Origin of the sequence: Streptomyces sp. NPDC006624, assembly GCF_040611555.1 — a bacterium.
GTDB lineage: Bacteria > Actinomycetota > Actinomycetes > Streptomycetales > Streptomycetaceae > Streptomyces.
This window is the reverse complement of record NZ_JBEXOM010000023.1, coordinates 55,763-111,937: the sequence shown is the minus strand read 5'-3', so window position 1 is coordinate 111,937 and position 56,175 is coordinate 55,763. Positions and strand designations below refer to the sequence as shown.

Annotated in this window: 53 protein-coding genes and 1 pseudogene (2 of these 54 only partly in view); 24 read left to right on the top strand and 30 right to left on the bottom strand. The window is 73.1% G+C overall.

What is annotated here, in order from left to right:
• Window positions 1-360, top strand: the end of a protein-coding gene (locus ABZY20_RS31670; protein ID WP_356446025.1) for a carbonic anhydrase. Its footprint begins 381 nt before the window's first position; 360 of the gene's 741 nt are visible here — the last part of the coding sequence; its start codon lies beyond the left edge, outside the window; its stop codon occupies window positions 358-360.
• A gap of 48 nt (window positions 361-408) precedes the next feature.
• On the opposite strand, the gene ABZY20_RS31665 is transcribed toward ABZY20_RS31670, so the two are convergent.
• Together ABZY20_RS31665 and ABZY20_RS31660 are read right to left on the bottom strand one after the other, a co-directional pair.
• Window positions 409-1,800, bottom strand: a complete 1,392-nt coding sequence (locus tag ABZY20_RS31665; protein WP_356446023.1) for a Tat pathway signal sequence domain protein — start codon at window positions 1,798-1,800, stop codon at window positions 409-411.
• Window positions 1,801-1,925: 125 nt separating this feature from the next.
• Complete coding sequence (locus ABZY20_RS31660) at window positions 1,926-3,644, bottom strand: VanW family protein (protein ID WP_356446021.1); 1,719 nt, start codon at window positions 3,642-3,644, stop codon at window positions 1,926-1,928.
• 218 nt (window positions 3,645-3,862) lie between these two features.
• Here ABZY20_RS31660 and ABZY20_RS31655 point away from each other — a divergent pair, with 218 nt between their 5' ends.
• From ABZY20_RS31655 to ABZY20_RS31645, 3 genes are all read left to right on the top strand, one after another.
• Entirely contained in the window at window positions 3,863-5,128 is a 1,266-nt protein-coding gene (locus ABZY20_RS31655) for a glycosyltransferase family 4 protein (RefSeq protein WP_356446019.1), read from the top strand.
• 168 nt (window positions 5,129-5,296) lie between these two features.
• The gene (locus tag ABZY20_RS31650; RefSeq protein ID WP_356446017.1) at window positions 5,297-6,133 is read left to right on the top strand and encodes a transferase; all 837 of its coding nucleotides are present in this window, start codon (window positions 5,297-5,299) and stop codon (window positions 6,131-6,133) included.
• A gap of 163 nt (window positions 6,134-6,296) precedes the next feature.
• A complete protein-coding gene (locus ABZY20_RS31645; protein ID WP_356446015.1) occupies window positions 6,297-6,956 on the top strand; it encodes a YceI family protein in 660 nt (219 codons plus the stop codon).
• Between the two features lie 27 nt (window positions 6,957-6,983).
• Here ABZY20_RS31645 and ABZY20_RS31640 read toward each other — a convergent pair whose 3' ends face one another.
• The 6 genes from ABZY20_RS31640 to ABZY20_RS31615 form a co-directional block, all read right to left on the bottom strand.
• Window positions 6,984-7,481 (bottom strand): molybdenum cofactor biosysynthesis protein, encoded by a 498-nt coding sequence (locus tag ABZY20_RS31640; protein WP_356446013.1) that lies wholly within the window; start codon window positions 7,479-7,481, stop codon window positions 6,984-6,986.
• Between the two features lie 66 nt (window positions 7,482-7,547).
• Complete coding sequence (locus tag ABZY20_RS31635) at window positions 7,548-8,555, bottom strand: MASE1 domain-containing protein (protein WP_356446011.1); 1,008 nt, start codon at window positions 8,553-8,555, stop codon at window positions 7,548-7,550.
• 99 nt (window positions 8,556-8,654) lie between these two features.
• Window positions 8,655-9,491, bottom strand: coding sequence for a PP2C family protein-serine/threonine phosphatase (locus ABZY20_RS31630; RefSeq protein WP_356446009.1), 837 nt, complete (start codon window positions 9,489-9,491; stop codon window positions 8,655-8,657).
• Between the two features lie 61 nt (window positions 9,492-9,552).
• Window positions 9,553-10,371 (bottom strand): DUF817 domain-containing protein, encoded by an 819-nt coding sequence (locus tag ABZY20_RS31625; protein ID WP_356446007.1) that lies wholly within the window; start codon window positions 10,369-10,371, stop codon window positions 9,553-9,555.
• A 27-nt stretch (window positions 10,372-10,398) separates the two neighbouring features.
• The gene (locus tag ABZY20_RS31620; protein ID WP_356446005.1) at window positions 10,399-11,013 is read right to left on the bottom strand and encodes a hypothetical protein; all 615 of its coding nucleotides are present in this window, start codon (window positions 11,011-11,013) and stop codon (window positions 10,399-10,401) included.
• 20 nt (window positions 11,014-11,033) lie between these two features.
• Complete coding sequence (locus ABZY20_RS31615) at window positions 11,034-12,032, bottom strand: inorganic phosphate transporter (protein ID WP_356446003.1); 999 nt, start codon at window positions 12,030-12,032, stop codon at window positions 11,034-11,036.
• A gap of 152 nt (window positions 12,033-12,184) precedes the next feature.
• On the opposite strand from ABZY20_RS31615, the gene ABZY20_RS31610 reads away from it, so the two are divergent.
• From ABZY20_RS31610 to ABZY20_RS31595, 4 genes are read left to right on the top strand one after another with little or no spacing between them, the layout of a single operon-like run.
• Window positions 12,185-12,799 (top strand): DUF998 domain-containing protein, encoded by a 615-nt coding sequence (locus ABZY20_RS31610; RefSeq protein ID WP_356446001.1) that lies wholly within the window; start codon window positions 12,185-12,187, stop codon window positions 12,797-12,799.
• 60 nt (window positions 12,800-12,859) lie between these two features.
• Window positions 12,860-15,058: a helix-turn-helix transcriptional regulator gene (locus tag ABZY20_RS31605; RefSeq protein WP_356445999.1), complete on the top strand. Its 2,199-nt coding sequence runs from the start codon at window positions 12,860-12,862 to the stop codon at window positions 15,056-15,058.
• Window positions 15,059-15,069: 11 nt separating this feature from the next.
• Complete coding sequence (locus tag ABZY20_RS31600) at window positions 15,070-15,624, top strand: XRE family transcriptional regulator (RefSeq protein ID WP_356445997.1); 555 nt, start codon at window positions 15,070-15,072, stop codon at window positions 15,622-15,624.
• Window positions 15,625-15,640: 16 nt separating this feature from the next.
• A complete protein-coding gene (locus ABZY20_RS31595; RefSeq protein ID WP_356445995.1) occupies window positions 15,641-16,171 on the top strand; it encodes an AAA family ATPase in 531 nt (176 codons plus the stop codon).
• 28 nt (window positions 16,172-16,199) lie between these two features.
• Here ABZY20_RS31595 and ABZY20_RS31590 read toward each other — a convergent pair whose 3' ends face one another.
• The gene (locus ABZY20_RS31590) at window positions 16,200-16,874 is read right to left on the bottom strand and encodes a pyridoxamine 5'-phosphate oxidase family protein (RefSeq protein WP_356445994.1); all 675 of its coding nucleotides are present in this window, start codon (window positions 16,872-16,874) and stop codon (window positions 16,200-16,202) included.
• 213 nt (window positions 16,875-17,087) lie between these two features.
• On the opposite strand from ABZY20_RS31590, the gene ABZY20_RS31585 reads away from it, so the two are divergent.
• Window positions 17,088-17,489 carry a hypothetical protein gene (locus ABZY20_RS31585; protein WP_356445992.1) on the top strand — a complete coding sequence of 134 codons (402 nt, stop codon included), beginning with the start codon at window positions 17,088-17,090 and terminating at the stop codon, window positions 17,487-17,489.
• Here the strand turns inward: ABZY20_RS31585 and ABZY20_RS31580 are convergent.
• Window positions 17,486-18,505 (bottom strand): AraC family transcriptional regulator ligand-binding domain-containing protein, encoded by a 1,020-nt coding sequence (locus ABZY20_RS31580; protein ID WP_356445990.1) that lies wholly within the window; start codon window positions 18,503-18,505, stop codon window positions 17,486-17,488. The two genes, ABZY20_RS31585 and ABZY20_RS31580, sit on opposite strands and share 4 nt — an antisense overlap.
• A gap of 16 nt (window positions 18,506-18,521) precedes the next feature.
• The gene (locus ABZY20_RS31575) at window positions 18,522-19,340 is read right to left on the bottom strand and encodes an oxidoreductase (protein WP_356445988.1); all 819 of its coding nucleotides are present in this window, start codon (window positions 19,338-19,340) and stop codon (window positions 18,522-18,524) included.
• Window positions 19,341-19,560: 220 nt separating this feature from the next.
• On the opposite strand from ABZY20_RS31575, the gene ABZY20_RS31570 reads away from it, so the two are divergent.
• Together ABZY20_RS31570 and ABZY20_RS31565 are read left to right on the top strand one after the other, a co-directional pair.
• Entirely contained in the window at window positions 19,561-20,400 is an 840-nt protein-coding gene (locus ABZY20_RS31570) for an endonuclease/exonuclease/phosphatase family protein (RefSeq protein ID WP_356445986.1), read from the top strand.
• 43 nt (window positions 20,401-20,443) lie between these two features.
• Window positions 20,444-21,184, top strand: a complete 741-nt coding sequence (locus ABZY20_RS31565; RefSeq protein ID WP_356445985.1) for an SDR family oxidoreductase — start codon at window positions 20,444-20,446, stop codon at window positions 21,182-21,184.
• A 56-nt stretch (window positions 21,185-21,240) separates the two neighbouring features.
• On the opposite strand, the gene ABZY20_RS31560 is transcribed toward ABZY20_RS31565, so the two are convergent.
• Window positions 21,241-22,755, bottom strand: a complete 1,515-nt coding sequence (locus ABZY20_RS31560; RefSeq protein WP_356445983.1) for an arylsulfotransferase family protein — start codon at window positions 22,753-22,755, stop codon at window positions 21,241-21,243.
• Between the two features lie 492 nt (window positions 22,756-23,247).
• Between ABZY20_RS31560 and ABZY20_RS31555 the strand changes: the two genes are divergently transcribed.
• Together ABZY20_RS31555 and ppk2 are read left to right on the top strand one after the other, a co-directional pair.
• Complete coding sequence (locus ABZY20_RS31555; RefSeq protein WP_356445981.1) at window positions 23,248-23,490, top strand: DUF6411 family protein; 243 nt, start codon at window positions 23,248-23,250, stop codon at window positions 23,488-23,490.
• A gap of 32 nt (window positions 23,491-23,522) precedes the next feature.
• Window positions 23,523-24,479, top strand: coding sequence for a polyphosphate kinase 2 (gene ppk2, locus ABZY20_RS31550; protein ID WP_356445979.1), 957 nt, complete (start codon window positions 23,523-23,525; stop codon window positions 24,477-24,479).
• A gap of 128 nt (window positions 24,480-24,607) precedes the next feature.
• Here ppk2 and ABZY20_RS31545 read toward each other — a convergent pair whose 3' ends face one another.
• Entirely contained in the window at window positions 24,608-25,075 is a 468-nt protein-coding gene (locus ABZY20_RS31545; RefSeq protein ID WP_356445977.1) for an ATP-binding protein, read from the bottom strand.
• Between the two features lie 385 nt (window positions 25,076-25,460).
• Here ABZY20_RS31545 and ABZY20_RS31540 point away from each other — a divergent pair, with 385 nt between their 5' ends.
• From ABZY20_RS31540 to ABZY20_RS31505, 8 genes and pseudogenes are all read left to right on the top strand, one after another.
• A complete protein-coding gene (locus tag ABZY20_RS31540; protein ID WP_356446063.1) occupies window positions 25,461-26,321 on the top strand; it encodes an alpha/beta hydrolase in 861 nt (286 codons plus the stop codon).
• A 1,057-nt stretch (window positions 26,322-27,378) separates the two neighbouring features.
• A pseudogene (locus ABZY20_RS31535) lies at window positions 27,379-28,455 on the top strand (helix-turn-helix transcriptional regulator); the annotation flags it as partial.
• 181 nt (window positions 28,456-28,636) lie between these two features.
• On the top strand, window positions 28,637-29,929 hold the full coding sequence (locus tag ABZY20_RS31530; RefSeq protein ID WP_356445975.1) for a helix-turn-helix domain-containing protein: 1,293 nt from the start codon (window positions 28,637-28,639) through the stop codon (window positions 29,927-29,929).
• Between the two features lie 645 nt (window positions 29,930-30,574).
• Window positions 30,575-31,411 (top strand): ABC transporter ATP-binding protein, encoded by an 837-nt coding sequence (locus ABZY20_RS31525; RefSeq protein WP_356445973.1) that lies wholly within the window; start codon window positions 30,575-30,577, stop codon window positions 31,409-31,411.
• Window positions 31,408-32,214, top strand: coding sequence for an ABC transporter ATP-binding protein (locus ABZY20_RS31520; protein ID WP_356445971.1), 807 nt, complete (start codon window positions 31,408-31,410; stop codon window positions 32,212-32,214). The genes ABZY20_RS31525 and ABZY20_RS31520 overlap by 4 nt, the downstream gene beginning before the upstream one ends.
• A complete protein-coding gene (locus ABZY20_RS31515; protein ID WP_356445969.1) occupies window positions 32,211-33,110 on the top strand; it encodes a branched-chain amino acid ABC transporter permease in 900 nt (299 codons plus the stop codon). Before ABZY20_RS31520 ends, ABZY20_RS31515 begins: the two co-directional genes overlap by 4 nt.
• 34 nt (window positions 33,111-33,144) lie before the next feature.
• A complete protein-coding gene (locus tag ABZY20_RS31510; protein WP_356446061.1) occupies window positions 33,145-34,248 on the top strand; it encodes a branched-chain amino acid ABC transporter permease in 1,104 nt (367 codons plus the stop codon).
• Window positions 34,249-34,289: 41 nt separating this feature from the next.
• Window positions 34,290-35,531, top strand: coding sequence for an ABC transporter substrate-binding protein (locus ABZY20_RS31505; RefSeq protein ID WP_356446059.1), 1,242 nt, complete (start codon window positions 34,290-34,292; stop codon window positions 35,529-35,531).
• A gap of 14 nt (window positions 35,532-35,545) precedes the next feature.
• Here the strand turns inward: ABZY20_RS31505 and ABZY20_RS31500 are convergent, their stop codons facing one another.
• Window positions 35,546-36,181, bottom strand: a complete 636-nt coding sequence (locus ABZY20_RS31500; RefSeq protein ID WP_356445967.1) for a response regulator transcription factor — start codon at window positions 36,179-36,181, stop codon at window positions 35,546-35,548.
• A complete protein-coding gene (locus tag ABZY20_RS31495; RefSeq protein ID WP_356445965.1) occupies window positions 36,178-37,392 on the bottom strand; it encodes a sensor histidine kinase in 1,215 nt (404 codons plus the stop codon). Before ABZY20_RS31495 ends, ABZY20_RS31500 begins: the two co-directional genes overlap by 4 nt.
• Before the next feature lie 172 nt (window positions 37,393-37,564).
• On the opposite strand from ABZY20_RS31495, the gene ABZY20_RS31490 reads away from it, so the two are divergent.
• The 3 genes from ABZY20_RS31490 (at window position 37,565) to ABZY20_RS31480 (ending at window position 39,941) form a co-directional block, all read left to right on the top strand.
• Entirely contained in the window at window positions 37,565-38,653 is a 1,089-nt protein-coding gene (locus tag ABZY20_RS31490; RefSeq protein ID WP_356445963.1) for an ABC transporter permease, read from the top strand.
• Complete coding sequence (locus ABZY20_RS31485; protein WP_356445961.1) at window positions 38,650-39,342, top strand: ABC transporter ATP-binding protein; 693 nt, start codon at window positions 38,650-38,652, stop codon at window positions 39,340-39,342. Before ABZY20_RS31490 ends, ABZY20_RS31485 begins: the two co-directional genes overlap by 4 nt.
• A 320-nt stretch (window positions 39,343-39,662) precedes the next feature.
• Window positions 39,663-39,941: a GlsB/YeaQ/YmgE family stress response membrane protein gene (locus ABZY20_RS31480; RefSeq protein WP_356445959.1), complete on the top strand. Its 279-nt coding sequence runs from the start codon at window positions 39,663-39,665 to the stop codon at window positions 39,939-39,941.
• Window positions 39,942-40,032: 91 nt separating this feature from the next.
• On the opposite strand, the gene ABZY20_RS31475 is transcribed toward ABZY20_RS31480, so the two are convergent.
• From ABZY20_RS31475 to ABZY20_RS31405, 15 genes are all read right to left on the bottom strand, one after another.
• Entirely contained in the window at window positions 40,033-40,581 is a 549-nt protein-coding gene (locus ABZY20_RS31475) for a phosphatase PAP2 family protein (RefSeq protein WP_356445957.1), read from the bottom strand.
• Window positions 40,582-40,620: 39 nt separating this feature from the next.
• Complete coding sequence (locus tag ABZY20_RS31470; RefSeq protein WP_356445955.1) at window positions 40,621-41,157, bottom strand: ATP-binding protein; 537 nt, start codon at window positions 41,155-41,157, stop codon at window positions 40,621-40,623.
• Window positions 41,158-41,307: 150 nt separating this feature from the next.
• Window positions 41,308-42,000: a GAF and ANTAR domain-containing protein gene (locus tag ABZY20_RS31465; RefSeq protein ID WP_356445954.1), complete on the bottom strand. Its 693-nt coding sequence runs from the start codon at window positions 41,998-42,000 to the stop codon at window positions 41,308-41,310.
• Between the two features lie 1,021 nt (window positions 42,001-43,021).
• Window positions 43,022-44,986, bottom strand: a complete 1,965-nt coding sequence (locus tag ABZY20_RS31460; RefSeq protein WP_356445952.1) for a protein-arginine deiminase domain-containing protein — start codon at window positions 44,984-44,986, stop codon at window positions 43,022-43,024.
• 140 nt (window positions 44,987-45,126) lie between these two features.
• A complete protein-coding gene (locus ABZY20_RS31455; protein ID WP_356445950.1) occupies window positions 45,127-45,549 on the bottom strand; it encodes a DUF350 domain-containing protein in 423 nt (140 codons plus the stop codon).
• Window positions 45,550-45,724: 175 nt separating this feature from the next.
• Window positions 45,725-46,906, bottom strand: coding sequence for an acyltransferase (locus ABZY20_RS31450; protein ID WP_356445948.1), 1,182 nt, complete (start codon window positions 46,904-46,906; stop codon window positions 45,725-45,727).
• 282 nt (window positions 46,907-47,188) lie between these two features.
• Window positions 47,189-47,995 (bottom strand): enoyl-CoA hydratase/isomerase family protein, encoded by an 807-nt coding sequence (locus ABZY20_RS31445; RefSeq protein WP_356445946.1) that lies wholly within the window; start codon window positions 47,993-47,995, stop codon window positions 47,189-47,191.
• Entirely contained in the window at window positions 47,992-49,239 is a 1,248-nt protein-coding gene (locus tag ABZY20_RS31440) for a cytochrome P450 (protein ID WP_356445945.1), read from the bottom strand. The genes ABZY20_RS31445 and ABZY20_RS31440 overlap by 4 nt, the downstream gene beginning before the upstream one ends.
• 89 nt (window positions 49,240-49,328) lie before the next feature.
• Complete coding sequence (locus tag ABZY20_RS31435; RefSeq protein WP_356445943.1) at window positions 49,329-50,702, bottom strand: cytochrome P450; 1,374 nt, start codon at window positions 50,700-50,702, stop codon at window positions 49,329-49,331.
• Between the two features lie 11 nt (window positions 50,703-50,713).
• Window positions 50,714-51,274, bottom strand: a complete 561-nt coding sequence (locus ABZY20_RS31430; RefSeq protein ID WP_356445941.1) for an ATP/GTP-binding protein — start codon at window positions 51,272-51,274, stop codon at window positions 50,714-50,716.
• Window positions 51,275-51,279: 5 nt separating this feature from the next.
• Entirely contained in the window at window positions 51,280-51,666 is a 387-nt protein-coding gene (locus ABZY20_RS31425) for a DUF742 domain-containing protein (protein WP_356445939.1), read from the bottom strand.
• Entirely contained in the window at window positions 51,659-52,486 is an 828-nt protein-coding gene (locus ABZY20_RS31420) for a roadblock/LC7 domain-containing protein (RefSeq protein WP_356446057.1), read from the bottom strand. The genes ABZY20_RS31425 and ABZY20_RS31420 overlap by 8 nt, the downstream gene beginning before the upstream one ends.
• A gap of 20 nt (window positions 52,487-52,506) precedes the next feature.
• Entirely contained in the window at window positions 52,507-53,679 is a 1,173-nt protein-coding gene (locus tag ABZY20_RS31415; RefSeq protein WP_356445937.1) for an ATP-binding protein, read from the bottom strand.
• A gap of 253 nt (window positions 53,680-53,932) precedes the next feature.
• Entirely contained in the window at window positions 53,933-55,366 is a 1,434-nt protein-coding gene (locus tag ABZY20_RS31410; protein ID WP_356445935.1) for a DUF1254 domain-containing protein, read from the bottom strand.
• 178 nt (window positions 55,367-55,544) lie between these two features.
• Window positions 55,545-56,175, bottom strand: partial view of a LacI family DNA-binding transcriptional regulator gene (locus ABZY20_RS31405; protein ID WP_356445933.1) — the 3' portion only. The gene runs 383 nt beyond the window's last position; 631 of the gene's 1,014 nt are visible here — the last part of the coding sequence; the start codon falls outside the window, past its right edge; its stop codon occupies window positions 55,545-55,547.

The window sequence follows — 56,175 nt, the reverse complement described above, 5'->3', positions numbered from 1 at the left end:
GTCCTCGACGAGGCCGTCCTCGGCAGCGTCGCCTACGGTGTGCTGGAACTCGCCGTCCCGCTGGTCGTCGTCCTCGGCCACCAGTCGTGCGGCGCGGTCCGCGCCGCCGTGGAGGCGGAGCAGTCCGGTGACCGGCTGCCCGCTCATATGCAGTACCTGGTCGACCAGATAAGCCCGGCCATAGACCACCGCGAGGAGGGGGACGCCCGCGTCGACGCGACCGTGAGCGCCCACGTCCGGCTGGTGCGCTCCCGGCTGGCCGCGGAGCCCGAACTCGCCGCGCGTGTCGCGGCCGGCCGGCTGGCCATCGTCGGCGCCCGCTACGAACTGACCACCCAGGCCGTCCACCGCGTCGCATGAGCACCGCCCGGTCCGCCGCAGCACCCTGGGGCGGACCGGGCCGCCCCGTCAGGCCTTCAGCGGGTTGTAGCGCGCCGCCGCCATCAGGTACCAGGCGGTCGCGCCCGTGTGCCGGTACGGGTAGTAGCCGAAGCCGAATCCGGTGTCCAGCGGGCTGCTCGCGGACACCACGCCACTGCGCTCGGGCAGCGCCGTCCCGCCGACGGTCTGACCGCCGCCCAGCAGGTCCTGCGCCTGCTCGGTGGACGCGAGCAGCCGCAGGGCGCGGGCCTCGTCGCCGCGCGCCCCGCGTGTGCGCAGCGCGAGCGCGAGATGGGCCGTCCCCTCGAACCACACCGCGTTGCGGTCCGGCTTGGGCTGGCCCGCCGCGATCGGCGCGTCCTCATTCGCGAGGAGGCTCGCCGAACTGAAGGTGACACCCTCGTACGACTGACCCGCGGGCACCGTGCTGTTGGGGCGGCCGGAGTGGTCCTGGACGGCCAGTTCGGCCGCCGCCCAGTCCAGCGCACGCGCACAGCCGCGCGTCCGGTCGCCGAACGCGAGATACGTCCAGGTCTGGGTGTCCTCCGGGATCGGCGACCGGTTCACGGTCACGCCGTCGTTCGTGCCGGTGTAGAAGAAGCCGCCGGACGGCTCCCACATGCTCCGCACGAACGCCTCGGCCCGCTCCCGCCGTTCACGCCACACCCGGTCACCCGTGAGCCGGGCGAGCCGCCCGAACAGGCAGATCAGGTCCGTGTTGTGCTCGGTGGAGGTGAACGGCAGCTTCCGGTCCGCCCCGTCCACCCCGAACTTGTAGCCGCCCAGCGGCTCGCCCGTACGGCCGGTCCGCTCGATCCACTCACCGATGCGCACCGCGCCCGAGAGATAGCGCCGCGCCCCGGTGCGGCGCGCGAGGGCGCTCAGCGCGATGCCCGCCCAGGCCATGTCGCCCACCGCCGTGCCGGTGAAGCCGAACTGCGTTCCGACGTTGACCGTTCCGTCCGGCCGGACGAAGCCGTCGGGCTGCGGGGAGCCGTCGTAGAAGGTGTACGGCCCGACGTTGTAGGCCTGCCGGAGCCTGCCGTCGTCGTACGCCGGGTCGTGCGACTGGGCGTACAGCAGGGCGTCGCCGAGCGTCTTCGCGCGCTTCAGGCCGTCCGCCGTGCGGGCCGCCAGGTGGGCCAGGATCGCGAGGGCGTTGTCGTAGGTGAAGGCGGTGCTGAACAGGCCGGCCTGGTCCGTGTAGCTCTGGGTCAGGCGGAGGCCGTCCTGGCCCGGGTAGGCGTCCATGGCGGCGGCGAGGAAGGCGCGCCCCCGAGCCGGGGCCGATCGCGGCCGGGACCCGGTCGGACCGGCCGCCCATGCCTGCCCGGAGCCCACCGCGGCCGTTCCCGCGGCACCGAGTCCGGCTCCGATGAGCGTACGCCGGCTCAGCGCCGGGCCTTGTCTGCCAGTCATGGATCTCCCCTTGAGAGCGCTCTCAACGATGCGCGCTCATTGTGCGGGCGCGCCGGGGGAGGGTCAACGACTTGGCCGGAAGGAGTTCCGGGAAGAGGGGCGGAGCAGGGCGGACGGCGGGTGGATCACTCGCAGACGATCTCGTCGCGCGGCGTGTAGTGCGTGCGGAACGGCTCACGCCGCACTTCCCGGCCGTCGTCGTGGAACACGCGCTCCACGGTGACGTCGAACCCTTCGAGGGGAGTCTGCGGCACGCACTCCTTGTCGTCGCTCACCCTCTTCTCCGGCTCCTTCACGTTGGTGCGCGGCCCCGTGACGGACGTGATCTCGTCGTACTTGCGGGTGCCGAGGAAGGAGACCGTCACGGACGTGTCCGTGGACTCGGCCTGGATGTAGATGGCCTTGCCCGAGTCGTTGGTGAACCGCAGATCGAGGCTGCCCCAGGCGACCGTGGCCTCCCGGCCCTCCGGGTAGCGCTCGATGTAGAAGGAGTGCGCGCCGTGCTCGACGGGCTTGACCCCGGCGAAGAACAGCGCGTTGTACACGGTCGTCGCGACGGAGGAGACGCCGCCGCCGGACGCCTTGGTGTACTTGTCGTCGAGGATGATGATGCCCTCGGTGAAGCCGTTGGCCTCGGTGCGCTCCCCGACGGTCCGGTTGAAGCTCCACGTCTCACCGGGCTTCACCACGGAGCCGTCGATGAGCTCCACGGCACGGCCGATGTTCTTCGTGCGGTACTCGGCCGGTTCGAACTCGACCGTGAAGGACGACATCGTCTCCGTCAGCCCCAGCTCCGCGGCGTTCTCGCGGGTCACCTCGGGCTGGATCCGGCGCACCTCCACCTCGCCGGCGCGGGCGTCGCCCGACCGGGTCAGCAGCGGCAGTACGGCCTTGCCGAGCGCCTTGTCGGTGACCTCCCGGCCGATCGTGGCGTCCTGGGCGACGACGGCCTTGTCGCCGTCCGGCCGGAGCCTGGCGTTCGCGGCGGTGGTGGTGACCTCGTTCAGGGGCCCGGCCAGCGCCGGATCGTCGCGCAGCGCCTTCGCGTCGAGCTCCGGCTCGAGCCTCCCGTCGTCGTCCGCCCGCAGGGCCAGGTGGTCGCCCAGCACGTCCGGGGCCACCGAGAAGCGCTTGCCGGCCGCGGTGAGCGTGACGGGCGCCGACACGGCCGGCCGCGCGAACTCGCGCACCGCCCGGCGCACCTCCTCGGCCGTGACCTCCGGCCGGGTCTCGCGGGCGGGCAGGGCCGTCACCGCGGAGGAGTCACCGCGCAGGAACGACGCGCGCAGGGGAGCGAGGGCCGCCTCCACGTCCAGCGCGTAGCCGGTACGCGGCACGGTCTCCTCGACCCGGCCGTCCCGGAAGGCGACGGCACCCTCCCTGACCTTCTGGTCGAGCCCCTTCGCCAGCTGCCCGAGGGCGGCCCGGGCCCTGTCCTCGTCGACGCGCACGACGGGCTCGATCTCGCCGCCCTCGCGGAAGAACCCGCGGAAGACGCTGACGGGGTCGCTGCCGGTGCGCACCGCCCGGTCGACGGTCTCCCCGACGTCGTAGGAGAGCCCGGCGCTGCGGGGATCCACCGTGCCCGTGCGGTCGCCGACGCGTACGGGCAGGTCCCGCGCCCCGGCGGCGCCCAGCTGCCGCTCCAGCTTCCGCACCGCCTCCGCGCGGCTCAGGCCCCCGATCTCGACCCCGCGCACCGTCGTCCCGGCGTCGATCTCCCCGCCCGTGACCAGCAGCCCGGCGAGGTACAACCCGCCCACCCCCACGGCCAGCGCCCCGCCGGCCAGGGCGAAGGGCGGGAGGGAGGTGACACGGGGGACGGAGGTTATTCGGGGGCGCATGAGTCTCCTGAAGATCGGTACGAGGGTGCACCCGGTGACGCGACGCTGCTGCGGGCAAACACCTCAAGCTACGCACATCCGGGCGGTGAAACGGTATGGCCCAGACCACTTATGTCCGAGATCATTCCGAAAAGGCCCGGCCCCGCCCTCTGGCCGCACCCGGCCACAGAGTGGTAACGACGAACAACTGTCCGGTCGTTGACACGGTCTAGGCCACCATGAAGATCTCTTTCCTGATCCACAACGCCTACGGAATCGGAGGCACGATCACCACCACGTTCAACCTGGCCGCCGCCCTGGCCGAGCGGCACGACGTGGAGGTCGTCTCCGCCTTACGGCACCGCGAGCACCCCCTCCTCACCCCGGACCCCCGGGTGCGGCTGCGCGCGCTGGTGGATCTGCGCAAGGAGGCGGATCATCCGCTCCACCACAGACCCGCGAGGGTGTTCCCGCCCGCCGAGTACCGCCACCACCAGTACAGCCGCCTGACCGACGAGCGCATCGGCGAACACCTCAAAGGGCTCGACGCCGACGTCGTCATCGGCACCCGCCCGGGCCTCAACGTGCACATCGCCCGCCAGGCCCCCGACCACGTCCTGCGCGTCGGGCAGGAGCACCTCACCCTCGACAACCACTCCCCGCGCCTGCGCACCGCGCTGCGCCGCGCCTACCGCCGACTCGACGTGATCACCACGGTCACCGAGGCGGACGCAGCCGCCTACCGGCGCAAGATGTGGCTGCCCGGCGTCCACGTCGAGGCCCTGCCCAACAGCGTCCCGGACCCCGCACTGCCCCCGGCGGACGGCACCGCCAAGATCGTCATCGCCGCCGGGCGCCTGGTGCCGGTCAAGCGCTACGACCTGCTCGTCGAGGCGTTCGCCCGGGTCGCCGCCGCGCACCCCGACTGGCAGCTGCGCATCTACGGCAAGGGCGAGGAGCAGCCCCGGCTGCGGCAGCTCGTCGAACGGCTCGGTCTGTGGAACAACGTGTTCCTGATGGGGGCCGCCACCCCCATGGAGGCGGAGTGGGTCAAGGCCTCCATCGGCGCGGCCACCTCCGACTTCGAGCCGTTCGGCATGACCATCGTCGAGGCGATGCGCTGCGGGCTGCCCGTCGTCAGCACGGACTGCCCCTACGGCCCCGGCGAGATCATCCAGGACGGCACGGACGGCCGGCTGGTCCCGGCCGGAGACCGCGACGCCCTCGCCTCGGCCCTGCTGGAGCTGGTCGCCGACGACGAACGCCGCCGCCGTATGGGCCGCGCCGCCCTGGAGAACGCCCGCCGCTTCGCCCCCGGCCCGGTCGTCGCCCAGGCCGAGCGCATCCTCGACGACGCCCTCGCGGCCAGGGCGGCGGGCGGACGGGCCGCCGCGCAGGGCCGTGGCGCGCACGGCGCCCTGTCCGGCCGCCGCCACGCCGCCCGCGACGCGGCCCACGCCGCTGCCGCCGGGGCGCTGCGCGCGATACGAGGGGGCCGCCGATGAGCGGGCCGGGGGGAGTGGCTGTGGAGGAAGCGGCTGTGGAGGTGCCGATCGGCACCCCGGAGACGGCCCGCGGCCGACCGCGCGTACCCGGGCGTCGGAGCCCCGGCAGAGGCCCCCGCGCACACCCGAGGGATCCCCGCAGGCCGAGCCGGAAGGGCTGAGCTGACGATGAGCACACACCAGGACACCGCCCCGCGCACCCACTGCGCCGTCGACGCCGAGGGCCGGATCACCTTCCGCCTTCCGCACGGCCCGGCCGCCGGGGCCCGGCTGCTCCTGCGGCTGCGCCCCAAGAAGGGCGAGCCCGAGCGGACCGTACGCCTCCTCGACCTGGAACCGGACCCCGCGGACGGCCGCCTGACCGGCGCGCTGGAACCGCTCCCGGCCCTCGCCGAGGGCCGCTGGGACCTGTACCTCCTCCCGGAACCCGAAGCGGAGCGGCAGCGGCTGCGCCCCGGCCTGCGGGACCTGCGGCTCCTCGTCGACGGGCACCTCGCCGACCGGCCCTCACCGGTCGCCGTACGGATCCCGTACGTCACCCAGGACGGCTTCCTGGCACTGCGGGCCTGGCTGCGCCCCGCCCACGCCGAGACCCACGCCGTCGTCCTCACGGACCGCGCGCTGACCGTCATCGCCCGCCTGCACGGCGCGGAGCTGCGCGAGGACGCCACCGTACGGCTGCGCCTGCGGGGCACCGACACCGCCCGGGAGCTCCGCCCCGTGATCGACGACGATCACAAGGGCTTCACGTTCACCGCGGGCCCCGGCGACCTGGCGGGTGCGGGCGGGGGAGCGGGCCGGGTCTGGGACGCCTTCGTCCGGCCCGCAGCGGGCGCGGCACCGGTGCGGATCGGCCGACTGCTCGACGACGTGGCGGACCGCAAGCACGTCCACGTCCTCCCGGCGCTCACCGCGGACGGATCCACCCTGCGCCCCTACTACACCGTCGACAACGACCTCGCGATCGAGGAGGCACAGGCCGATTCCCCGACATGCCCGAAATGAAAAGCGACGGAGTCGCGGACGGGTATTCCGGTGGCGCGCCGCGAATGCGATGTGTGGGTTCTGTGTAAAGCGACGGTGATTACAAGCCGGAGTCCCGCCCGCAACACCCCCAAATCGGAAGGGGACTTGCGGCAAAAACCAAACTGAAGTACCTAGATGAATCATGAACCTGTTCAACCGCGTCGTGTCGCCCCGCCGACAGGCGCCGTCCGTCCCCCCACAGCACCCCGGCGCGCCGGCTTCCCCCACAGCCATGCCGGCGGACCCCCACCTGGCACATCTCACCGGTGAATGGGTGGTCGACCCCGCGCACAGCAGGATCGGCTTCTCCGTCCGGCACGCGATGGTGACGACCGTGCGCGGTTGTTTCCTGGAGTACGAAAGCCGGCTCTACTTCGATGCCCAGGACCCCAGACGGTCACGGGCCGACATCACTCTGTTCACCTCCAGCGTCGACACCGGGGTGGAACAGCGCGACGCCCATCTGGTGGGGCGTGACTTCCTGGACGCCGCCACCTATCCGCGTATGCGGTTCGCCAGCACCGCGGTGGAACACGTGGACGCCGACCTGTTTCGTATGTCGGGGGAATTGACCATCAAAGGCGTGTCCCGTCCGGTCGTTCTGGACATGACGTACATCGGTTACGTCACCGACCCCTTCGGCTACGACCGGGTCGGCTTCGACGGCACCACCACCATCAACCGCTCGGACTGGGGCCTGACGTACAACAGCAGGCTCGCCGAGGGCGGGGCGATGGTGAGCGAGAAGGTGCGGCTGCAGCTCGACATCGCCGCGATCCGCACCCCGCCCTCGGCCGGCTGACGGCCCCGGGCCTTCCGGAGCACCCCTCTACGGCGCGGTGGCGGCCCCGGCGACGATCCGGAACGTCGCCGGGCCCGGCGTGATCACCCCGTCGCTGAGCGGCGTGCACCGCACCCCGCCCCGGCCGCGCAGGGCCCGCTGCGCGCCGGGGCCGACGGTGACGTCCATCCAGGCGCAGGGGCGGGCGGGGCGGTTCACCGAGAACAGCACGGGCCCGGTGCCGGAGTCGAGGGAGACGGTCGCCCCCACGCAGGCGTCGATGTCGACGCGGCGGAGCAGGATGTTGCGGCGGGTGTGCCGCAGGTCCGCGCCCGCCGGGAGGCCCTCGACGGCCATCATCGTGACCGCCGCGTTCCGGTGGGCGGGCCGGGCGCAGTAGCGGTCGCCGACCAGCCCCAGACCGCTGCGGACCTCCACCCGGGCCACGCGCTCGTCGGACGGGCCGGCGGCGGGCCCGTCGGCAGGCCGCCCGGCCAGGCGGTGCGCGGGCGAGACCAGCAGCTGCAGCACCTCCACCTCACTCATGGCGGCCACCCTACGGCCCGGTGCCGACGGGGAGGGAGGACCCAGGTGACGCCGGGCCGCAGGCGCTCACCCCTGCCGCCGCCCGGCCTCGCCCTCCTGCGCGGGCGCCCGCGCCTCGGCGGACTCACCCGCCGTCAGGTGCTCCAGCACCTCGACCAGCTCCTGGCACGCGTGCTCCACCGAGCGCCGGGTGTTGATCTGCTCGGTGATCACCGCCGACAGGATCAGGGCCGTGAGTGCCATCGCGCCGTTGAAGGCCTGCAGCTTGATCATCACCTCCACCCTGGTCAGCCGCTCGAACGGCCCCACCCGGTCGGTCGCCGCCACCGTCGCCAGGACCGAGGCGAACAGGGCGCACACCATGCTGCCCGCCAGCTGGAAGCGCAGCGCCGCCCAGATCAGCAGGGGATAGACGAGGAACATCACACTGACCGGACTGCGCGCGGCCAGCGGTACGAGACAGCAGGCGATGACCGCGAGACCCGTGGCCTCCTTCCAGCGCGACAGGGGCAGCGGGCGGCGGATGCGGGCCAGCAGGAGCACGACCGGCGTGACGATCAGCACGCCCATCGCGTCTCCCACCCACCAGGCGAGCCACACGGCCCAGAAGCCCGGCCCGTCCACCCGGTCCGTCACGAGCAGCAGCCCGGCACCCGTGGCCGAGCTGATCAGCATGGCGGTGAACGCGCCCAGGAACACCAGGGCGAGACCGTCCCGCATGCGCGCGAGATCGGTACGGAACCCGGCCCGGCGCAGCAGCAGGTACCCGGCGACCGGTGCCACCGTGTTGCCGGCCAGGACGCCCAGCGCCGACGGGCTGAGCGAGGTGAGCGACAGGATGACGAGGAGGGCGCCCAGCGCGATCCCCGGCCAGCAGCCCAGCCCGCACAGCAGCAGGAAGGCGACCGCGATGCCGGTGGGGGGCCAGATGGGGGTGACGACCGCGCCCGAGACCACCAGTTCCCGCATCAGGCCCAACTGCGCGGAGACGTAGTAGCAGGCGGCGACGGCCAGCGTCCGCAGAACGAGGACGGCCGGCGTACGCAGATCCTGGCAACCCACCACAGCAGCCATGAGACACCGGGCCCACCGCGACGGCGAGGTGGGAGCCGCGCCCTGCGGCCCTATGGCTGAGGCCCCGTGGCCGTCGGCCGTCGGGGTGACGGCGCGGCGTTACGCCGGGGGTGGGGCCTCCGGTCCGTCCAGCCCGACCACCAGGACGGCGGCGTCGTCGTCGTGCCCCACCCGCTCGGCGCCCTTGATCACGGCCGCCGCGAGCGCGTCCACGTCCATGCCCGCCACCGCCGCGACGCCCGCCAGCCGCACCACCTGGTCCAGGCCCTCCTCCAGCGGCATCGACGGCCCCTCCACGACCCCGTCCGTCAGCAGGACGAACACACCGCCCGTGGTGAGCTCGTACCGGGTCACCGGGTACGGCGTCCCGGCCAGGACCCCGAGGGGCGGACCGCCCTCGCCCTCGGCGAGCCCCGACTTCCCGTCCGCCGTGGCCCAGACGCAGGGCAGATGACCCGCCCGCGCGCTCTCCAACACCCCCGCGCACGGGTCGAGCCGCATGAACGTGCAGGTGGCGAACAGGTCGGAGCCCAGGGACAGCAGCAGGTCGTTGGTCCGGGCCAGGACCTCGCCCGGCTCCCCGGTGACCGAGGCCAGCGCCCGCAGTCCGGCCCGCACCTGCCCCATGAAGGCGGCGGCCTCGATGTTGTGCCCCTGGACGTCACCGATGGACAGCGCGATCCGGCCGTCGCCCAGCGTGAACGCGTCGTACCAGTCGCCGCCCACGTTCAGGCCCTGGGTGGCGGGGGCGTAGCGCACGGCCAGGTGCAGCCGCCCGGCCAGCGGCAGGTCCCGCGGGAGCATGCCGCGCTGCAGCGCGATGGCCAGCTCGACCCGGGACCGCTGCATCTCGGCCTGCGCGCGCGCCTGGGCCGTCAGGGCTCCGAGCCTGCTGAGCAACTCGTCGCCGTCGTCGGTCGTGCCGGTGCGGGACATGGATCACTCCGGCGGGGATGGCCACGGTCGGTGACGCTCCCCGAAGGTATATCACCTGATTTCAGTCCATAGGATGATACGCAGCGGAAGCGTCCGGTGCCGATTCGTGTCCCCGGCCGACCGCCGCCAGCACGAACGTGACGCTGATCAGCAGCGCCCACGCCCCGAACTTCTCCACCCCGACCGGTTCCCATCCGTCCTGCTGATGCGGGTAGCGCCACGCCCCGGCCAGCGTGGCCAGGTTCTCCGCCACCCACAGGAAGAACCCGATCAGCACGAAGGACACCGCGAGCGGCATCCGCCGGCGCACCCCCCGCACCGTGAACCGCACCGACGTCCCCGCGGTGACCGCCACGAGCAGCCCGGCCAGCAGCCAGCGCACATCGGGCAGCCAGTGATGGCTGAAGAAGTTGACGTAGACGCCCGCGGCCACCGCGGCCGTCGCCCGCGGGCGGTAGCGCACCAGTCCCAGGTCGAACAGATGCCAGGCCCGGCACACGTAGCTGCCCACGGCCGCGTACAGGAACCCTCCGTACAGCGGCACCCCGGCGAACTTCAGCAGGGCCGGCTCCGGGTAGCTCCACGAACCGAGCGACACCTTCACCAGCTCGAACGCCAGCCCGATGACGTGACAGGCCGCGATCACGGCGACGTCCCGCCCGCTCTCCCAGCCGCGCGCCCAGAACACCAGCGTGAGCAGCACCCCGTACACGACGAGCAGGTCGTAGCGCGCCACGGGAAGCCCGGGCAGCAGGGCCGACACGGCCACCCCGGACAGCAGGGCGACGGCGAACGCGCAGGCGCGCGTCTGCGTCCACGCGAAGTCGAGCAACTCCCGCACCGGGGCGGACCGGAGGCCCGTGGGACTGGAAGGGACCATGGTGCCCTGTAGGACGACCCGGTGCCCCTACCGGTTGCAGCGGTCCTCCGGCACGGCCCGGGCGCCGGCCGTGTCACCGCGGGCCTCGGCCACGGCCTGCCGCAGCAGCAGGGACAGCCGCCGATCGGCGTCCGGCGCGGCGCACAGCACCCGCAGCGCGTGCTCCAGCCGGCGGCGGCCCGGCCCGCGCCACCACAGCAGATCGCCGACGCGGCCCGCGAGGCCGTCCGCGCGGGCGTGGGCCAGCCGTGCGGCGCGCCGGCGGCAGGCCCGGCCGTGCCGCGCCGGCCGGCGAGCCCCGGGCCGCGCCAGCAGGGCCGCGTCGGTCACCAGGGCGACGAGCGACGGCGCGTAGTCCCGCCCCTCGGGACGGGCGTCGGCGAGCTCGGCGGCCAGCGGCCACAGGTCCCCGCGGGCGCGGTCGCCGACACTGTCGTTGACCGCACGGGCCAGAGCGGCGAGCGCCGGATGCGTGCCGGGGGGACTGTCCGTGAAGCGGCCACCGGCCAGCAGGGCCGCCGTCTCCATCAGGCAGGCCCCGTCGTCCGGATGCAGATGGGCGAAACGCGCGGGCGAGGGAACGCCGTCCGGTACGCCGGCAGAGGGCGGCCGGGGCGGCCGGCTCGCGGAGAAGGCAGTCATGAACGGCCTCCGGCTGGCCTTCACACGCCGGTGACGGCGTGCAGGAACAGATAGATCGCCGCGGCCGGGATCCCGGCGCCGGGAAACGTCAGAGCCCAGGCCGTGACGATGGAACGTGCCACCTGCCAGCGTACGGCCGAGGCCCGCCGGGTGGCACCGGCACCGAGGATCGCCGCGGTGATCGTCTGCGTGGTGGAGATCGGCGCCTTGATCAGGAACGCGGTCGCGTACAGGACGGTCGCGGCGGCGGTCTCGGCGGCGAATCCGCGCGGCGGGTCCAGATGCACGATGCGCCGCCCGAGGGTGGTGATGATGCGCCGCCCGCCGCTGTAGGTGCCCGCGGCCATCGCGAGGGCCACGGCGACGATCACCCACACCGGCACCGAGAAGCCCTCCTGCCATCCGGCCGTCACCAGGGCCAGCACGATGACGCCCATCGTCTTCTGGGCGTCCTGCAGCCCGTGGCCCAGCCCCATCGCCGCCGCCGACACCGTCTGCGCCATCCGGAACCGCCGCGTGGCGGGCCGCGGCGCGGCCCGCCGGAACAGCCACAGGATGCCCACGTGCAGCGTGTACCCGAGCGCCACCCCGACCAGCGGGGACAGCAGCATCGGCAGCACGACCTTGTCCAGGATCCCGGACCAGTGGACCGTCGCCGACGCGGCCAGCGCGGCACCGACCAGACCGCCGATCAGCGCGTGCGAGGACGACGTCGGCAGCCCCCGCCACCAGGTGAACACGTTCCACCCGATGGCCCCGAGCAGCGCGCACAGGACCAGCAGCAGCCCCGAGATCTCCTCGGGCGCCCCGATGATGCCGCTGCCGACCGTCTCGGCGACGCCCGTCCCCAGGAAGGCGCCGCAGAAGTTCATCACCGCGGCCATGACCAGCGCCACGCGCGGTGTCAGGGCCCGGGTGGAGATCGAGGTGGCGATCGCGTTGGCGGCGTCGTGGAAGCCGTTGGTGAAGTCGAACGTCAGTCCCACGATGATGATCAGCACCACCAGGGTGAGTTCCACGACCGATCACCTCCCGCCGTGCGCCGCAGGTCTCCATCCTGCGCCAGCCCGCCCGGAGCCGACCGCGCGACTAGGCCACGCGGGGCGGGCGGGCCCCGCGCCGGGAGGCCGCGGGCCGACGAGAAGCGAACGCCCCGCTTTACGGTGTCACGGTGCGATCTGTTCCTAAATGGGTCCTTCTGACGTCGGGGTGCGCGCCCGTCGTCCTCATCCTGGGCTGGCTGGTCGCGGCGTCGCTCCACGGGACCGCCTACGACGCGGCCGCCCAGACGATCAGCGTCCTGGCGGCCCCCGGCGGCTCGGGCTACTGGGTGATGACGGCCGCCTTCGTCGTGCTCGGCCTGTGCCATCTGCTGACCGCCTGGGGCCTGCGCCCCGCCGCGACCGCCGGACGGGTGAGCCTGGCGGCCGGGGGAGTGGCGGCACTGGCCGTAGCCGTGTTCCCCGCACCGAGCAGCGGAGGCTCCCTCACCCACGGCGGGGTGGCCGCGGTGGGCTTCGCCGTCCTCGCCGCCTGGCCCCTCCTCGCCGCCCGGACCGGCCCCGCCGTGCCGTGGGCCCTGCGTCCCCTCCCCGCCCTCGGGGCGACCGCCCTGATGGCCGCGGGTGCGGCCTGGTTCATGCTGGAGCTCCACTTCCAGGGCGTCCCCGGGGTGGCCGAACGCGCGGTGACCACCGTCCAGTCCGTCTGGCCCTTCGTGGTCGCCCTGTCCTGTCTGCGCGCCACCGCCCGCGAACGGCAGCCCACCGGGCTGGTACGCCGTTAGTGCGTGTTCCGTACGCGATGCGTACGCCGCACGATACGGTTGCGGACCAGGAGGTACTCCATGTCCGAGCTGTTCGACGCGGTCGACGCACTGGTCGCTTCCCGCTCGCCCCTGCCGCCGCCCGCGGAGCGCAAACGCCTGCGCCAGGCCCACGGTCTGACGCTCGACGAGATCGCCACCGCCCTGAAGGTCCGGCGCGCGACGCTGAGCGGCTGGGAGGCCGGCAAGACCGAACCCCGGCCGCCGGAACGCGACGCCTACGCCCGCCTCCTGAAGCAGCTCGCCCGGCTGTACCCGCCCGACCCGCAGCCCACCGGTCCCGAACCGGCGGTGCCGGAGGCAGCTCCCGCCCCCGCCGCCCCCGCCGCCCCGACCGACGCCCCCACCACCCCGACCGCCGTATCCGAACCGGAACCCCCGGCGCAGGCGGTGAGCCACCCGCGGCGGACCGTCCGCCCCGCCCGGACCTCCGACGCGAGCCCGCCGGCACCGCGCCCGCGGACACCCCCGGAGCCGACCGGTGGCGACCCCCGCTTCGCGAACGGCCCGCTGCTGGTCCTGGACGCGGACCCCGAAGGCCGCGTGACCGGCTACGGTGTCGGCGGCCTGGTCCTGGACGTACCCGCCAAGTCACTGCCCGCCCTGGTCGAATGGACGCTGCGGGACGCGCGGCTGGGCGCCCCGAGGCTGCACCCGTGCGGCCAGGACGCCGACCCGCTGCTCGTGCTCACCGAGGCGGCGTGCGAGCGCTACGGCCTCCCGCCGCACCTGCCGGAGCCGGAGCGGCTGGCCGGACGGCTCCCGCAGGACCACAAGGTGCTGAAGCAGCTCGACCGGGCGGACTGGCGGCTGACCCGGCGCGGCTTCGGGCCGTGGGCGCGCATCTACCGTCCGGCCCAGGGCAGGACCCGGCAGTGCGTGCAGCTGTGCATCCCCTCCTGGAACGCGCTCGACCCCCGCACCTGGGGCGACGCCGCCCGGCTCGAACCCGCCGGGCTGGCCCGGGTGCTGGGCACGTACGCGGCCCGGGTGACGACCCCGCGCGGCTCGACGGCCGTCACCGGCCTGGAGCTGATGACCGCGCTGAACCCGCCCACCCGTGCGGGCGAGCCGGACGAGTCGGGCCGGCGGCACCGGGAACACCGCCCCGGCTCCCTCGGCGAGCACCCCGTCGACTGCGCCCCCTGCGAGGCACCCGACGGGCACCCCCTCCTCGCCCACCTGCCCCGCTTCCACCAGCGCGGCCCCGCCGAGATGCTCCTGGAGGAGGCCTACGACTGGGCGCGGGAGTTGACCGACGCCGAGTGCATGCGCCGTTACCTGGTCGGCATCGACGTCAACCTCGCCTTCGGAGCGGCCGCCAACGGCGCGGTCGTCGGCCTCGCCTCACCCCCCGTGCACGTCACCGCCCCGGCCTTCGACCCGGCGCTGCCGGGATCGTGGCTGGTCGACCTCTCCCACGTCGACCTCTCCCGCGTCCGGCTCGGGGACCGCTGGCGGGAGCTGCGGGGCGACCTGCTGCCGAGCCCGTTCACCCCGACCGGCGAACGCCCCACGGGCCCGGCCTGGTACGCGACCCCCACGGTGGCCTACGCGGTGGAGCTCGGCTACGACGTCGCACCCCGGGAGGCCTGGATCCGCGAGGACAAGGGCAGGTACCTGGACGGCTGGTACAAGCGGCTGCGCGACGCCTACGTCCGCACCATGGGCGACCTGGGCGTCGCCGACAAGCTGCCGCCCGCGGACTTCCTCGACGCGATGGCCGGCCACCGGCAGCGCGACCCGGAGATGGCGATGGTCCTGGACGCCGTCAAGTCCACCGTGAAGGGCGGCATCGGCAAACTGCGGGAACGGGCACGCGGCGGCGGCTGGAAGCCCGGCCAGGCGTGGCCGGCGCTGTCCCGCCCGACCTGGCGACCCGACGTGCGCGCCGCCGTCATCTCCCGGGCACGCACCAACATGCACCGCAAGATGCTCAACCTGGCCGCGGAGGCGGGGCGTTACCCGGTGGCGGTGCTCTCGGACTGCGCCGTCTACGCCGCCGACGGGCCGTCACCGCTGCACGTCCTGCCGTACGACGAGGCCGGCAGGACGGTCCCCGGGTCGTTCCGCATCGGCGTGTCGCCGGGCATGGTCAAGCACGAGGGCACCCAGAGCACCCTGTGGGCCGAGGAGATGCGCGAGAAGCACGGTGAGACCCTGAACCTCGCCCGCTACATCAAGACCGGCGACGTCACCGCCGGCGACGACGAGGAATAAGGGAGCCGCCGATGGACAGGGTCGGGGACAGCCTCGACGCCGCACTGGAGAAGGCGTTCACCCGCCCGATCCCGAGCGGTGCGGGTGCCCGGATGCGTTTCCTGGTACGGCAGTTGAAGGGCACCGGACCGGTGGCGCGGCTGCTCGGCGTGTCACGCCGCACGGTCGAGCGGTACGTCAAGGACCAGATCAGGCATCCCCGGCCGGAGCTGGCCCGCCGCCTGGAACGCGAGGTCACCAAGCGGTGGCAGCCGCGCGTCAGGGCGAGGGCCAGGCAGACGGCCGCCACCTCGGCCGGCCTGGTGATCGACACCCGCGCCCGCTTCGGCTACACGGCGGCCCCGGGCACGACCGACGACGCCCGGCTGCGCCACCTGACGGTGGCGCTGCCCCCCGAGTACGCGGCCCGGCTGTTCGAGGCCAGGGAGGCGGGCCGCAGTGAACGGCACCTGCGCGACATCGCGGCGGAGGGACTGCAGGAGATCTACTTCAGGGACCGCGGCCGTCGCGCCCAAGGGCTGCTGGTGGAGTTCACCGACGTCGAGTACCTCGATTTCGACCTGTGAGGGGGAGCGCGTGCGGGTGGGCTCGACGGAGACACGGCTGATCGTGCTGCGCGGCAACAGCGCGACGGGCAAGTCCTCCGTCGCGGCGGGCATCCGCGCGAGGTTCGGCCGGGGCGTGGCCGTCGTCGCGCAGGACAACCTGCGCCGCGTCGTGCTGCGGGAACGTGACCGGCCGGGGGCGGCGAACATCGGCCTGATCGACCTGACGGCCCGTTACGCGCTGGATGCCGGCTACCACGTCGTCGTGGAGGGCATCCTGTACGCCGACCGCTACGGCGAGATGCTCACCCGCCTGCGCACGGACCACCGCGGCCCGACCCACGCCTACTACCTGCACGTCCCGTGGGAAGAGACCCTCGCCCGCCACGCCACCAAGCCGATCGCGCAGGAGGTGACCGAGGCCCAGCTGCGCGAGTGGTACCGCGAACTCGACCTCCTGCCCGGCGGTTCGGAGACGGTCGTCCACCCCGGCAGCGCCCTGGACGAGACGGTGGACCGCATCATGGCGGAGACCGGCCTGTCCGCCCTTCCCGCACGGGAGGACTGACAGGGCCGGTCGCGCGCCGGCGTCGGGGTCAGTGCGTCGGTGCCCTGCGGGCCGCCGCCGCCCCGAAGTAGTCGCCGCCCTTGCGCTTGACGTCGTCGGTGCCCCAAGCCTGTTCGCCCCCGGCGCCCGCACCGCTCGCCCCGTCCGCGTTCCGCCGTGTCTGCGCCGGTGCCCTGACGAGTCTGGGTATGTGCTTCGAGCAGTGGATGTACGCCTCCTCGACCTCGACCTCCACCCACATCTGCGGGCGGCGGCCGGGTACCGCGTCGACGGGCAGACCCGGGTGACTCAGGCGCATGGCGGGGTCGGTGACCAGCCGGGCCCGGCCGTTGACGTGCAGGCCGATCCGGTCCGTGGAGAAGTCGATCATGAGAAGGCCGACGTGCGGATTCTCCCGGATGTTCCCGAGGGAGGCCATGACCCCGTTGCCCCGGTACTCCGGGTACGCGAGCGTCGTGTCGTCGAGCACGCGGAGGAAGCCGGGCGGCCCGGCCCGGAAGGTGTTGTCGCACTCGCCGTGGCGGTCGGCGGTGGCCAGGAAGAACATCTCCTGGCGGCCGACGAACTCACGCATCCTCGGGTTGAGCCGGTCCAGCACCTGCTCGTCGTAGAACCGGTCGGCCCGGTCGGCGGTCCCCAGCTCGCGCTGGATCTCGTGTTCTCCGTGGCTTCCGGGGCGGTCGGCACGCTGATCGTGGTGCAACGGTCCTCCTGACGGGCATCGGCGGGGCGGCAGTGGCCCGATCCGCGGGGAAACGGACGCTCGCGCCTGGGGGGACGGCGCCGCTGATGCCGGTCGTCTCGCTGGCTGGGGGGAAAGGTTCCGCGGGTGGTGTGCACGAGCGTAGAGCAGAGCGGGTACGCCTTCCGCCCGCCCCCTTGACCTCGACCCGACTTGAGGACCCAGGGTCGGACCATGACCACCAAAGACAACGCCGTTCTTCTCTTCCGCAACACCATGCGCATCGAGGAGGGCCACTTGGAGAGCTTCCGGGACGCCGTATCCCGCGCGGTGGCGTTCGCGGAACGGCACGGGCCGCAGCTGATGGTGCACACGTTCGTCGACGAGGAACGGATGCTCGCCCACAGCTTCCAGCTGTACCAGGACTCCGACGCCGTCCGCACGCACTGGAAGCTGGCGGACCCGTACATCCGGGAGGTGATGGAGCACTGCCGGGTGGAGCACTTCGAGGTGTTCGGCGAACCGGACGCCGAGGTCGCGGCCGGCCTGCGCGCCGCGCTCGGCGAGCACACCCAACTGGTGTTCGCCCCGCGCCTCGCCGGCTTCACCCGCTTCGCACCGCCCCCCGAGGGCTAGAGCGCGTCGGCCGGGTCCGGATCGGCGGGGCTGCGGGCCGCCTCGGCCGTGGCCTGGGCGGGCGTCCGGCCGGTCCAGGAGTGGAAGGCCCGGTAGAAGGAGTTGGGGTCTTCGTAGCCGAGCAGGAAGGAGATCTCCCTGACCGACAGGCCCGAGTGGGTCAGGTAGTGACGGGCCAGCGCCTGGCGGGTGTCGTTGAGGACGGCCTGGAACGTGGTGCCCTCGCTCTTCAACTGCCGCTGCAGCGTGCGCGTGCTGACGGCCAGCGTGCGGGCCGTCAGCTCCATCGCGGCGCTCCCGGCGGGCAGTTGCTCCAGCAGGGCCGCGCGCACCCGGTCCGTCAGGGACGCGCCCGCCTCCAGCTCCGACAGCCGCCGGCGCAGCTCCGGCTGGAAGAAGTCCCACATGCGCCGGTCCGCCGTCAGGAACGGCCGCTGCGCGTCGGCCGCGGCGAAGGCGACCGACGGCAGCGGGCCATGCTCGACCGCGGTGCCGAGGAACGCGCGGTAGGGCTCCGGGTCCTCGGGCGGCTCGGGAGCGGTGATCCGGAGCGGCCGCAGCCGCGTCCGGGTGGCGGTCCGGGCCAGCACCACCCAGAACACCAGCTCCGTGATCACCAGCAGCGGCGGAGGATCCAGCGCCACGGGCCAGTGGTAGACCAGCCGCATCCGGTCCTGTGCCTCGTCGACCCGCAGCGTCACCGGGCCGATCAGCTTCTTGTGGACGGCGATGCGGCGGGCGGCCGTGCGCAGGTCGGGGCAGCACAGGGCCGCGAACAAGGGCGGGTCGAAGACCTCGGGGGACAGCGCCCGTCCGATGGCGAGCGGCAGTTCGGGGTCCCCGGTCTCCTCCTCCAGCGCGCGCCACAGCGCGAAGTACTGCCCGGGGCTCAGCCGCACCGGGGCGCGGCCGAACAGATCCGGGGGCAGGCCCGCCCGCCGCAGCACATGGGCGGGGGTGACGCCGAGGTCGACCAGCAGCGCCTGCACGGCGGGCTCCAGGGCGAACGTGTCCACGGCCGTGTCGCCCGCCCTACGCGCCCGCCGCACGCATCACGACGCGGTCGAAGACGCGGTCGCCCAGCCACTTGCGCAGGGCGATGAGCGGCTTGCCGTACTTGCCGGCCACGTAGCGCGTACGGGGGCGGCGTGCGGTGACGGAGGTGACGATCACGTCGGCCAGGCGGGCGGCGGGGGTGGCCTTGCCCGGCGCGTAGTTCGCCCGGGTGGAGGCGGCCAGCTTCCGCGCCGGCCCGGCGTAGGCCGTCGAGCCGGAGCGCTTCAGCATCGGCTCCACCATGACGTCGGCGAACTCCGTCTCGATCACTCCCGGCTCGATGATGACGACGTCGATCCCGAACGGCGCGACTTCCAGGCGCAGACAGTCCGACCAGCCCTCCAGCGCGTGCTTGGTGGCGTGGTACCAGCCGCCGAGGGGCGTGTAGATCTTGCCGCCCATGGAGGAGATGTTGACGATCCTGCCGAAGCGCTGCTCGCGCATGTGCGGAAGCACCAGCTGGGTGAGCCGGGCCAGACCGAAGAGGTTGACCTCGAACTGGTACCGCGCGTCGTCGACGGCCGTGTCCTCGATCGCCCCGTACACGCCGAAGCCGGCGTTGTTGACCAGGACGTCGACCCCGCCGCGCTCGGCGGTGACGCGGTCGACGACGGCCACGATGTCCTCGTCCTTGGTGATGTCCATGCTCAGCGTGACCGCCCCCTGCCGCTCCAGGTCGGCCATCCGATCGACGCGACGGGCGACGGCGTAGACCGCGTAACCCCGCTCGAGGAGCTTCCTGGCGGTCTCCTTGCCCATGCCCGACGAGGCACCGGTCACCAGCGCAGTACGCATGCTTCCCTGCTCTTCCGTGCGGCGGTCCCGATGACCGCCTCTGCTGCCACGGTAGGGAGTCCGGCCCCGATCGGCACCGGCAGAAGGCGCCAGGTGACTTGCGGAAGGCGCCAATCGCGCGGTGACCGCCTCCCCGGCCGTTACGCGTTGCTGACACCCCTGTCTCGTAACCTCGTGACGGAGGACGCCGCAAGGTCGGCGTGTCCACGGTGAGGGGGCGATGGTGCTGAGCAGGGGTGCGCGGTTCTTCGCGGGGGCGATCGCGGTGATCTGCGTGGTGTTCGTCGGTCCCAGCGCGCCGAGCGGTTCCGTGTTCGCCGGTTCCGTGCCCGTGGTGGCCGCCAAGGACGTCGTGCCCAACCGGGTCATGACGTGGAACCTGTGCAACCCGTGCGAGGTGAGCGACGTCGACCGGGCCGCGGAGATCGCCGCGTACGCCCCTCAGGTCGTCGGGATGCAGGAGGCGTGCGTGCGCGACGTCGAGAGGATCCGCGAGTACCTGCAGCGCCTGCACGGGCTGGTCTACCACGTCGAGTACGGGACGGTCCTGCAGAGTTGGGGCCGGTGCGGGGGAGTGCCGTGGAACCCGGGGGCGTTCGGGCAGGCGATCCTCTCGGCGGCACCGATGACCGACCGCGTCAGCGTGGAGTACCCCGACGGCGGCTCGGAGGACCGCGGGTACATGGCGGTCACCACCACGGTGGCCGGTGAACCGGTCCGCGTCTTCAACACGCATCTGGCGCAACGGCGTCAGGAGGGTGTCCGGGCCGCCCAGACCGAGGTGCTGACCACCGAGGTCGCCCGGCTCGACCGCGCGATCGTCCTCGGCGACTTCAACGCCGTGCCGGACGCCCCCGAACTCGCCGGGATGTGGGAACTGGCCGCGGACGCGGACCCCCAGTGCCACCCCTCCCTCACCGCCGTGTGCGAGGCGACCACCGACTGGCAGAGCAAGTTCGACTACGTCTTCCTGCGGGGCATCGCCCCTGTGGACCACCGCGTGCGCCCGACCGAGGTCTCGGACCACCATGTGCTGCACACCGACCTGGACGTCGCGTGAGCGGGTGCTCCGGCCGGCCCGGCCCGTGGCAGGATCGGCGTTCATGAGCACGCGGACAGCGGACCGGCCCGTCGCCCTGGTCAGCGGATCGACGTCGGGCATCGGGGAGGCCGTCGCCCGGCGGCTGGCGGCGGACGGGATGCGGGTCGTCGTGCACTCGCGGCAGACCCCGGAGGCGGGCGAGGCGCTGGCGGCGGAACTCGGCGGGGCGTACGTACGGGCGGACCTGGCCGTGGAGGAGGAGGCCCGCAGCCTGGTCGAGGCGGCGCTCGGCCGGTACGGGCGCCTCGACGTGCTGGTGAACAACGCGGGTGTCAGCCGCCCGATCCCGCACGACGACCTGGCCGCGGCGACACCGGCCGACTGGCGGCATCTGCTGGAGGTCAACCTGATCGCCCCCTGGGTGCTGTGCACGGAAGCCCTCCCGGCGCTGCGCGCGTCCCCCGTCGGCGGCAGCATCGTGAACATCACCAGCCACGCCGGAGTCCGCCCCAAGGGCGCCTCGGTGCCGTACGCGGCGAGCAAGGCCGCACTGAACCACGTGACCCGGCTGCTCGCGGCCGCGCTCGCACCGGAGGTGCGGGTCAACGCGGTGGCGCCGGGGCTGGTGGACACCCCCCTGACGAAGGACTGGGCGCAGGCGCACGCGCTGTGGCGCGACCGCGCGCCCATGCGCCGCCCGGCGCGGCCCGCCGACGTGGCCGACCTCGTGGCGTCGGTGATCGCGTCCCCGTATCTCACCGGCGAGGTCATCGTCCTCGACGGCGGGCTGAACCTGACGTGACGCCGGCCCCAGGCGCCGGTGCGGCGGCAGGGGCCGGCGTCACCTCACCGCACGGCTCAGTCCCGGGCCTCCCCGAAGCCCGCCCCGAGCTTCACGACACGGGAGGTCCGCAGGACCTTGCCCCGCGCGTCCAGCGCCTGCACCTGGAAGTACGGTCCGGGGCGGTTCGTGGTGACCGCCGTCTCGAACCCGGAGCGCGGGGCGCGCCGGACGGCGACCGACAGGGAGTGCGGGTCGGACCCGGCGAGCACCCGCCACGCCCTGGTCTCCGTCGAGCCGTTCCAGGAGGCGTAGACGACGTTGCGCCGGGCCCCGGACCGCACCGCGGCACGCGGGGGGTAGTACGGAGTGCCCTTCCACTCGTACCGGAAGGCCCGGTACGAGATGTTCGCGCCCGGCAGCCGCACGTCGTAGATCTGGTTGCGCCCGGCGTCGCGCGGGGTGTTTCCCTCCCCCTTGTACTCGGAGTAGTAAGGGCTCTGCCCCCACCCCATGAACACGTTGCCGTTGGGGAGGACCTGGGTGTTGCCCTGGGTCGGCGACACCAGCGGCGGCCGGTGGTAGTAGGTCCGGTCCACCGTCGCCCGCCGGTCGCGGAAGTCGAGGTCGAGGATCAGGCCGTGGGACGGCTGCGTGGGCACGCCGTCGGGGAGCTGGCAGCAGGCGTTGTCGAGCATGCTGATCCGGCCGCCCGGCTGGTACCGGGGGTTGTGCTGCCAGGAGAAGTCCGCGTTGGGCCCGAAGGAGAAGTCGCTCTTCTTCCCCCCGATCTGGTAGCGGATCTTCCCGGTCTTCTTGGTGACGTCGTAGATCGCCCACATGTTCCGGGCCGAGATCAGCAGCCGGCCGCCGGGGCCCTCGTCGATGGAGTTGATGTGGAAGGGGTCCCACACCGCGCCGACCTCCGTCAGGTTGGACACCGGCTCGTGGGAGTCCGCGGGGTCGAGATGGTCCAGCGCGTTCCACGAGAAGAGCAGCCGGCCGGTGGCGAGGTCGACCTCCTGGATCTCGTGGTTCGAGACGAAGCCGTTCTCCGGCCCTCCGAAGGGCCGCAGGTCCATGGGCTCGGGCTTGGACGCGATGAACAGCGCGGTGCCCCTGCGGGTCAGCCTGAACTCGTGCTCGTCCGGGGAGTAGCCGTGGTGCGCGAAGACCGTCTTGAGCAGGCGGTAGCGCTGGTCGTAGATGTAGAAGCACCCACCTGGTTCCGGGGCGCCCGGTGGCAGGTTGGGGTAGTAGCCCGGCAGGGCCATGCTCCCCTGCCACCAGGTCAGCACCGGCTGCCCCGGGCCGCCCTTGCGGGTGTCGTAGTACGTCTGGACCTTGACGTCGGTGCTCTGCAGCAGCGGGGAGGGCAGCGGGCGGAACCAGACGGGATCGCCGGAGTTGTCGTTGATCAGCGCCCCGGTCTGGCCGGTCATCCTGGCCGAGCTGTACGGGCCCATGAAGACGTGCCCGGGAGCCGTTCCCGGCTTGTTCTGCCTCACGTCCACCCGCATCGGGCGCAGGCGCGGCTCGGAGACGAAGTTCCACACGTTCCTGCCCGTCAGGACCGGGGGCGGCGGACTCATCGCCGGAGGGGCGGGCTCCGTCGCGCACGGCTGGTCACCCGGGTGCGGAGTCGCCGCCGCCGGAGTCGCGGCCGCCGGAGGCACGCAGCCCGCGGCGACGCACCCCGCGGCGAGCACGCCGGCCCCCACAGCGCGCCAGGCCCGCCTTCGTGACCGGCCGGCCCGCAGATCTCGCGTCGTCATTGCCGTTCTCCCGTCCTCCGGCACCCCTGCGCACAGGGCGGTGCCACTGGTTGTCGGATGTCTCGAACTCTCCGCACCTCTGCGCCCCTCTTCGACGCGGAAAGTCCGGAGGGTGCCACTCCTCGGGGTGACCGTAAGTGACAGGGAGTCACTCCGGGTGCGCGTGCGGCTTCGGGTGAGCCGTCCGGCGGACCCGGTCTCACCCGGACAGACGGCGGCGCGGACCGAAACGGGTCGCGGCCCTCGCCGTGACATGGGCGGGGCGCTGCGGGGCACCTGTGTATCCGTCCCCCACTGAAGGAGCCCGTCGTGGTCGTTGCCGTCATCGTCGTCGTGTGTGTGGTCCTGGCCGTCCTGGCCTTCCTCGTCCCGCGTCTGTCCCGTCACCCCGAACGCGGCACGCAGCGCACGCTGGGTGCCGGTGCGCGGGCCGGGGGCAAGGCGCCCGGCGTGCTGGGCCGGCTGTTCAGCAAGCCCTTCCACAGCAGCTCCCGCGCGGTGAGCCGCAGCGGTTCGGCAGGCCGTCGCTCCCGCGGCCGCATGCCCTTCTGACCGACTGCGCACCCCGAGCGGAGAGACAGGCGATGAACGCCGAGGACACGGACCTGCTGGACGGCCTGACCGTCGACACCAGCCGAAGAGAGCAGCCGCTCGTACTGGACGGACAGGGGCGGCCCATCCGGACGTGGCGGGAGAACTACCCGTACGACCGCAAGGTGGGCCGCAAGGAGTACGAGCGGACCAAGCGCATCCTGCAGATCGAGCTGCTCAAGCTCCAGCGGTGGGTGAAGGACACCGGCGCGCGCGTGATCGTCGTGTGCGAGGGGCGCGACGCGGCGGGCAAGGGCGGCACCATCCAGCGGCTCATCGAGCGGCTCAACCCGCGCGGCGCGCGCGTGGTCGCCCTGGACAAGCCCACCGAACGCGAAGCGGGCCAGTGGTACTTCCAGCGGTACATCGCGCAGCTGCCGACGGCCGGGGAGATCGTCTTCTTCGACCGCTCCTGGTACAACCGGGCCGGCGTGGAGCGGGTGATGGACTTCTGCTCCAAGGACGACTACGAGGTGTTCCTCGAACAGTGCCCGGTCTTCGAGAAGATGCTGGTCGACGACGGCACCCTGCTGGTGAAGTTCTGGTTCTCCGTGTCCCGCTCGGAGCAGCGCACGCGCTTCGCCATACGGCAGGTGGACCCGGTGCGGCAGTGGAAACTGTCCCCCACCGACATCGCCTCGCTCGACCTCTGGGACGACTACACCGAGGCCAAGGTCGACATGTTCCGCGCCACCGACACCGCACACGCCCCGTGGACCGTGGTCAAGAGCAACGACAAGCGGCGCGCGCGGCTGGAGACCATGCGCAGTCTGCTGTCGCGCATCGACTATGACAGCAAGGACCCCGAGGCGGTCGGCACACCCGACCCGCTCATCGTCGGCGCCGCCGACACCCTTCTGGAGCCGGGTGAGGAGGACACCACACTGTCCCCCACGCCGTTGTCCCCGCACGCGGCCGACGGACCCGGCAACCACCCCGAACCCGACTGACCCGCGCAGGCCCCCGAGACACCGGGGGAGACGCCGATGCGCTCACCGCCACGACGGCGGTGAGCGCATCGGCGTGCCAGGTGGGCGCATCGGCGTACCCGGTGACCGGACCCGCAGGGCTCAGCCGTTCAGCGCTGGCGCCCGTCGGATTCGGGCCCGGCCCCCGCATCGGCACCGGGATCGGGGGTGGGATCGGGATCGGGATCGGCGGGACGGAAGCACGCCGTCACCGTCTTTCCGTGCCGCTGGCACGTCATCCCCCAGTCGTCGGCGAGGCTCCGGACGATGGCCACCCCGCGGCCGCCGACGTCCCCCGGCCCCGGCTCACGCTGGAGCGGCAGCCTCGGGTCCTCGTCATGGACACTCACATGGAGGCAGTCGCCGTCCCAGGTGAGGACCAGGTGCGCATCGCTGTGCGCGTGCCGGTGCGCGTTGGTGACCAGCTCGGACACCGCCAGCACGACGGCGTCCACCGTGTCCGGCTCGGCAGCCGCCCAGGGCAGGGTCTCCAGCCGTCCGCGTGTCCACTCCCGCCCGGCGCGCACCCCCGCCGACATGGGAAACGAGTGCGCCCACCCCATCGCCTTCACGGCCACTGCATCGACCTTCTCTCTCCTTCGCACGCCCTTGGGTTCCCGCACGACTCCAGTACCCGGCACCCGCCCCGGCAGACCTGAGGGGCACGCCCGAACACCGCCGGGAAGGGCGGTGTTCCCGGCAGACGCCTGACAGGACCGGCCATACAAGACCGGTGACATTGCCGGTCCGCGCGCGGCGGCCGGTCCCCGAGAGTGGCACGGCCAGCCCGACGGCGGTTCCACCCGGGCCCACGGCGGGACTCCCCAGGTCCCGCCCGTCCGCGGAACGGGCCGCCCTCCACGACAGAGAGGACGACTCGTCGTGCAACTCCTTCCCCACACCGACCGGTCCGCTCCCGCCGGCGACTCCCACCGGCGCCCGGGCGGGCGCAGGACCGGCCGCCTGGCCGGCGCGGCCGCCGCGCTCGCCGTCATCATCGGCCTGGGACCCCTGAGCGGCCCGGGCGCCCACGCCGCGGACAACCCCTACGAGCGCGGCCCGGCGCCCACCACGTCCAGCATCGAGGCGGCGCGCGGCCCGTACGCCGTGTCGCAGACGTCCGTCTCCTCGCTGTCCGTGACCGGATTCGGCGGCGGCACCATCTACTACCCGACCAGCACCAGCGACGGCACCTTCGGCGCGGTGGCCATCTCGCCCGGCTACACCGCCTACGAGTCGTCCATCGCCTGGCTCGGACCGCGTCTGGCCTCGCAGGGTTTCGTGGTGTTCACCATCGACACCCTCACCACGCTCGACCAGCCGGACTCCCGGGGCCGCCAGCTGCTGGCCGCCCTCGACTACCTCACCGAGCGCAGTTCGGTCCGCGGCCGTGTCGACGCCTCACGCCTCGGCGTCATGGGCCATTCGATGGGCGGCGGCGGCAGCCTGGAGGCCGCCAAGTCGCGTCCGGCCCTGCAGGCGGCGATCCCGCTGACCCCGTGGAACCTCGACAAGACCTGGCCGGAGCTCACCACGCCGACCCTGATCTTCGGAGCCGACGGCGACACGATCGCCCCGGTCTCCTCCCACGCCGAACCCTTCTACTCGAGCCTGTCCTCCTCGCTGGACCGCGCCTACCTGGAGCTGAACTCGGCGACGCACTTCACGCCCAACTCGTCGAACACGACGATCGCGAAGTACAGCATCAGCTGGCTCAAGCGGTTCATCGACAACGACACCCGCTACGAGCAGTTCCTGTGCCCGCTGCCCCGGCCGAGCCTGACGATCGAGGAGTACCGGGGCAACTGCCCGCACGGCTCCTGACATCCCGTACCGCCCCCGCGCCGCGCCGCCGTGGCGGTGCGGGGGAACGGCGGCGGACGCGTACGGCGCGTCCGCCGCCGTTGCCGTGCGCGCGTACAGTCCCACCGCCCGGCCGTTGGGCCGCCGCACAGTGTTCGGCGGCCCTGCCCGGCGAACGCGCAGGTGGAGCCGTGGGTGCTCCCGCCGGGGCGTGCGGACTACAGCCTTCCGGTCGCCGTTACGCGCGAGTAGCCTCACAGGGATGACCGGAGACAGGGGCAGGATGCGCGACGCGGCGCCCGCAGCGGGTCGCAGTGGCCGGGACGACGACGCCCGGTCGGTCGCCGAGGAGCGCGGCCGTGCCGAACTCGCGCGCGGTATGCGGCAGTTGTTCGACGGGCCGGTGGGTGACGCGCGCGAGTCCCTGCTGCTGGCCGAGTCCCTGCTGTCCGCCGGCGCCCCGGACCTGGCCGAAACCGCGCGCCTCGCCGCGACGGACGCCGCCTGGGCCGCGGGCGACGCCACGGTGTGCCTGGCGACCCTCGACGGCTGGGACACCTCGGGATGGGCCGGCGGCCACGGCGATCCGGACCCCGCCGTGGCCGAGGCCTTCGCCACCGGGACCGTCGCCTCCGGCGTTGCCGTTGGTGATGGTGCGGGGCGGGGTGCTGCTGAGGGTGCGCCGTCGGCCGGGGACCCTGGGGCTGTCGTCTCCGGTGTGGTCATGGGTGATGGTGTGGGCCGGGTGGGACGGGGTGCTGCTGAGGGTGCGCCGTCGCCAGAGGACCTTGGGTCTGTCGTCTCCGGTGTGGCTATGGGTGATGGTGTGGGGCGGGTGGGGTGGGGCGCTGTCGGTTCGCCGTCGGCGGGGGACACCGTGTCCCTCGCCGTTCCGCCCGTCGGGGACCGCCCGCCGAGTCCCTTCGCCGGCGCCCCCGGGCCGGGGCGGACGAGCGACCCGTTCTTCCGCGACTACCGCGACGGCATGCGAGCCCTGCTCGCCCGGCGGCCGGACCTCGCCGCCGGGCCGCTGCGTCGCGTGCTGGCCCGGGCGCGGAGCGACGGCCGCCCGCCGCGGCTGCTGCGCGCCGCGGCGGCGGCCCTGCTGCTCGGGGACGTCCACGCGGCCCGTGCCACCGCGGCCCGCGCCCTCGCCGCCGCGCGCAACGCGGAGTGCGCCGCGTCCGAAGCGCGCGCCCTGGAGTACCTCGCCTACGGCGAACTGAGAGCGGGCCGCCACGCGCAGGCCCGCGCCCACGCGGAGGAGGGGGTACGGGCGGCGCTCGCGGCCGGACACCGCAACACCGCGGCCAGCCACCACGCGATGCTCGCCCTGGCCGCATCGATCGAAGGGGACACGGCCGCCGTCGCCGGATACGCCTCGGCCGCCCTGCGCACCGCCCGTCGCCACGGCCTCGCCCAGGCGGCGACCCTGGCCGAGTGGGCCGTCGCCCGCGCCGACCTGGCCCGCGGCCGCCCCCTGGACGCGGCCGACCGGCTCGGCCCGCTCGTCGGGCACGGCGCACGGCGTGGTCACTTCGCCGTGTGGCGACTCGCCGTGCCCTGCTTCGTGGAGGCCGCGGCACTCGCCGGGCAGCCCGAGGTCGCGCGGCAGGTCGTCGGCGACCTCGCCCAGTGGGCCGCCTTCGGCGCCGACCCGCACGCGCCCGCCCAGCTCGCGCGCTGCCGGGCCCTGCTGGCCGCGCAGGACGACCGTGCCGACGACCTCTATCTGCGGGCCCTGGCCCTGCACGACGCCTCGGACGGCGACTTCGAGCGCGCCCGCACGGAGCTGCTGTACGGCCGCTGGCTGCGGCGCCGCCGCCGGCTGCGGGAGGCCCGCAACCGGCTCGGAGCCGCCCTGGTCGCCTTCGAGCACTGCGGCGCCGGCGCCTGGGCCGACCAGGCGCGCGGCGAACTGCGCGCCAACGGGGCCATGTCCGCCAAGGAGCCCACCGGTGGGCTGTCGGTGCTGACGCCGCAGCAACTGCGGATCGCGCGCCACGTCGCCGAGGGCGCCACCAACAGGGAGGTCGCGCAGCGCCTGGCCGTCAGCACCCGCACGGTCGACTACCACCTGCGCAACGTCTTCGCCGCCCTCGGCGTGCGCTCCCGCATCGAACTGGCCCGGATGGTCGACCAGGAGACCCGCTGAGCACCCCCGCCACGGAGAAAGACTGCCGCACGACCCCTGGGGACCGACCGGACGGTATGTCATTCTTCGAAGCAGGACTATCTGGGTGACGACGGCCGTCGGCGCAGTGCACCCGCCGGACGCCGCCGAGCCCGCCCGGCGCCGGGCAGCGCCGGGAGGCCGACGTCGGGGGAGGACCGCGATGCATCCTGCCGCACGCACAGGCACGACGTTCCGCACCGGGCCGACCGCCGTTCCGCCGCCGCGGACACGACGGACCCGTTCGCTGATCGACGCCGACGCGCTGCGCGTCCTGCACCGGGCCGCCCGCGTCCTGCTCGAGGACCTGCCGGAGCTGACCGACCGGCTGCTGACGCTCCTGCGCGAACAGGAACCGGCGTACCGGACCGCGCTGGAGAGCGACCACACCGGCACCTGGCAGGAGGTGTACCGCTCGCTGCGGCACAGCGTGGCCTCGCTGCTCGACCCGCGCGGCACCCGCGAGGCCGCCCACCGCTGCACCTGGCGGATCGGGGTGGCCCGGGCCGAGCAGGGGCTGCCGCTGGACGCCCTGCTGCACGCGTACCGGCTCGGCGGGTCCCTGGTGTGGCAGCGGCTGGTGGACGAGACCGCCCGCGCCGAACCCGACGACATCCGGCTCCTGGTGCACGTGGCCACCGACGTGTGGAACTTCGTCGACGAGCACTGCACCCTCGTGGCGGACGCCTACCGGCAGGCCGAGCGGCAACTGGCCTGGCGGCGCGAGAACCGGGTGCGGCTGCTGGCGGCGGCCCTCCTGGACGGCACGAGCCGCATCGCCGATCTGCCCGAGACCGCGGCGGGCCTGAGCCTGCCGGAGCACGGCCGCTACGTCGTCGTCGCGGTCTGCGGTGCCCGGCCGCCGGAGCACACGGGCGCCCGGGCCTCCGCCCTGCCACCGCGCAGGGGCGCGTACTGGCACTCGGGAGCGGAGGTCGACTACGGCATCGTCCTGGTCGGCGAGGACGGAGACGGGGAGGAGGCCCGCGACCCGGTGGCGGCGCTGGCGCTGCCCGCCGACGGCGGGGGCGGATGCCGGATCGGCGTCGGCAGCGCCGTGTCGGGACTCGCCGCCGTCGGCGACGCCCGGCGCCTGGCGGACCTGGCCCTGAGCGTCTGCCCGCCGGAGGGCGGCACCGTCCGGCTCCCCGAGCACCTGCCCGAGGCGCTGGTCGTCTCCTGCCCCGACCTCGGTACGGCCCTCACCGAGCGGGTGCTCGGCCCCCTGCTGCGGCTGGAGGCGGCCGACCGGGACACCCTGCTGGACACCCTGGTCGCCTGGTTCGCCTGCGGCGGTTCCGCCCAGCGTGCCAGTGAACGGCTGTACTGCCACCGCAACACCGTCCTGAACCGGTTGCGCCGCTGTGAGCAGCTCATCGGCCGCTCCCTGGCGAGCCCGCTCGACGTGATGGAGGTCGGCCTCGCCCTGACGGCGCGCAGGCTGCTGCCCGGCTGACCGGGCTCCTGGTCGGCGGGCCCGGTCTGGTCGGCTGACCGGGTTTCCCCATCGCGGGGGCCGGTCCAGCCCGATGACCGGGCTTGCCCGCCAGTGCGCCCGGTCTGTTCGGGTGACCCGGGGTTCCCGCTGGGCCGCGCCCGGTCTGCCCGGCCGACCCGGGCTCCCCGCCGGGCCGCGCCCGGCCGGTGGACCGTCCGAAGCGGACTGTCAGGTGTGGACTGTCGGGTGCGGACCGTCCTGTGCGGACCGCCGGGTGCAGACCGCCGGATGCGGACCGCCCGAAGCGGACCGTCGGATGTGGACCCGTCGGGTGCGGGCCGTCCGATGTGGACCGCCGGATCCGGACCGTCCGATGTGGACCACCCACCTCATCCGCACGCCCGCTCACCGGCCGCTTCCCCGGGCTCGCCGCACGCCCGCTCACCGGCCGCTTCCCCGGGCTCGCCGCACGCCCGCTCACCGGCCGCTTCCCCGGGCTCGCCGCCCCGCCCCTGGGCAGCCGCACAGACACGGCCCGTCCGCGTTGGGACCGCGCAGCCGTCCCGTCCGAACGCCTGTACCGCACGCCCGGCCCGTGCTGTCGTGGGCTGCCCTTCCCCCGATGTGCCCGTGCCGACGGCGGCACGGATGCGAGGAGCCGTGATGCCCGAAGCACCACCGGACGAAGAGCCCGCCCTGTACGTCGAGGGCCTCGACGTGGCCTACGGCCGCGCGCTGAGTGCCCTTCGTTCCGTGTCCCTCACCGTCCCGCACGGCTCGGTCGTCGCGCTGCTCGGCGCCAACGGGGCGGGCAAGACGACCCTGCTGCGGGCGGTGTCGGGGACCCTGCGCCTGCACCGCGGCGCGGTCACGGCCGGCCGGATCCGCTACGGCGCCACGGAACTCGACGGGCGCGACCCGGTCACCGCGGTGCGCGCCGGAGTGGTGCAGGTCCCCGAAGGACGCCGGGTGTTCGCCGGGCTCACCGTCGACGAGAACCTGCGCACCGGCGGCCTCGGGCTCGGGCGGCGCCGCCCGGACCAGGTCGCCGAGGCACGGGAGCGGGTCTTCTCGCTCTTCCCGCGCCTCGCCGAACGGACGCGGCAGGCGGCGGGGCTGCTCTCCGGTGGTGAGCAGCAGATGCTCGCCATCGGCCGGGCCCTCATGGCCGCGCCGCGTCTGCTGCTGCTGGACGAGCCCTCGCTCGGCCTCGCCCCGCAGATGGTCCACCGGATCGCCGAGGTCATACGCGAGATCAACGCCCAGGGCACCGCCGTCCTGCTGGTCGAGCAGAACGCCGGCATGGCCCTGTCCCTCGCCGACACCGCCCACGTCCTGGAGGTCGGCGAGGTCCGGCTCTCCGGACCCGCCGACGAACTCGCCCGCACGGACGCCGTGAAACGGCTGTACCTCGGCGAGGCACCGCAGGACACCGGGACCACCGGACAGGAGCCGACCGCGCGCACCGCGGGAAGAACCGAGGGGCAGGGAGCCGCGTGACCGTCCGCACCACCGCACCACCCGAACTCGCCGTCACCGACGTGACGGTCCGCTTCGCCGGCCTCACCGCCCTGGACGCGGTGTCCTTCACCGTCGCCCCCGGCTCGGTCCACGCGCTCATCGGACCCAACGGGGCCGGCAAGTCCACCTGCTTCAACGTCCTGTCGGGGGTGTGCCGCCCGGCCACCGGCACCGTACGGCTGGGGACCGCCGAGCTGACCCGGCTCGCCCCGCACCGGATCGCCGCCCTCGGGGTCGCCCGCACGTTCCAGAACATCGTCACCACCCAGGGCACGGTCGCCGACAACCTGATGCTGGGCCGCCACGCCCTGTCCCGCGCCGGCTTCGCCGCCAGCGCGCTGCGCCTGCCGCACGCGCGGCGCGAACAACGCGCACACCTCGCCCGGGCACGCGAGATCGCCGAACTCACCGGCCTGGAAGCCCACTTCGACACCCCCGTGGCCGTCCTCTCCTACGGCGACCGCAAGCGCGTGGAGTTCGCCCGCGCCCTGTGCCTGGAGCCGAGCGTCCTGCTGCTGGACGAACCGGTCGCCGGGATGAACGCGGCCGAGCGCGCCCGCACGGTGGAGGTCGTGCACGCCGTACGGGCCGAACTCGGCCTGTCCGTGGTGCTGGTGGAACACGACATGGGGCTGGTCATGCGGCTCGCCGACGAGGTCACCGTCCTCGACTTCGGCCGCGTCATCGCGCACGGCACCCCGGACGAGGTCCGCCGCGACCCCGAGGTGCTGCGCGCCTACCTCGGCACCGGCGCGGACACGGCGGAGGAGGACGCGGCATGACCACCCTGCTGGACAACGTGTTCAACGGCCTCGCCCTGGGCGCGGTCTACGCCCTGGTCGCCCTCGGATTCGTCATCATCTTCAAGGCCTCGGGCGTGATGAACTTCGCCCACGGCTCCCTGCTCCTGCTCGGCGGCTACCTCACCGCCGTGCTCCACGACGACCTCGGCTTCGCCGCCGCCCTCGCCCTGTCCGTGCTGGTGACCGCGGCCGTGGCGGGCGCGATGGACCGCTTCCTGCTCCAGGCCGGCGGCGGGACGGACCCGCACACCGCCCATGTGCAGACCATCGTCACCATCGGCGTCGACATCCTCATCCTCACCGACCTGTCGCGGCGCATCGGCGGCGACCTGCTCTCCCTGGGCGACCCCTGGGGCGACGCGGTCAGCGGGCTGGGCCCGGTGACGGTCGCGGACAGCCGTCTCGCCGCGATCGCCGTCTCCGCGCTGGTCATCGCCGGTGTCTTCGCGCTGTTCCGGTACACCTCCTGGGGCCTGTCCCTGCGCGCCTCGGCCGAGGACGTCGAGGCAGCGGCCCTGATGGGCGTACGACTGGTGCGCGTGCGCATGCTCGCCTGGTGCCTGGCCGGGGCGCTGGCGGCCCTGGCGGCGGTCTTCCTGGCCGCGTTCCCCGCGCCCGGCCTGGAACGCACCACCGGGCAGATCGCCCTGAAGGCGTTCCCGGCGGCGATCCTCGGCGGCATGGCCTCGCCGCCCGGCGCGCTCGCGGGCAGCCTGCTGATCGGCATGACCGAGGCGCTCGTCGCGGGCTACCAGTCCGACCTGCACGTCCTGGGCGAGGGCTTCGGCGACGTCGCCCCGTACGCGGTGATGGTCATCGTCCTGCTGGTGCGGCCCACCGGGCTGTTCGGCGGAAAGGCGGCGGTCCGTGTCTGACCGGCTCTCCGGAACCCGCACCGGCACCCCGCGCGTGTGGTGGACCCTCGCGGTCGTCACCGTCCTGTGCGCGCTGCCCTTCTACCTCGACGCGTTCTGGCTGCGCATCGGGCTGTTCTCGATGGCGGCGGCCATCGGCGCCGTGGGCCTCGGACTGCTGTCCGGCACGGCGGGCCAGCTCTCCCTCGGTCACGCCTTCTTCCTCGCCGTGGGCGCCTACGGCTACGTCTGGCTGGCCGGTGAGCCCGGCCCGGGTCTGCCGACCGGCGTGGCCGCCGTGCTCGCCGTGCTGCTCGCCGGGGCGGCCGGTGGACTCTTCAGCCCCGTCGCGGGCCGGGTGCGCGGCGTCTACCTCGGCGTCGCCACCCTCGCCCTGGTCTTCCTCGGCCACCACGTCCTGCTCACCGCGGACTCCGTCACCGGCGGCTTCAACGGCCGCTCGGTGCCGCCGCTGGAGGTGGGCGGCTTCTCCTTCTCCACGACACCCGAACTCACCTTGCTGGGCGTGCCGTTCGGCGCCGAGGAACGCCTGTGGTACCTGGGGCTCGCACTGTTCGCGGTCACCTGGTTCACCGCCCGCGGACTGCTCCGCGGCCGTCCCGGACGCGCCCTGGTGGCGCTGCGCGACAGCGAGACCGCGGCCGCGGTGATGGGCGTGGACGTCTCCCGCCACCGCGCGGCGGCCTTCGTCGTCTCGTCGATGTACGCCGGTCTGGCCGGGGTGATGCTCGCCCTGTCCTTCCGCCGCGTGGTGCCCGACTACTTCGGCCTGGTGCTGTCGGTCGACTACCTCGCCATGATCGTCATCGGCGGGCTGGGCTCGGTGGCCGGAGCCACCGCCGGTGCCGTCTTCGTCACCGCGCTGCCCCTGCTGATGACCCGCTACGCCGACCACCTGCCCCTCGTGGCCGCCCCCGGCACCACCGGCGGCACGGTCGGCCCCACCGAGGCCGCCCGCTACCTCTACGGAGCGGCGATCGTGCTGATCCTGCTGTTCGCCCCCGACGGGCTGCACGGACTGGCCCGCCGGCTGCGCGCCCGGCCGGGCCGCCGCCGGACCACCCCACCACCCGCGCCCGACCCCTCCGCCACTGCCACACCCGAACCGGCCGCACCAGCCAAGGAGCCCACCCCGTGAAGTCCACGCACCACACGCACCCCGCACGCCCCACGACGCTTCTGACCGCGGCCCTGGCGGCCCTGCTGCTCACCGCCACCGGATGCAGCTCCAAGGCGGACTCCTCCGCGAACACGGGCGACGGCGCCGACGGCGTCAGAACCGGACCCGGAGTGAGCGACAAGGCCATCAGGCTCGGCGCCCTGACCGACCTCACCGGCCCCTACGCCACCCTCGGCAAGAGCATCGTGCAGGCCCAGCAGATGTGGGCCGACGAGGTCAACGCCCGCGGCGGCGTCTGCGGCCGGCGCGTCGAGATCGTCGTCAAGGACCACGGCTACGACGTGCAGAAGGCGGTCACCGCCTACGCCGACGTCTCCGCCGACGTCGTGGCGCTGCCCCAGGTCATCGGGTCGCCCGTGATGGCCGCGCTGCTCGACGACATCGAGCGGGACAAGATGCTCACCTTCCCGCAGGCCTGGGCGGCGTCCCTGCTCGGCCGGGACGCCGTCCAGGTCCTGGGCACCACCTACGACATCGACATGATCGCCGCGGTCGACTTCCTCACCCGCACCAAGGGCCTGGCCAAGGGCGACACCGTCGGCCACGTCTACTTCGAGGGCGACTACGGCGCCAACGCGCTGGAAGGCTCCCGGTGGGCGGCCAAGCGGGCCGGCCTGAAGATCTCCGCCCAGAAGATCAAGGCGACCGACACCGACCTGTCCGCGCAGGTCTCCGCCCTGCGCAAGGCGGGCGTCAAGGCGATCCTGATCAGCGCCGGACCGGCCCAGACCGCCTCCCTGGTCGGGGTCGCGGCCTCCCGCGGCCTGAAGGTGCCCGTGGTCAGCAGCGCCCCCGGCTACGCCCCGCAGCTGATGAAGACCCCCGCGGCCCCCGCCCTGGCCGCCCTGCTCAACGTGGTCAGCGCCGCGCCCGCCGTCAGCTCCGACCTGCCCGGGGTGCGCAAGATGGCCGCCTCCTACAAGAAGAAGTACCCGGGCTCCCTGGTCGACTCCGGCGTGCTCTCCGGCTACAACGCCGCCCAGCTGATGGGCACCGCCCTGAAGAAGGCCTGCGAGAGCGGCAGCCTGGCCCGCGAGGACGTGGTCGAGGCACACCGCTCCCAGTCCAGCGTCGACGTGGGCCTGGGCACCGCCCAGGACTTCTCCGACAAGTCGCAGCCCGCGAGCACCTCGACCTACGTGCACAAGCCCGACGCCAAGGCCCTCGGGGCGGTGGTGAACCTGGAGGAGGCGCACACCGCCCCCGGCGTCGAGGACTACCTCGCCTCCCGGACCCCGTGACCCCACGGCCCCGTTCAGCGGCGGATGAGTCCCAGATCGCCCGCGGTGGCGACCGCGGCGGTGCGTGAGTCGACGCCGAGCTTGGCGTAGACCCGGGCGAGGTGGGACTTGACGGTGCCCTCGGTGAGATGGAGACGCCGGCCGATGGCCTGGTTGGACAGGCCGACGGCCACCAGGGTGAGCACCTCCGTCTCGCGCCGGGTCAGGGCGGTGCCGGGTGTGCGCAGCCGGTTCATCAGCCGGTCCGCGACTCTGGGCGCCAGGGTGGTGCGTCCCGCCGCCGCGGTGCGCACGGCGGCGGCCAGGTCCTCGGGCGGGGCGTCCTTGAGGAGGTAGCCGGTGGCCCCGGCCTCGATGGCGGGCAGGGTGTCGGCGTCGGAGTCGTACGTGGTGACGATCAGCACGCGGGGGGCACCGGCCCGGGCGGTGATCAGGGCCGTGGCCTCGGCGCCGCCCATGCCCCCGCCGAACTGCAGGTCCATCAGGACGACGTCGACGTCCCCCTCGGCGGCGCGGGCGACAGCGGCTTCGGCGGTGGCGGCCTCGGCCACGATGACCAGGCCGGGCTCGGTCTCCAGCACGGCGCGCAGTCCGGCGCGTACGACGGGGTGGTCGTCGGCCAGGAGGAGTCGGACGGGTGCCTCGGTCACGGTCGGGCCTCGGGCTCGGTGGACGGGGTGAGGGACAGCTGTGCGGCCAGGGCGGTGCCGCGGCCCGGGGCGGAGTCGATCGTCAGCGTGCCGCCGAGGGCGCGGGTACGGGCGCGCATGGCGGCCAGCCCGAAGCCGCCGCTGCCGGGATCGGGCTCGGGCAGCTCGTCGGGCACGAAGCCGCGCCCGTCGTCCTTGACGTCCAGCGCGATGCGGTCGCCGAGATAGCTGAGGGTGACCTCGGCGGTGGTGGCGTCGGCATGACGGACGGTGTTGGCCAGGGCGGACTGGGCGATGCGCAGCAGGGTGACCTCGTGCGTGGTCGGCAGCGGGGCCGGGGATCCGCTGAGGTGGAAGCGCGCGGTGAGCCGGTGGCGGGCGCTGGTGGTGACGCACAGGCGTTCCAGGGCACCGGCCAGGGTGGTGCCCTCCAGGGCCGGCGGGGTGAGGGCGGCGACGAAGCGGCGGGCCTCGGCGAGGTTGTCCACGGCGGCTTGGCGCGCCGCCTCCACGTGCCGGGCGGCGGTGTCGGGCTTGCCCGGCAGGGCCCGTTCGGCGGCCCGCAGCAGCAGCTGGATGCTGGAGAGCCCCTGGGCGAGCGTGTCGTGGATCTCGCGGGCCAGCCGCTCCCGTTCGGCCAGGACCCCGGCGGTGTGCTGGGCCGCGGCCAGGTCGGCCCGGGTGGCGGTGAGCTCTTCGATCAACCGCCGGCGCTGTTCGCTCTCCCGGTACAGGGCCTCGTACCCCCACACCACCGCGACGGCGACGGCCCCGCCCAGGGCCGGACCGAGCGCCATCGCCGGGCTGAAGGACTGCTGGTGGGCGGCGAAGGCGGTGACGGCCGCCGCCGCCGTGACGGCCACGGCGGCCGGCCCGAGGCGCCGGGGCAGCAGGTGGAGCTGGAGGAAGTACAGCGGGAAGGCGACCCAGACCGCGTCGGGGGACAGGACCAGCAGCACCAGCCAGCAGCAGCCGACCACGGCCAGCCAGCCGGTCGCGGCCCGCCGGGAGCGGCGGATGCGGGGCAGCAGCGGACCGGCCGCGGACACCCCCGCGCACGTCGCCGCCACGGCGACGGTCAGCGCGGCGTGCGGTCCGCCGTCGGCGACGGCGCGCGCGGCGGTCAGCGCCAGCAGGGCGACGATCAGCAGGTGCAGGCACCAGGCCAGGGCCCGGGTGGTCGGGGTCAGGGCGGGGGCGGCGGTGTTCACAGTGCGTCCCAGGTTACGAAAGGCGGGCGCCGGGGGCCTCCATCGAAAGTTACAACCCGTGTGCCGTCTTCCGGCCCGTGAAGTGCCACCGTCGGCCGGACGCGCGGGCGGGGGGCCGGCGGCGACGCTGGGGTCCTACCGCCTCCGACGCCGGAAAGGACAGGCAAGGGCCGTGTTCGTCGCCTGGAGAGACCTGAAGTTCGCCAAGGGGCGCTTCGCCCTGATGGGAGCCGTCATCGTACTGATCACCCTGCTGGTCGGGCTGCTGTCCGGGCTGACCGCCGGACTGGGACAGCAGAACGTCTCCGCCGTCACAGGGCTGCCCGCCGACCGGATCGCCTTCCGGGACCCCGGCAGCGGAGCCGACCTGTCCTACGCCGACTCCACCGTCACCGAACGGCAGTGGCGGCGGTGGGCGGCCGAGCCCGGCGTCGAGAGCGCCGAACCGCTGGGGATCACCACGACCAGGGCCACCGCCGCCGGGCGGAGCACCGGGGTGTCCGTCTTCGGCGTCCGGCCCGGCTCCCCGCTCGCCCCGGACAGCGGCAGGATCGACGACGGGACGGCGGTGCTGTCCACGAGCGCGGCCGACGACCTCGGCGTGACGACCGGTGACTCGCTCGGCCTGGCCGGACGGCGGCTGACGGTGGCAGCCGTCTCGGGCGACGCCCACTTCAGCCACACCCCGGTCGTCTGGACCGCCCTGGCCACCTGGCAGCGGACCGCGCCGCCCACCGCCGCCGGGGACGGCCCGACCGCCACCGTCATCGCCCTGAACACCACCCCGGAAGCCGACCCGGAGGCCGTCGACCGGCAGATCGGCACCAGGACCGTCACCACCGGCGACTCCCTGACCGCCATCGGCTCCTACACCTCGGAGAACGGCTCCCTGCAGCTGATGAGGGTCTTCCTGTTCGCCATCTCCGCGCTCGTCATCGGCGCCTTCTTCACCGTCTGGACCATCCAGCGCAGCGGCGACGTCGCCGTCCTGAAGGCCCTCGGCGCCTCCACCGCCGGCCTTCTCAAGGACGCCCTCGGCCAGGCCCTCGTGCTGCTCACCGCCGGCACCCTGGTCGGCACCGCCATCGCCACGGCCCTGGGCGCCCTCGCGGCCGGCTCGGCCGTGCCGTTCCTCCTCACCCACGCCACCGTCCTGCTGCCGGCCGCATCGATGATCCTCCTCGGCGCCCTCGGCGCCGCCCTGTCCGTCCGCCGCATCACCTCCGTCGACCCGCTGACCGCGCTCGGGAGCGCCCGATGAGCCTGACCCTGACCGGCATCACCCTCACCTACCCCGACGGTGACTCCCGCCTCACCGCCCTCGACAACCTCAGCCTGGACGTCCCCGGCGGCAGCCTCACCGCCGTCGTCGGCCCCTCCGGCTCCGGCAAGTCCAGCCTCCTGGCCGTGGCCGCCACCCTCATCACGCCCGACGCCGGCACCGTCACGGTCGACGGCACCGACACCACCGGCATGAGCCGTGGCGAACTGACCGCACTGCGCCGCCACAGGATCGGCATCGTCTTCCAGCAGCCCAACCTGCTGCCGTCCCTCACCGCCGCCGAACAGCTCCAGGTCATGGCCCGGATCGACGGCCGGCGTCCGTCAGCGGCCCGCGCCCGCGCGCTCGAACTCCTCGACGCCGTAGGCCTGGCCGGACAGGCCCGCCGCCACCCCCACCAGCTCTCCGGCGGCCAGCGCCAGCGGGTCAACATCGCCCGCGCCCTGATGAACGACCCCACCGTCCTGCTGGTCGACGAACCCACCAGCGCCCTCGACCACGAACGCGGCGCCGCCGTCATCGACCTGATCACCCGCCTGACCCGTCAGCGGGGCACGGCCACCGTCCTGGTCACCCACGACCGCGCCCACCTCGCCGCCGCCGACCGGATCGCCGAGGTCCACGACGGCCGGCTCGCCCTCGCGGTCGCCCCGGCGGGCGGATCCTGAGGCAGGACGCCCCCACCTCACCCGGCGTCAACTCGCCAGAGGGTTCGGGATCAAGGATCCGACGTCAGGCCGAGGGGAACGGGAGCCGGTACCGGTCCGGCGTGCCCGGCGGCATCGCGGGCTTCAACCGCCTTTTCCCCAGGACGACTTCGCGGTCCATCAGATCTTCGCCGGCGCCGAGAAGCCGTGATGTCCGCTGCCTGCCGCCGCTCTTCGCGGCGAGCCGGACGAACCCGTGTGGAGAGAGGACGTTTGTAGGTGCAGATTCGGTGCACCCGAAGACTTAACAACTTCCTTACACGACGAAGCGGAGAAGCATTATGGGCATCATTGCTTGGATTCTCATCGGGCTGATCGCCGGCGCCATCGCCAAGGCCCTGATGCCGGGCAAGGACCCGGGCGGCATCATCATCACCATGCTCATCGGCGTCGCCGGTGGTCTGCTCGGCGGCTGGCTCGGGAAGGTCATCTTCGGTGTCGACTCCGTCGACGGGTTCTTCGAGATCTCCACCTGGATAGCCGCGATCGTCGGCTCCCTCATCCTGCTCGCCCTCTACCGCCTCGTCACCGGCAACCGTCATTCGCACCGTCACGCGTGACCGCTGAAGGCACCCGCCTCCGGGCGTACCAGGACGGCTCCCTCCCACTCACGGGGAAGGGAGCCGTCCTGGTGTACGGGGAGCGGTGTCCCTAGCGCCAGTTCCTCAGGAGCAGGTGGGGGAGGCGCCGGGTGAGCCACGCACTGGCCAGGCCGATGGCGGCACCCGCGGCCACGTCACTGGGGTAATGGGCGCCCGACTGCACGCGTTCGACGGCCACCATGGCCGCCGGCACCGCGCACGCGATGCCGGCGGTCTGCCATGTGGGGACGACGGCCGCGGTGAAGGCGACTGCGGCCGCGGTGTGCCCGGAGGGGAAGGACGACGAGTCGGGACGGTCGTCCACCTCGTCGTGCGGAAACCACTCCTTGGGCGGCCTGGGCCGGTCGGCGAGTCGCTTGCCCACGCCGTTGGAGACCAGTTGTGCCAAGGCCAGGGCCGTCAGACCCGCGGCTGCGGCCTTCCGGCCCCGCCACCCGCCGAACGCGGCCATCGCCACGGCGGCCCCGCACCACAGCTTCGTGCTCTCCGCTGCCTCCTCCACCGCGGACAGCACCTGACCCACCGCGGCCGGAATCCGTGCACCCGCCTCCTGCGAGGCGACGCGGTCACCCTTGCGCAATCTTGCCTGCACACTCATCCCGCACGCGTATCCGCTGGGGAGCGGCCCATACCGGGATCAGTGCCCTTCGTGCGCCGCCGGCCGTGGTGGATCGTCCGCGCGGGGGCCGGCGGGAGCGGTCCTGTCCGCGGCCCGCGCACCGTCGTGGGCGGGCAGGCTCAGACGGGCGGTGACCTGCTTCCCGTGCGCGCCGAGGGTGACGTCGACGGAGCGGCTGACCAGGTGCACCACGCGCATGCCGTGGCCGCCGATGCCGTGCCCGTCGCTGTGCCGCAGCACCGGCGTCCGGGTGGAGGTGTCCCACACGGTGATGGCGAGTTCGTCCCTCGCCAGCCGCAGATTCATCCCGCAGGGGCCGGGAGCGTGCCGGACGGCGTTGGTGACGAGTTCGCTGACGACGAGTTGGGCGTCCAGGAACAGCGGCGGCGGCACCGGGGTGCGGCCGGTGTGCGGCGCATGGGAGAGGAAGGCACTCAGGGCCAGGCGTGCCTCCACCGGGCAGACGGCCCCTTCGGCCCACGCCGCGCTGAAATGCAGCGCGGCGCGCTCGTTCCCGCCCTGCTCATCCGCCTGCTTCATAAGCGGGATGACCATGTGAGATCTTTCGTTGTGATGCGTGGTTCCGCGAAGGACGGTCGGATTGTCGTCGAGCGTTTACCCGGGCCCGCACCGCGCACACGGCGCCGGCTCGATCTCTTTCCCTTCGTGATGCCGCGCCGGGCACCGGGGGAATGCACGGGTCGGTCAGGCGGAGTTCCCCCGGTCGGCGCGCACGCGTTGGGCGACGTCGCGGAGCTTGATGTTGTGGTGCTGGGAGATGCGGCGCAGGACGGCGAACGCGGCGTCCTCGTCCATTCCGTGGCGTTCCATGAGGATGCCCATCGCCTCACCGATCGCGTGCCGGGTCTCCAGGGCGTGCTGGAGCTGGTCGATGGTGCGGGCGTCGGCCAGCGCGACGGCGGCGTGCGACGCGAGCAGCCAGCCGGCGGTCTCGACCTCCTTGGTGAAGGTGCCCGGGCGCCGGGCGTACAGGTCCAGCGCGCCGAAGTCCTCGTCGTGGGTGTAGAGCAGGACGCCCGTCATGCTGCCGATCCCCAGTTCGCGTGCCGCCGCCGCGTAGCGCGGCCAGTTCGGCTGGGGCCGGGTCATGTCCGTGACCCGGAAGACGCGGTCGTCGCCCTTGCGCCGGGCGAGGTCGAAGCACGGACCCTCACCCAGCTCGCCCTGCAGGCGGTCGGACTCCTCGACCATGTCCCCGCAGGAGGCCAGTGTGACGGCCCGGCCCTTGCGCACCGCCAGGATCCCGGCCGCGTCACAGCCGTCGACCAGCTTCACCGCCGATGCCGCGATCTCGTCGAGCGTTCCCTGTACCGAGTCCTGGGCCAGCAGCGTTCGCGCGAGCTGAGCCATTTCCTCGGCGAACTCCTGCCACTGCATCCGCCACCGCCTGTCTCGATCAGTCGATTCACAGTACCGCCCGCCCATGTGGAGCGTCCCTCTGCCGGTGCCGGACCAGCGGCGAGCGTTCCCCGCAGCCCCTGCGCCGCTCGCCCGCCCTGGTGGTCGCCGGGACCGGTGCCCGGCGCCGCTGCGGAGGGCCCGGATGGGGGAGCGGGTGCGGTGCGGGGCTGCTCGCCGGAGGCGGGGGGGGAGAGAGAGAGGAGGCAGGAGGGCTGGGCGCGGGACCTGGGGAGGTGCCCTCGCTCGCGCCGGTCAGGGGCGCGCCGAAGGCCGCCGAGACGGCGAGCACGGCGAGCACGGCGAGGCCGCCGACGGCGACCAGCGCGTTCCGGGACGCGCCGGTGCGCCGGACGGCCGGTGACCCCGGCCCTTCGGCCCGGGGCCGTCCCCGAGGGCGGAGACACAGGGACTACGGAGGCGGACCGGCCGGACTCACCGGGGTGGACGCCGGTACGCCGGCCGACCGCGCCAGGGCGGACAGCCAGGCGGCTGCCTGCCCCGCTGTGGGGCGTCGGTCCGGGTCCTTGGCCAGGCGGTCCAGTCCAGCACATGACCGGCGAGCACGTCGGGGATGTCCGGGCCGCGCCGGACCTCGCCCGTCGCGCCTCGCCCCCAGCGGTTCGTGCAGCTCGTACCGATCCGACACACGCATCCGCATCCCCGTCCACCGGATCGTCATCCCCGTCCACCGGATCGTTCGGCCCCGGTCCCACGCCGCGTCGACGGTTCGGCCGGCCGGAGCCCGGCCTGGCCGCACGGGGCGGGCAGGTCACCAGGAGGTGCCTGCCCGCCCGCGCGAGTACCCGCTCACGGGGGGAAAGCGGGCATCACCGGGCCCGGTCTCGGGCCCCACCCGTTACAGCGCACCGTGCGCCACAGACGTCACGCCCCGCGGGCCCGCCCCTGACCGGAGACGGGCCCTGGCCAGGGGCGGCGAGGCACGGAGGCGCGGTTCAGCGGCGGTCCGTGCCGGAGCCCGCGCCGCTTGCGCCCCGGCTCACGGCCGGCGCTGCCACCACGCGGCCGTCGCGTCGCGCAGGGTGTTGGTGCCGCAGTGCACTTCCCCCATGCCGAGGTGGTAGGTGTACCAGTCGTCGATGTACGACACCTTCAGGCCGGCCCTCCGGTAGGCGGCGGAGACGGCTTCCGTGAAGACGTCCTTGCCGCCGATGACGGGCCCCCACTGCCGCGGGGCGAGGTAGCGGTCGCGCGCCAGGAGCACGCCGTTGACCGCACCGGGTACGTACGCGCTGGTCGTCACCGTCGCCGGAGCCGCCGGACGCCCGGCGGCCGGGTTCCGGGCGAGCCACTTCTGCTGTCCGTGGTCCCCGAGCCCGTCCACGAGGGCGGAACCGGCGCCCATGCGGGTCAGACGCGGTACGGGGATCTCCCGGCCGTCGGCGGTCTGGGCCTCCGAGTCACGGGTGTACAGCGCCGGCACCCGCACGATCTCGGCGTCGGTGACCCCCGTCTCGCGCTTGAGGACCTCCAGGTTGGCCGCGATGCGCCGCGCCGCCATCTCGTTGTCGGCCACCAGGTGACGCGACGCGAGCGCCTGGTCGATGGTCTCCTTGGGCGCCGGACTGTCACTGCGGCCCGGGACGGAGAACATCTTCGTCCTGCCGTGGCCGTCGCGCTGGGCGTCCCGCAGCAGCCGCAGCCCCGCCTGCGGGTCGGCGACGCCCATGCGCCAGCCGCGCGGGGTGTCGGCGGGCAGGAACTGCACGAACTCGTCGACGTGGCCCACGCCGAGCCAGGACGTGTCCAGCAGCAGCGGGTCCTGCAGCCCCTGCGACGCGAGCAGCTTCCGCATCACCTTCGACGGGCGCGCCCCGCTGTCCTTGCGCTCGCCCATGATGATCCGCCCGGCCGGGAAGGAGCGCCCGCCGTGCGTGTAGGGCGGGATGGTCTCCAGGTTCCCCATGGAGTTGAGCGACCAGTCGTCGGGCTCGGCCCGGTCGGTCACCTGCACGACACCGATGTCCCGGCCGCGCACCTTCTCGAACAGCTCCCGGCCCGCGTCCCGGTCCGGCTGGGCGGAACGCAGCATCACGCGCATCACGTGCCGCCGGCCGCCCGGCCCGGTCATGCTGACGTAGGCCGGTTCGACGAAGTCCTGGGCCCAGGGGTCGGCGTACTTGGTGAACGTCACCAGGGGCTTGGTGACGCCGGCGCTCTTGACCTGCTGGGCGAGGTCGGCCACGAACTTCTGCTGCAGACGGCTGTACGGGCCCTCACCCTGGACCTCGGTCACCATCACCTGCTCGGTCTTCTGCAGGTGATGATGGGTCAGGAGCGGCGCGACACGCAGGGTCACGGCGTCCGAGGTGGACGTCCGACCGGTGGTCACCGTCAGCCGCACCACCGCACGGCCGTCCCACTTCGCGGGGTCCCGGACCACGTCGGTGGCCTCGACGCCGAACTCCACACCGGCTCGCAGCTCGGCCGCGGTCAGCCGGGTCCCGGACGTCACCGGCACCCACTTCCCGGCCCGCTCGAGGAAGAGCCGCGCGTGCTTGCCGCCCGTCGTGATCTTCAGGCTGCCCTTGGCGGCCGCGGGCAGGCCCGGCTGGGGCACGGAACGGACCCGGGCGAGGTCGGCGGCGTCCCGGGCGCCGTTGACCTTGGTGTCGGTGGCGTCGTTGCACGCGGCCAGCTTGGCGTCGGACAGCGGTCTGCCACCGGGCCCGGTGACCGGGCACCGCTTGGTGTCGTCATCGATGTTCGGCAGGAACACGGCTCCGCGCCGGACGGACCAGCCGTCCTCACCCGTCGTGTCGCTGCCACCGGTGACGTCCACCCGTCCGTCGCGGTTCACGTCCGCCCGCAGATCGGCGCGCCCGCCCGCATCGGCGGCGGCGGCCGGTCCGGCCAGCACGGATCCGGCGGCGGCCAGGGCCAGGACCACCGACCCGGCCGGGTACAGGCGCGAACGTATGGGGGTACGCGTAAGTGAACGCACAGCACGTTCCTCTCCGTTGGGGGGTTCGCCCTGGAAGAGGAGGAACAGTGGATGTGCGTTCACTGCGGGACGCCAGTTGCTCCTGACGCCGTTGCGGGCCGCGTCCCGCCGCCCCCTCGGAGGTGAAGGGGCGGCGGCGTTCAGGCGATGGACGCCGAAATGATCGCGGAGACGGCGAGGTTGCAGGACGCCGTCACCCACACCGCGGGATGAGGCTCCGTCTCGACGAGCGACTCACCCAGGCGCCCCGGCGTGATCAGGTCCACGACCAGGAACGCCACGGCCATCATCACCAGCCCGAGCAGCCCGAACACCGCGGTCGAGACGAGTCCCTTGCCGAAGTCCTCGTACGTCGTCCAGATGGACGTGAACACGATGCCGCCTATCCCGAGCAGCGCCGAGCTGAGCACCATGGCCGCGTTGCGGTTGCGCTGCTCCCAGATCTGCCGGCCGAGCTTCCCGGGCGTCAGCACGTCGACCAGGACGATGCCCAGGACCAGCAGGACCAGTCCGAGACCGCCGTACGCGGTGGCCCGCCCGAGGCCGTTGACGATATCGCTCATGTGCTTGCCGACTCCGTGGTGTGAGTGAACGCGGTCAAGGAGAGGCAAAATGTAGCGCACCGGTGCTGCCTGCCGGACGGCGCCCGGCCCTTCCCCGAGCCGCCGCTCGGTCCGGGCGGCAACTCGCCGATGGACGCGAGGCCGTGCGTCCCCCGAGTCCTGCAGTGCGAGGTGCTCACCGGCGGACCCCGGCGTCAGCCGGCCGCGGGGACCTGCCGGGTGCCGCGGGCCGGCTCCAGCGGCGCACCGCGGGGCGTTCGACGAGGCGGTGGAGCAGCCAGGCCAGGACCAGGGTGATGACCACGGTCAGGCTCCCCTCCAGCAGGGCCCGGGGAATCGTCGTCCTGCCCGTCCAGCCGCCGGCGTCGATCATCCGCATCGGGCCGTGCAGGATGACCAGCCAGTGGACCATGTAGAGGGCGAAGGAGATCTCGCCGAGGAGGACCATGGTCCTCGTGCGGAAGAACGTCGGACGGCCGCGCACGTCCGCGGTGGCGCCGGCGGCGATGAGCAGGGCGAGGAAGAGGGCGATCGCGGACGTCTGGCTGTACATCTCCGGCAGCAGCCCCGCGGTGACGACGAAGCTCGCCCCGGCCAGCAGGGTGGCGGGGACGAGCGGCAGACCGATCCAGCGTCCGCTGAGTACGATGCGCGCCGTCAGCATCCCCAGCACGAACTCCAGCATCCTGCTGAGCGGGAAGTAGTAGGTGAACCACAACGGCCACCACGGCGTCTCGGTGTTCGTCATCATCGGCTGCTCCGGCAGCAGCAGCGCGACGAACGGCAACGCGCAGATCAGCAGGGCCACACCGCCCAGCCACCACCACAACCGCCCGGCGCGGATCCTGCGCAGCAGCGGAAGGAGCGCGGGGAAGGTCAGGTAGAACAGCAGCTCGCAGGCGAGCGACCACGTCGGGGCGTTGGACGTGTAGTTGAGCACGACCTCCTGGTCGGGAATCCAGCTCTGCACCAGGAACAGGGTGGGCAGGGTGTTGGCGGCGGTCACCGCCTGGCCCGTGAGGAGCATCAGGGCCACCGCGGCGCCCAGGGTGACCAGGTGGTTCGGATAGATCTTCACCAGGCGCCGGCGCCAGAAGAGCGCGCGGGTGTCTCCCGGCCGCGCCGCCCAGGTCAGCACGAACCCGCTGAGGACGAAGAAGAAGACGACTCCGGTGGGTCCCAGGGCGTAGACGTAGGGCTCGGTCCAGTCGAGCCAGGGCTTGTGCACACGGGGTACCAGGACGATGCCGATGTGGCAGATCAGCACCATGAAGGCGGCGGCGAACCGCATCCCGGTGAGCGAGGGCAGCCGTGACGACGATGTCTCGGGCGCTTCGGGAACCGCCGATGCCGGCATGGTGCCTCCAGGTTCTGAGTCGCGAGCATGACCACGCACCGAGCCGCACCCGGCATGTCCCGAAGGTGGGACGCCCCGCTTGAGTCAAGCTCGCGGCCGCACGGGGCGGTTGCCGCCCGCGGGCCCGGTGGACCGGCCCGGCCCGGACGCGACGCGGGCCCCGGGGAGGGGTCCCCGGGGCCCGGTGCGCCGGAGGGCCGCGGTGCTTCCGGCAGGTCGGTTGCCCCGGCCCGCGGACGGGCGGGACCGGGAGGCCGGAAGCTGTGGCCGGGCGGGTGCCGGTCAGCGCGGCTGGGCCAGTTGGGCGGCCAGGAGGTGGGCGTCCAGCAGGGTGGGGTCGGCCGTGCGGGCGGCCTTCGCGTAGCCGGTGAGCATGCGTTTGGTCAGCAGGAGGGCCTGCGGGGAGCGCCGGGAGAGGGGTTTCGTCCAGGCGGTGATGGTGTCGTCCAGGGCGTCGAGCGGGGCGACCTTGTGGAGGAGGCCGAGGCGATGGGCGGTGAGGGCGTCGAACGTCTCGCAGGTGAGCATGAGTTCGCGGATCCGGGCGGCGCCCGCCTCCGTGATCAGACGGCCCATGGCGCCGCCCCACGCGGGCGCGAGCCCGAGGCCGACCTCCGGCATCCGGAAGCGGCAGGTGTCCGCTCCGGCCCGGAGGTCGCAGTAGGCGGCCAGGGCGAGGCCGGCGCCGACGACCTTGCCGTGGAGCCGGGCGATGGTGACGGCATGGGTGTTCTCCAGTGCCTGGCACAAGCGGTGGGCCTTGTCCGCGATGCGCCGCAGGGTGGTGCCGGTGGGGTCGGTGTCCAGGGCGTCCTGGTACTCCCGGCGGTCCGCCCCCAGGCAGAAGTCGCTGCCGAGGGAGGAGAGCACCAGGATGCGCACGTCGGGCTGGTCGTGCAGGTCGTCGAGGACGGCGATCAAGGCGTCCAGGACCGCCGCATTGAGCACGTCGTCCTGGGCGGCCGGGTTGAGCCGGACGTGGAGCACGGGGCCGGTCCGGGTGAGGTCCAGCGCGGGCGGTGCGAGGGGGGCCTCCCGTGTCCGCAGGGGTGCGGCGGACACGGCGGCGGGGGTGCGGGACAGGTTCATGCCAGTGCTACATCCAGGTTCAGCAGGCGCCTGAACGCGACCCGGGGTGCCATCGCGGGGCGGCGGACCAGGGTGAGTCGCGGCAGGCGGGCGATCATGTGGCGAAGCAGGGTCTGGGCTTCCAGCCGGGCCAGGGGCGCTCCGAGGCAGTAGTGGATGCCCCAGCTGAAGGCCAGGTGGGAGGGGTTGCGGTGGGGCTGGAAGGAGTCGGGGTCGGTGAACCGCTCGGGGTCGCGGTGGGCGGCGCCCACCATGAGGTGGACCATCTGGCCGGCGGCGACCTCGGTGTCCGCCAGCACGGTGTCCTGCCCGGCGACGCGGCTGATGACGTGCGTGGGAGGGTCGTGGCGCAGGGTCTCCTCCACGAACGCCGGTACCAGGTCGGGCTGCAGGGCGAGCAGGCTCCAGCGGCCGGGGTCCTCGACGAGCCGGAGCGTCATGGTCGACAACAGGGTCGCCGTCGTCTCCAGCGCCGCCAGCAGGACGAACAGGGCGAGGAAGTAGACGGCTTCGTCCGCCCTGTCCCGGTCGGGTTCCAGCTCGTCCCATGTGCGGATCCACCCGGAGACGGGGTCGTCCCCGGGGCGTTTGCGCCGTGACCGCACCAAGTCCAGGAAGTAGGCGCGCAGTTCGGCCATGGCGGCGTCGGAGCGGGCCAGCTGGCTTGCGTTGGGGAGCAGTTCCTGGGTGAAGACCTGTTCGTGGGTCAGCTCACGCAGGCGGGGCCAGTCGGCGCTGGGCAGGCCGAGCCAGTCACCGATGGTGGCCACGGGAAGCTCCTCGCTCACCAGTTCCGCGAAGTCGGCCTCTCCCGCGGACAGCCGCTCGCGCAGGTCTGCCAGCAGCCGGTCGACAATTCCGGTCACCCGGCGGCCGATCCGGTCGATGGAGCCGCGGTCGAAGCCGCCGGCCGACCGGCGCACCCGCGTGTGCTCCGGGGGGTTGAGCGCGGGCAGGGTGCGGCTGATCTCCCGGGACGAAGGGGCGCTCCAGCGGGTACGGGCGCCCTGCTGCTCTCGCCACCGGGTGTCCGGCTCGAGCCAGATTCCGTTGCGCAGCACCTGCTCACAAGTGGTGTAACCGGTGACGAGGAACCCGCCCCAGGGCGCGGGGCTGACTGCGCCGCGCGCCCTGAGCTCTGCGTAGAGGGGGAACGGGTCGGCCTGTCCGTCAGCCGTCCTGAGACGGGAGAACAGGGAAACGGTGGCCCGACCGTCCAAGGACGGAGTCGTGACACTACCCACGGTAGCGGCTCCTTTCTGCCAGCCGCTATCCGTACCCGATCAAAAGTTGAGTCATACAGTAACACTGCAGTCTCATATAGTTACTTACATCACTCGCCATTCATCCAAGCCCGGAAGCGGCTGAACAGCCCGCCCTTCGGACGCGATGCGGCGTGGGCCGGCCGGTGTGCCGTGGGCGGCTGCGGAACGCTCGCGGGGGAGTGCGCCCCCTGCGCGGCGGACGGCGGCGCGGGACGGCCGGCGGCCTGCGGCACGGTGCGCGGGCTGTACTGGATGGGCACGGTGACCAGCGTGCGGCTCCAGGGGGCGGCCACCCAGGCGAGTTCGCCGAAAGGGACGCGCATCTCGACATCGGGCAGCCGGTTGAGCAGCGACTCCACGGCCGTCGCGGCGATCATGAACGCCGGGTCCTTCGCCGGGCACGCGTGCGGACCGGCACCGAAGGCGAGATGCGCCTTGGGGCTGAGCTGTTCGCGATGCTGGGTCAGCTTCGGGTCGGTGTTGGCCGCCGCGAAGGAGATCAGCACCGGATCGCCCGCCCGCAGGGTGCGGTCCCCCAACTCGACGTCCTGCGTGGGGTAGTGCCCCGCGTAGTTGGCGATCGGGGCGTAGTTCCACAGGGTCTTCACCACGGCGTCCTCGGCGGGCAGGCCGACCGGCCAGTCGTCGCTCAGGTACAGCGCGACGCTCGTGCCGATCGCGGCCGCCAGGGGAGCGGTGCCGCCGGAGAGCAGGGTCACCAGCTGGTGCAGCACCTCCTCGTCGCTCAGCCGGGCGGAGTGCACCATCAGCCGGGTGGTGAGGTCCTCGCCGGGCTGCCGGCGCTTGAGCGCGATCAGTTCGGCGAGCGCGCCGCCCAGGACCTCGTCGGCGCCCGGGGTGCCCTGGAAGATGCCGGTGATGCCGGCGATGACCCGGTCACCCAGCTCCGGCGGGCAGCCGAACAGGTCGCCGAAGACCAGCAGCGGCAGCGGCTGGGCGTACGCGGCCATCAGCTCGGCCTGGCCGAGGGGCTCGGAGCTGAAACGGCTGATCAGATAGTCCGCGGACTGCTGGGTCAGCCTGATGAGCCGGTTCTGGTCGACGGTGGCGAGGCTCTCCGTGACCGCCTGCCGCAGCCGGGCGTGCGCCGCGCCGTCGCTGAACAGGGCGTTGGGGCGGTACCCCATCATGGGCAGGGCCGGGCTGTCCTCCGGAACCCGCCCCTCGTTCAGGGCGTTCCAGCGGCGGGAGTCCCGCACGAACAGCGTCGGGTTCTGCAGGATGTACAGGCTGGCGTCGTAACTGGTCACCAGCTCGACCTCGACGCCCGGCGCGATGTCGACCGGGGCGCTGTGACCCATCGAGCGCAGCTTGTCGTAGACACGCTCGGGGTCGGAGCCGAACTCGGGGCCGTACAGCGGGATGTTGCCGTGTGCGGGGCAGCCGGCAGGTGTCCCCGTCGGCTCGAGGGGTTGTTGCATGGTGGTGGCTCCTAGCCGAGTGAGGACAAGAGGTGCTTCACGAGGGTGATGAGGGCCTGCATCGAGGAGTCCTGGTCGCGGACGTCGCAGTCGATGACCGGCGTCTCCTCGGAGAGGTTGAGGGCCTCGCACACCTCGGGCAGCGGGAAGTGGGTCCTGCCGTCGAAGGTGTTGACCCCGACGACGTAGGGCAGGCCGAAGGCTTCGACCAGGTCCAGGATGGGGAAGGTCTCCTCCAGCCGCTCCGGGTCGACCAGGACGAGCGCTCCCAGCGCTCCCCTGGACAGGCCCTCCCACATCTGCTTGAACCGTTCCTGCCCGGGCGTTCCGAAGATGTAGAGGACCAGGTCGTCGCTCAGGGTGAGACGGCCGAAGTCCATCGCCACGGTCGTGGTCGTCTTGTCCGGCGTGTCGGAGAGGTCGTCGAGGCCCTCGCTGGCCTCGGTGATCTCCTCTTCGGTCTGCAGCGGCTCGATCTCGGAGACACTGCCGATGTAGGTGGTCTTGCCCACCGCGAAGTGGCCCACCACCAGGACTTTGACGGAGCGGGAGACCTTGGGATCCAGATACACGGGACTTACGCTCCGGTTCGTATGCGCTCCAGGCCATGGAGCACGGCGGTGAGCAGGGCGGGGTCGTGGCGTTCGGCGTGCGGCACCGGATTGCGCACATGGATCAGGTCGTCCTCGGCCATCCGGGCCAGCAGGATGCGCACGATGCCCAGAGGCAACTGGGTGTGGGCGGCGACCTCGGCGACCGAGAGGTACCCGTCCGCGAGCAGGTCCATGACCGCGCGGGCTTCCGGGGCCAGGGTGCGCACCGCGGCCAGGGCGTGGTCCTGGGCCGTGATCATCGTGGTGTGCTCGTACTCGCTGTCCCGGGGCAGTACGCGGCCCCCGGCCATGACGAAGAACGGGACTAACGGGGCGGTCAGCTCCAGCTCGTCGGACGGGTCGTCATGCATCGGTGGCCCCTTCCCCCCGCGCGAGCGGCAGCGAAGCCGACGCGGGCATCGCGTCACTCAGTCGTGCGGTGAACTCCTCGATGTCACAGTCGTGTTCGGCGGCCGCCGCGAGGAAGGCGCCCTCACCCGCCGAGATCAGGAAGACCCAGCCGTGCTGGAACTCGATGACCGTCTGGCTCCACTCGTCGTCCAGTGCCCCGCCCGCGAAGGGCGCGGTCGCCCTGCTGTAGGCGTGGATGCCCGTCATGGCCGCCGAGATGGTGTCCGCGAGGTCCCTGTCGATCCCGGCGCTGGCGCCGCGCGGCAGACCGTCCGCGCCGAGCAGCAGGGCGTGCAGGGCACCCGGCACCGAGGCCACCGCCCGGTCCAGCTGCGGCAGTACGGTCACGGACCTGCCCGCTTCGCCCTGCTGCCCCTGGGGGTCGTCCCCGGCCCGCTGCGCGTCGGCGGGGGTCACCCGGGGCGGGGCCGTGAGGTTGTTGCCCAGCCGGGCGACCAGCCGGTTCATGCGGAACGACAGCTGCTCCATGTCGACGTCGGGCTCGGCGGCGGCGGCCAGATAGGCGCCCTGCCCGGCCCCGATCAGGAAGACCCAGCCGTGCTGGAACTCGATGACCGTCTGGATCCACTCCCGGGCCTGCGAGGGACCGGCGAAATGGGCGGTGGCGCGGCTGAGGGACTGCATCCCGGCCATGGCCGCCGAGACGGTCCCCACGTCCTTCGGCGTCAGGCCGTCCGTGGAGCCGCGCGGAATGCCGTCGGCGGACAGGACCACAGCGTGCCGTGCCTTGGGCACGTTGGTCACGATGTCCTGCACCATCCACGACAGGTCGGTCGTACTCATGCGTTTTCGGACCCTTCAGACATGGGGGTGTCGAGGGAGGCCACATCACGCCCGGTCTGGGTGCCGCGCTGCAGGGCGCCCAGGCTGCCGGTGCCGCGGCGCCGGACGGCTCGCCTGGCCGGCTGGTCCGCCGCGGGGGAGTCACCGATGGACGACATGCGTGCTCCGCGCTTCGGCAGGCCGTTCGCCGTGCGCGCTGGATTGCGGGGCTCCACCGGCCGGATGCTGCTGACGGGCGCCGCCTCCGGGGTCGAGGGGGTTTCCTCCATGGTCCACAGCTCCTCGGGCAGCAGGACGACGGCCCGTACGCCGCCGTACCGGGAGACACCGGTGACGTCCACCTTGAAGCCGTACTGGCGGGCGATCAGGCCGATCACCGGGAAGCCGAACTTCGGCTGGGTGCCCAGCTGGGACAGCCGGGGGACGTCGTCACCGGACAGCAGCGCGCTCGCCCGCTGCCGGTCCTCGTCGCCCATGCCGACTCCGGCGTCGTCGATGATGATGCACAGGTTCTGCTGGACCTGACGGAAGGTCACCTCGATCGGAGCGTCCGCCTGGGAGAAGCTGGCGGCGTTGTCCAGCAGTTCGGCGACGGCCAGTGCGACCGGCGCGACGGCCGAGGCCTTCAGCGCGATGCCGCTGGGCTGCATGATCTCCACGCGCTGGAAGTTGCGGATCTGGCTCTGCGCGCTGCGGACGACGTCGTAGACACTGGCCGGCTGGTTGCGGCGGCCCAGGGGCGCCCCGCACATGACCGCGATGCCCTGGGCCTTGCGGGCCATCTGGGCGTTGGCGTGGGTGATGTCCATCAGGTCGTTCAGGACCGGGTGGCCGCCGTACTCGCGCTGGACCCCGTCCAGCAGCGTCGTCTGCTCGGCCGCGAGGCTCTGCAGGAAGCGCGCGGCGCCCTTGAGGACCGCCTTGATGTTCTCCTCGGCCGCCTGCTCCGCCTGGCGGATGACACCGTCCTGCTCGTTCTTGAGACGCGACAACTCAGCCTGCAGACGGCCCAGTTCGCTCTGGTTGTACTGCAGCCGCGCCTGCAGCTCGTTCTCGGACTCCTTCTTCCTCCTCATCACGCCTCTGCTGCGGAGCACGAGCGCCACGACCGCGGCTATGGCTGTCACCGCAATCGCAACCAGGCACCAAAGAAGCACGTCTTGAGTCATGGAAACCTTTCCCGGCGCGTAGCATGCGGGCGTCGACGGGGTACGCCTCGCAAGGATCCGCAACCCGTCCAGGGCACTGCACAAGGGGGGCTCAGCGCGTTCGGGTTCAGGGCCCTGAGCATAAGTGGATCAAGGTCGCAGACGGCGGAATGCTATCACCGTCAAGCGCGGCGCCCTGTGGTCACTCCTTCGGGCTTCACACGATCAACGCGGGTTCCCACCAAGGGGCGTTGACGAGGGACGACGGTCGCCGTCACGTAACCCGGACGATGTCCGGAAGTCGCCAGGTCTTGTCGAACCACGGGTCGAGGGGCCCGTAGAGCCGGAACATCGTGAACCAGCCCTTGCCGGGCAGGGTCCGGATCCGGTTGCGGCCGTCGTCGCCGGGCGGTCCGGGCCCGAAGAGGACGTCCACGGAGCCGTCCTCGTTCACGAGGAGGTCCTGGTCCTGGCTGGTCACCGAGGGCCATTCCTGATCGGTGCGCAGCATGGACCGGGTCTGGGTGTCGTAGACGATCACCGACCAGAAGTTGTTGACCGGAACCGCCGGCGGGACATGGAGCCGGTAGCTCCGGCCGCCGTCGAAGGGGGTGCCGGTGGCGTCGACGAAGGCGAACGCGTACTGCGAACCGGTGCCGACCATCTTCCGGTCCCACGCCGGACTCACCGAGCCGCCCCAGAAGTAGAGTTGGGCGGCGGAGTCCAGCAGGGCCGCTCCCCGGTCCTGGGACGCGTAGCCGCCGAGGAAGCCCTTGCGCCAGGCGCTGCCCGGATAGTAATAGGCCTCGCGCTGGCGGAACCGGTAGGTGAGGGCGCGGGCGGTGGCGTCGCCCACCGCCGCCGCCTCGGTCAGGAGGGCCCGCATCCGCTCGTCCGGGTCGAAGGGCTCGCCGTTGTGGATCCCGAGGGAGGCGAACATCCCCAGGGTGATCGGGTCGGCCGATTCGGGTGGCTCCGACTGCACGACCTCGTTGAGCAGTTGCCAGAACCGCTGGTCCGAGGGCGGTACGGCGACGGCCGGTTCGGGGGAGACGTTCACGAAACGCATCGGCGGTGGGGCGTCGGCCCGCGAGAGCGCGTACACGCGGGTGCCGGCCTTGACGTTCTCGACCGCCGGGTGGGGGTCGCCGTGTTCGTCGCGGAAACCCCTCAGGGCCAGGAAGTTGCCGTAGGTGCGCGGCCGCACCACCACATGGCCGTCGGGGACGTCACCGTCGTAGCCGGGCGGCACGAGCAGGTAGCGGCCCCCCTCGCCGCGGTCGGGCCCGGTCAGGCCGAGATCGACGACCCACCGGCACCAGTGGTCGTCGATCCCGCCGTACACGCCCGGCGGCACCTCGACGACCAGGGGCCCGGCACGGAGGTCGAGCCACGAGTAGCAGTAGGACGTGCTGGTGTTGTACACGAGCCCGATGAAGCGCGGGTGGACCAGGTCCTCCCAGATCGCCATCGCGGAGTTCGCCGGGCCCCAGCGCAGCAGCGCCCGGCGCATCACCGCCATGTCCACCGGGGCCAGTCCCAGCAGGTACCCCTGGACGGCGCGCTGGAAGTCGAGGTTGTCGAACAGCGTCCGGGCCGTTGCCTCGTCCGGGAAACCGTCGGAGAACCTCAGCGTCCCGAGCCGGGTGTGCACCTCGTCGGGGCACTCGATGCCGGGCGGGACGGGGGTCGTGGTCGCATGCGACATCGGTGGTTCACCTCATCGGCCGTGCCGTCGGCTCCGCTGACACCAGTGTCCGGGAGCGGACGGGCGGGCGCATCCGTAGCGCCGACGGCTCCGCCGGCCGGACGCCCGCACCACGCTCCGGAAGATCCCTCCCACACCGGGTGACCGCCCGCGCTCCGGTACGACCCCGGCTCCGTGGTCAGGAGGACTCGCGCACCACCAGCTCCGTCGGCAGCGTCAGCTGCTGCCGGGGCGCGCCGTGCCGGGTGATGTCGGTCAGGATGCGGGCCATGGTCCGGCCCAGCTCCTCCACCGGCTGGCGCACCGTCGTCAGGGGCGGGTTGGTGTGGCGGGCGAGGACGGAGTCCTCGAATCCGACGACGGCCACGTCCCCCGGGACCTGCCGCCCCTGCCGGCGGAGTTCGGCCAGGGCGCCGACCGCCATGAGGTCCGAGGCGGCGAAGACCGCGTCGAGGGCGGGGGCGCGTTCAAGAAGCGAACGCATGGCGCGGCTGCCGCCTTCCTCGGTGAAGTCGCCTTCCTCGACCAGCAGTTCGGACGCGGGGAGCTGCGCCTCGCGGTGGGCGGTGCGCCAGCCGGCGAGGCGGCTGCGGCCGACGTCCATGTCCAGCGGGCCGGTGATGGTGGCCACGCGGCGCCGGCCGCGCTCCAGCAGGTGCCGTACGGCCGCGACGGCGCCGCCGGTGTTGTCGGCGTTGACGTAGCTGAGCTGCTCGCCGGCGTCGCGGCGGCCCGCGAGCACCGTGGGCAGCCCCATCTCCTCCAGCATGCCCGGCAGCCGGTCGGTGGAGTGCACGGAGACCAGCAGG

What these genes read in the sequence shown, in the direction of transcription:
- ABZY20_RS31600 (WP_356445997.1), top strand. Translation starts at nt 15,070, where the DNA reads ATGGACAGGGTCGGGGACAGCCTCGACGCCGCACTGGAGAAGGCGTTC.
- ABZY20_RS31475 (WP_356445957.1), bottom strand. Translation starts at nt 40,581, where the DNA reads ATGAGTGTGCAGGCAAGATTGCGCAAGGGTGACCGCGTCGCCTCGCAG.
- ABZY20_RS31425 (WP_356445939.1), bottom strand. Translation starts at nt 51,666, where the DNA reads ATGCATGACGACCCGTCCGACGAGCTGGAGCTGACCGCCCCGTTAGTC.
- ABZY20_RS31530 (WP_356445975.1), top strand. Translation starts at nt 28,637, where the DNA reads ATGCATCCTGCCGCACGCACAGGCACGACGTTCCGCACCGGGCCGACC.
- ABZY20_RS31645 (WP_356446015.1), top strand. Translation starts at nt 6,297, where the DNA reads ATGAACCTGTTCAACCGCGTCGTGTCGCCCCGCCGACAGGCGCCGTCC.
- ABZY20_RS31435 (WP_356445943.1), bottom strand. Translation starts at nt 50,702, where the DNA reads ATGCAACAACCCCTCGAGCCGACGGGGACACCTGCCGGCTGCCCCGCA.
- ABZY20_RS31455 (WP_356445950.1), bottom strand. Translation starts at nt 45,549, where the DNA reads ATGAGCGATATCGTCAACGGCCTCGGGCGGGCCACCGCGTACGGCGGT.
- ABZY20_RS31605 (WP_356445999.1), top strand. Translation starts at nt 12,860, where the DNA reads ATGTCCGAGCTGTTCGACGCGGTCGACGCACTGGTCGCTTCCCGCTCG.
- ABZY20_RS31665 (WP_356446023.1), bottom strand. Translation starts at nt 1,800, where the DNA reads ATGACTGGCAGACAAGGCCCGGCGCTGAGCCGGCGTACGCTCATCGGA.
- ABZY20_RS31415 (WP_356445937.1), bottom strand. Translation starts at nt 53,679, where the DNA reads ATGACTCAAGACGTGCTTCTTTGGTGCCTGGTTGCGATTGCGGTGACA.
- ABZY20_RS31565 (WP_356445985.1), top strand. Translation starts at nt 20,444, where the DNA reads ATGAGCACGCGGACAGCGGACCGGCCCGTCGCCCTGGTCAGCGGATCG.
- ABZY20_RS31480 (WP_356445959.1), top strand. Translation starts at nt 39,663, where the DNA reads ATGGGCATCATTGCTTGGATTCTCATCGGGCTGATCGCCGGCGCCATC.
- ppk2 (WP_356445979.1), top strand. Translation starts at nt 23,523, where the DNA reads ATGAACGCCGAGGACACGGACCTGCTGGACGGCCTGACCGTCGACACC.
- ABZY20_RS31420 (WP_356446057.1), bottom strand. Translation starts at nt 52,486, where the DNA reads ATGGTGCAGGACATCGTGACCAACGTGCCCAAGGCACGGCACGCTGTG.
- ABZY20_RS31515 (WP_356445969.1), top strand. Translation starts at nt 32,211, where the DNA reads ATGACCACCCTGCTGGACAACGTGTTCAACGGCCTCGCCCTGGGCGCG.
- ABZY20_RS31635 (WP_356446011.1), bottom strand. Translation starts at nt 8,555, where the DNA reads ATGGCTGCTGTGGTGGGTTGCCAGGATCTGCGTACGCCGGCCGTCCTC.
- ABZY20_RS31575 (WP_356445988.1), bottom strand. Translation starts at nt 19,340, where the DNA reads ATGCGTACTGCGCTGGTGACCGGTGCCTCGTCGGGCATGGGCAAGGAG.
- ABZY20_RS31525 (WP_356445973.1), top strand. Translation starts at nt 30,575, where the DNA reads ATGCCCGAAGCACCACCGGACGAAGAGCCCGCCCTGTACGTCGAGGGC.
- ABZY20_RS31630 (WP_356446009.1), bottom strand. Translation starts at nt 9,491, where the DNA reads ATGTCCCGCACCGGCACGACCGACGACGGCGACGAGTTGCTCAGCAGG.
- ABZY20_RS31585 (WP_356445992.1), top strand. Translation starts at nt 17,088, where the DNA reads ATGACCACCAAAGACAACGCCGTTCTTCTCTTCCGCAACACCATGCGC.
- ABZY20_RS31485 (WP_356445961.1), top strand. Translation starts at nt 38,650, where the DNA reads ATGAGCCTGACCCTGACCGGCATCACCCTCACCTACCCCGACGGTGAC.
- ABZY20_RS31570 (WP_356445986.1), top strand. Translation starts at nt 19,561, where the DNA reads ATGGTGCTGAGCAGGGGTGCGCGGTTCTTCGCGGGGGCGATCGCGGTG.
- ABZY20_RS31470 (WP_356445955.1), bottom strand. Translation starts at nt 41,157, where the DNA reads ATGGTCATCCCGCTTATGAAGCAGGCGGATGAGCAGGGCGGGAACGAG.
- ABZY20_RS31655 (WP_356446019.1), top strand. Translation starts at nt 3,863, where the DNA reads ATGAAGATCTCTTTCCTGATCCACAACGCCTACGGAATCGGAGGCACG.
- ABZY20_RS31465 (WP_356445954.1), bottom strand. Translation starts at nt 42,000, where the DNA reads ATGCAGTGGCAGGAGTTCGCCGAGGAAATGGCTCAGCTCGCGCGAACG.
- ABZY20_RS31640 (WP_356446013.1), bottom strand. Translation starts at nt 7,481, where the DNA reads ATGAGTGAGGTGGAGGTGCTGCAGCTGCTGGTCTCGCCCGCGCACCGC.
- ABZY20_RS31445 (WP_356445946.1), bottom strand. Translation starts at nt 47,995, where the DNA reads ATGAACCTGTCCCGCACCCCCGCCGCCGTGTCCGCCGCACCCCTGCGG.
- ABZY20_RS31625 (WP_356446007.1), bottom strand. Translation starts at nt 10,371, where the DNA reads ATGGTCCCTTCCAGTCCCACGGGCCTCCGGTCCGCCCCGGTGCGGGAG.
- ABZY20_RS31450 (WP_356445948.1), bottom strand. Translation starts at nt 46,906, where the DNA reads ATGCCGGCATCGGCGGTTCCCGAAGCGCCCGAGACATCGTCGTCACGG.
- ABZY20_RS31410 (WP_356445935.1), bottom strand. Translation starts at nt 55,366, where the DNA reads ATGTCGCATGCGACCACGACCCCCGTCCCGCCCGGCATCGAGTGCCCC.
- ABZY20_RS31650 (WP_356446017.1), top strand. Translation starts at nt 5,297, where the DNA reads ATGAGCACACACCAGGACACCGCCCCGCGCACCCACTGCGCCGTCGAC.
- ABZY20_RS31620 (WP_356446005.1), bottom strand. Translation starts at nt 11,013, where the DNA reads ATGACTGCCTTCTCCGCGAGCCGGCCGCCCCGGCCGCCCTCTGCCGGC.
- ABZY20_RS31660 (WP_356446021.1), bottom strand. Translation starts at nt 3,644, where the DNA reads ATGCGCCCCCGAATAACCTCCGTCCCCCGTGTCACCTCCCTCCCGCCC.
- ABZY20_RS31560 (WP_356445983.1), bottom strand. Translation starts at nt 22,755, where the DNA reads ATGAGTCCGCCGCCCCCGGTCCTGACGGGCAGGAACGTGTGGAACTTC.